The organism is Algibacter sp. TI.3.09 (assembly GCF_038154905.1).
In the GTDB taxonomy this organism is placed as follows: domain Bacteria; phylum Bacteroidota; class Bacteroidia; order Flavobacteriales; family Flavobacteriaceae; genus Algibacter.
On sequence record NZ_JBAKAN010000002.1, the window covers coordinates 346,029 to 403,699 of the forward strand.

General features: G+C 33.2%; 42 protein-coding genes and 1 tRNA gene (2 of these 43 cut by a window edge). 19 read left to right on the forward strand and 24 right to left on the reverse strand.

Translation table 11 applies throughout. From position 1 onward, the window contains the following. From V6246_RS09245 to V6246_RS18455, 3 genes are all read left to right on the forward strand, one after another. Nucleotides 1-381 carry the 3' portion of an HD domain-containing protein gene (locus V6246_RS09245; protein WP_341560120.1) on the forward strand. It extends 249 nt beyond the left edge of the window, so the window shows 381 of its 630 coding nt (coding positions 250-630); its start codon lies off the left edge, out of view; the stop codon is at nucleotides 379-381. Between the two features lies 1 nt (nucleotide 382). Further along, nucleotides 383-1,516 (forward strand): ATP-binding protein, encoded by a 1,134-nt coding sequence (locus tag V6246_RS09250; protein WP_341560121.1) that lies wholly within the window; start codon nucleotides 383-385, stop codon nucleotides 1,514-1,516. Between the two features lie 346 nt (nucleotides 1,517-1,862). Then, entirely contained in the window at nucleotides 1,863-2,054 is a 192-nt protein-coding gene (locus tag V6246_RS18455) for a PID-CTERM protein-sorting domain-containing protein (RefSeq protein WP_159018641.1), read from the forward strand. Here the strand turns inward: V6246_RS18455 and V6246_RS09255 are convergent. Further along, nucleotides 2,040-2,627 carry a riboflavin synthase gene (locus V6246_RS09255; protein ID WP_341560122.1) on the reverse strand — a complete coding sequence of 196 codons (588 nt, stop codon included), beginning with the start codon at nucleotides 2,625-2,627 and terminating at the stop codon, nucleotides 2,040-2,042. The genes V6246_RS18455 and V6246_RS09255 overlap by 15 nt on opposite strands. A gap of 76 nt (nucleotides 2,628-2,703) precedes the next feature. Here V6246_RS09255 and pdxA point away from each other — a divergent pair, with 76 nt between their 5' ends. The 7 genes from pdxA (at nucleotide 2,704) to V6246_RS09290 (ending at nucleotide 8,633) form a co-directional block, all read left to right on the forward strand. Then, the gene (pdxA, locus tag V6246_RS09260) at nucleotides 2,704-3,774 is read left to right on the forward strand and encodes a 4-hydroxythreonine-4-phosphate dehydrogenase PdxA (RefSeq protein ID WP_341560123.1); all 1,071 of its coding nucleotides are present in this window, start codon (nucleotides 2,704-2,706) and stop codon (nucleotides 3,772-3,774) included. 130 nt (nucleotides 3,775-3,904) lie between these two features. Beyond that, nucleotides 3,905-4,447: a YceD family protein gene (locus tag V6246_RS09265; protein ID WP_341560124.1), complete on the forward strand. Its 543-nt coding sequence runs from the start codon at nucleotides 3,905-3,907 to the stop codon at nucleotides 4,445-4,447. Nucleotides 4,448-4,456: 9 nt separating this feature from the next. Beyond that, complete coding sequence (rpmF, locus tag V6246_RS09270) at nucleotides 4,457-4,657, forward strand: 50S ribosomal protein L32 (RefSeq protein WP_042496062.1); 201 nt, start codon at nucleotides 4,457-4,459, stop codon at nucleotides 4,655-4,657. A 180-nt stretch (nucleotides 4,658-4,837) separates the two neighbouring features. After that, entirely contained in the window at nucleotides 4,838-5,836 is a 999-nt protein-coding gene (locus tag V6246_RS09275) for a beta-ketoacyl-ACP synthase III (protein ID WP_341560125.1), read from the forward strand. A gap of 25 nt (nucleotides 5,837-5,861) precedes the next feature. After that, nucleotides 5,862-6,341 (forward strand): acetyl-CoA carboxylase biotin carboxyl carrier protein, encoded by a 480-nt coding sequence (accB, locus tag V6246_RS09280; RefSeq protein ID WP_159018646.1) that lies wholly within the window; start codon nucleotides 5,862-5,864, stop codon nucleotides 6,339-6,341. Between the two features lie 91 nt (nucleotides 6,342-6,432). After that, the gene (gene accC, locus V6246_RS09285; protein ID WP_341560126.1) at nucleotides 6,433-7,785 is read left to right on the forward strand and encodes an acetyl-CoA carboxylase biotin carboxylase subunit; all 1,353 of its coding nucleotides are present in this window, start codon (nucleotides 6,433-6,435) and stop codon (nucleotides 7,783-7,785) included. Nucleotides 7,786-8,171: 386 nt separating this feature from the next. Beyond that, a complete protein-coding gene (locus tag V6246_RS09290) occupies nucleotides 8,172-8,633 on the forward strand; it encodes a 3-oxoacyl-ACP synthase (RefSeq protein ID WP_341560127.1) in 462 nt (153 codons plus the stop codon). Here V6246_RS09290 and V6246_RS09295 read toward each other — a convergent pair. From V6246_RS09295 to dprA, 3 genes are all read right to left on the reverse strand, one after another. Then, nucleotides 8,628-9,248 carry an HAD family hydrolase gene (locus tag V6246_RS09295; protein WP_341560128.1) on the reverse strand — a complete coding sequence of 207 codons (621 nt, stop codon included), beginning with the start codon at nucleotides 9,246-9,248 and terminating at the stop codon, nucleotides 8,628-8,630. The two genes, V6246_RS09290 and V6246_RS09295, sit on opposite strands and share 6 nt — an antisense overlap. A 356-nt stretch (nucleotides 9,249-9,604) precedes the next feature. Next, nucleotides 9,605-10,513, reverse strand: coding sequence for an ABC transporter ATP-binding protein (locus V6246_RS09300; RefSeq protein WP_341560129.1), 909 nt, complete (start codon nucleotides 10,511-10,513; stop codon nucleotides 9,605-9,607). Nucleotides 10,514-10,605: 92 nt separating this feature from the next. Continuing rightward, the gene (dprA, locus tag V6246_RS09305; protein WP_341560130.1) at nucleotides 10,606-11,709 is read right to left on the reverse strand and encodes a DNA-processing protein DprA; all 1,104 of its coding nucleotides are present in this window, start codon (nucleotides 11,707-11,709) and stop codon (nucleotides 10,606-10,608) included. Nucleotides 11,710-11,813: 104 nt separating this feature from the next. Here dprA and V6246_RS09310 point away from each other — a divergent pair, with 104 nt between their 5' ends. The 3 genes from V6246_RS09310 to V6246_RS09320 all read left to right on the forward strand — a co-directional run bounded on the left by V6246_RS09310 (nucleotide 11,814) and on the right by V6246_RS09320 (nucleotide 14,238). Beyond that, nucleotides 11,814-12,749 (forward strand): HU domain-containing protein, encoded by a 936-nt coding sequence (locus V6246_RS09310; protein ID WP_341560131.1) that lies wholly within the window; start codon nucleotides 11,814-11,816, stop codon nucleotides 12,747-12,749. A gap of 75 nt (nucleotides 12,750-12,824) precedes the next feature. Then, nucleotides 12,825-13,334, forward strand: a complete 510-nt coding sequence (locus V6246_RS09315; RefSeq protein WP_282148811.1) for an acyl-CoA thioesterase — start codon at nucleotides 12,825-12,827, stop codon at nucleotides 13,332-13,334. Between the two features lie 133 nt (nucleotides 13,335-13,467). After that, nucleotides 13,468-14,238 (forward strand): UDP-2,3-diacylglucosamine diphosphatase, encoded by a 771-nt coding sequence (locus V6246_RS09320; RefSeq protein WP_341560132.1) that lies wholly within the window; start codon nucleotides 13,468-13,470, stop codon nucleotides 14,236-14,238. A gap of 14 nt (nucleotides 14,239-14,252) precedes the next feature. Here the strand turns inward: V6246_RS09320 and V6246_RS09325 are convergent, their stop codons facing one another. Next, the gene (locus V6246_RS09325) at nucleotides 14,253-16,052 is read right to left on the reverse strand and encodes a T9SS type B sorting domain-containing protein (RefSeq protein WP_341560133.1); all 1,800 of its coding nucleotides are present in this window, start codon (nucleotides 16,050-16,052) and stop codon (nucleotides 14,253-14,255) included. A 154-nt stretch (nucleotides 16,053-16,206) separates the two neighbouring features. Here V6246_RS09325 and V6246_RS09330 point away from each other — a divergent pair, with 154 nt between their 5' ends. The 3 genes from V6246_RS09330 to V6246_RS09340 all read left to right on the forward strand — a co-directional run bounded on the left by V6246_RS09330 (nucleotide 16,207) and on the right by V6246_RS09340 (nucleotide 25,738). Further along, complete coding sequence (locus V6246_RS09330; RefSeq protein WP_341560134.1) at nucleotides 16,207-16,509, forward strand: antibiotic biosynthesis monooxygenase family protein; 303 nt, start codon at nucleotides 16,207-16,209, stop codon at nucleotides 16,507-16,509. Between the two features lie 81 nt (nucleotides 16,510-16,590). Further along, nucleotides 16,591-18,933, forward strand: a complete 2,343-nt coding sequence (pbpC, locus tag V6246_RS09335; RefSeq protein ID WP_445818993.1) for a penicillin-binding protein 1C — start codon at nucleotides 16,591-16,593, stop codon at nucleotides 18,931-18,933. A gap of 247 nt (nucleotides 18,934-19,180) precedes the next feature. Continuing rightward, a complete protein-coding gene (locus V6246_RS09340) occupies nucleotides 19,181-25,738 on the forward strand; it encodes a GEVED domain-containing protein (protein ID WP_341560135.1) in 6,558 nt (2,185 codons plus the stop codon). 299 nt (nucleotides 25,739-26,037) lie between these two features. Here V6246_RS09340 and V6246_RS09345 read toward each other — a convergent pair whose 3' ends face one another. From V6246_RS09345 to V6246_RS09360, 4 genes are all read right to left on the reverse strand, one after another. Beyond that, nucleotides 26,038-26,160 carry a hypothetical protein gene (locus V6246_RS09345; protein WP_262885141.1) on the reverse strand — a complete coding sequence of 41 codons (123 nt, stop codon included), beginning with the start codon at nucleotides 26,158-26,160 and terminating at the stop codon, nucleotides 26,038-26,040. 166 nt (nucleotides 26,161-26,326) lie between these two features. Beyond that, nucleotides 26,327-27,598 carry a serine--tRNA ligase gene (gene serS, locus V6246_RS09350; RefSeq protein ID WP_042496090.1) on the reverse strand — a complete coding sequence of 424 codons (1,272 nt, stop codon included), beginning with the start codon at nucleotides 27,596-27,598 and terminating at the stop codon, nucleotides 26,327-26,329. Nucleotides 27,599-27,720: 122 nt separating this feature from the next. Beyond that, entirely contained in the window at nucleotides 27,721-29,043 is a 1,323-nt protein-coding gene (locus V6246_RS09355; protein ID WP_341560136.1) for an HTTM domain-containing protein, read from the reverse strand. Next, complete coding sequence (locus V6246_RS09360; protein ID WP_341560137.1) at nucleotides 29,036-29,968, reverse strand: bifunctional riboflavin kinase/FAD synthetase; 933 nt, start codon at nucleotides 29,966-29,968, stop codon at nucleotides 29,036-29,038. Before V6246_RS09360 ends, V6246_RS09355 begins: the two co-directional genes overlap by 8 nt. Before the next feature lie 220 nt (nucleotides 29,969-30,188). Here V6246_RS09360 and V6246_RS09365 point away from each other — a divergent pair, with 220 nt between their 5' ends. Further along, a complete protein-coding gene (locus tag V6246_RS09365; protein WP_341560138.1) occupies nucleotides 30,189-32,906 on the forward strand; it encodes a zinc-dependent metalloprotease in 2,718 nt (905 codons plus the stop codon). Between the two features lie 9 nt (nucleotides 32,907-32,915). Here the strand turns inward: V6246_RS09365 and pth are convergent, their stop codons facing one another. The 3 genes from pth to V6246_RS09380 form a co-directional block, all read right to left on the reverse strand. Next, nucleotides 32,916-33,482 (reverse strand): aminoacyl-tRNA hydrolase, encoded by a 567-nt coding sequence (pth, locus tag V6246_RS09370; RefSeq protein WP_341560139.1) that lies wholly within the window; start codon nucleotides 33,480-33,482, stop codon nucleotides 32,916-32,918. A gap of 315 nt (nucleotides 33,483-33,797) precedes the next feature. Beyond that, nucleotides 33,798-34,412, reverse strand: a complete 615-nt coding sequence (locus V6246_RS09375; protein ID WP_159018664.1) for a 50S ribosomal protein L25/general stress protein Ctc — start codon at nucleotides 34,410-34,412, stop codon at nucleotides 33,798-33,800. Nucleotides 34,413-34,467: 55 nt separating this feature from the next. Next, entirely contained in the window at nucleotides 34,468-35,409 is a 942-nt protein-coding gene (locus V6246_RS09380; RefSeq protein WP_042496101.1) for a ribose-phosphate pyrophosphokinase, read from the reverse strand. Between the two features lie 146 nt (nucleotides 35,410-35,555). Here V6246_RS09380 and V6246_RS09385 point away from each other — a divergent pair. Beyond that, a tRNA-Leu gene (locus V6246_RS09385) sits at nucleotides 35,556-35,635 on the forward strand. 1,415 nt (nucleotides 35,636-37,050) lie between these two features. Beyond that, entirely contained in the window at nucleotides 37,051-37,299 is a 249-nt protein-coding gene (locus V6246_RS18460) for a tyrosine-type recombinase/integrase (protein ID WP_445818994.1), read from the forward strand. An 811-nt stretch (nucleotides 37,300-38,110) separates the two neighbouring features. Here the strand turns inward: V6246_RS18460 and V6246_RS09390 are convergent. The 12 genes from V6246_RS09390 to V6246_RS09445 form a co-directional block, all read right to left on the reverse strand. Continuing rightward, nucleotides 38,111-42,496: a T9SS type B sorting domain-containing protein gene (locus tag V6246_RS09390; RefSeq protein WP_341560140.1), complete on the reverse strand. Its 4,386-nt coding sequence runs from the start codon at nucleotides 42,494-42,496 to the stop codon at nucleotides 38,111-38,113. Between the two features lie 118 nt (nucleotides 42,497-42,614). After that, nucleotides 42,615-42,986: a hypothetical protein gene (locus V6246_RS09395; protein WP_341560141.1), complete on the reverse strand. Its 372-nt coding sequence runs from the start codon at nucleotides 42,984-42,986 to the stop codon at nucleotides 42,615-42,617. Between the two features lie 311 nt (nucleotides 42,987-43,297). Continuing rightward, the gene (locus V6246_RS09400) at nucleotides 43,298-43,972 is read right to left on the reverse strand and encodes a hypothetical protein (protein ID WP_341560142.1); all 675 of its coding nucleotides are present in this window, start codon (nucleotides 43,970-43,972) and stop codon (nucleotides 43,298-43,300) included. Nucleotides 43,973-43,985: 13 nt separating this feature from the next. Continuing rightward, nucleotides 43,986-50,507, reverse strand: a complete 6,522-nt coding sequence (locus tag V6246_RS09405; RefSeq protein WP_341560143.1) for an RHS repeat-associated core domain-containing protein — start codon at nucleotides 50,505-50,507, stop codon at nucleotides 43,986-43,988. Nucleotides 50,508-50,519: 12 nt separating this feature from the next. Further along, complete coding sequence (locus tag V6246_RS09410; RefSeq protein WP_341560144.1) at nucleotides 50,520-51,647, reverse strand: T9SS type A sorting domain-containing protein; 1,128 nt, start codon at nucleotides 51,645-51,647, stop codon at nucleotides 50,520-50,522. Nucleotides 51,648-52,408: 761 nt separating this feature from the next. Next, nucleotides 52,409-52,573 carry a hypothetical protein gene (locus V6246_RS09415; protein ID WP_341560145.1) on the reverse strand — a complete coding sequence of 55 codons (165 nt, stop codon included), beginning with the start codon at nucleotides 52,571-52,573 and terminating at the stop codon, nucleotides 52,409-52,411. 176 nt (nucleotides 52,574-52,749) lie between these two features. Then, a complete protein-coding gene (locus V6246_RS09420; protein ID WP_341560146.1) occupies nucleotides 52,750-52,974 on the reverse strand; it encodes a hypothetical protein in 225 nt (74 codons plus the stop codon). A 15-nt stretch (nucleotides 52,975-52,989) separates the two neighbouring features. Beyond that, the gene (locus V6246_RS09425) at nucleotides 52,990-53,130 is read right to left on the reverse strand and encodes a hypothetical protein (protein WP_341560147.1); all 141 of its coding nucleotides are present in this window, start codon (nucleotides 53,128-53,130) and stop codon (nucleotides 52,990-52,992) included. A 791-nt stretch (nucleotides 53,131-53,921) separates the two neighbouring features. Then, nucleotides 53,922-54,899, reverse strand: coding sequence for a replication initiation protein (locus tag V6246_RS09430; RefSeq protein ID WP_341560148.1), 978 nt, complete (start codon nucleotides 54,897-54,899; stop codon nucleotides 53,922-53,924). A 6-nt stretch (nucleotides 54,900-54,905) separates the two neighbouring features. Further along, entirely contained in the window at nucleotides 54,906-55,211 is a 306-nt protein-coding gene (locus V6246_RS09435; protein ID WP_341560149.1) for a helix-turn-helix domain-containing protein, read from the reverse strand. 116 nt (nucleotides 55,212-55,327) lie between these two features. Then, entirely contained in the window at nucleotides 55,328-56,467 is a 1,140-nt protein-coding gene (locus V6246_RS09440) for a hypothetical protein (RefSeq protein WP_341560150.1), read from the reverse strand. Nucleotides 56,468-56,473: 6 nt separating this feature from the next. Beyond that, nucleotides 56,474-57,671: the 3' portion of a site-specific integrase gene (locus V6246_RS09445; RefSeq protein WP_341560151.1), read on the reverse strand. It continues 41 nt past the right edge of the window; the window shows 1,198 of its 1,239 coding nt (coding positions 42-1,239); its start codon lies off the right edge, out of view — the gene reads right to left on this strand; the stop codon is at nucleotides 56,474-56,476.

Sequence of the window (57,671 nt, forward strand, 5' to 3'; positions counted from 1 at the left end):
GACAATGAAGTTCAAAGCGCTGTTCTAGCTAAAAAAAGACTTAAAAAGCTACATTTAGAGCAAAACACATTAGAAAAAATTGAACAGCTAATTATTTCAACTAAAAAACATAAAATTTTATTAGGTGAAAATTCTGATAACGCATTCTTATTAGATATCGATTTATCAATTTTAGGAAGCGACTGGAAAACCTATCAAAAATACACTGAGAACATCAGGAAAGAGTACCGCGTCTATCCTAGCTTTATTTACAATAAAGGAAGAAAACAAGTGCTACAAAACTTCTTAGAGCGCGAAACGTTATTTTTCACACACCCCTATCAATCTAAATTTGAAACTCAGGCCAGAAAAAATATTTTGAAAGAAATAGAACTACTATAAAATGATCAATAAACGCCTTCTCATAAAACATCTACTAGCTCACAATGACGAGAACAGTTTTTATGATAAAAAGCGAAAAATTGATATTGGACACAAAGAAGGAAAAGCAAAATTCTTAAAACACGTTTGTGCTTTATCAAACAGTAACCCAAAAAACAACTCGTACATAGTTATAGGGGTTGAAGATGAAGACAATCAAATTATAGGGGTTGACTTTTTTGATGATAGTAAAATTCAGAATTTAATAAATGCCTATTTAACAAACCCTCCAATAGTACAATACGAAAACATTCCTTTTCCACACTTACCAGACCATAAAGTTGTTGGCTTAGTAACTATTAGGCCAACAGGGAAATTAACCTCTTTACGAAAAAACGTATGGAAATATTACGGAGGCTCTGTATTTTTTAGAGATGGAAGCATAAGCATGCCTAAAGTTTTCGATACGGATATTCAAGATGTGAATTCTAAAATTGTTGAGGCTATCGAAAAAAACGCTCAAAACAATATAGAACACACACTCGACGGCGTTTTCGACTTCATGAAAAAACGTATAGATTACAATCCACAATATAAAGTATTTAAAGAGTATTTTGTAATGTGTTGGGCCGGACAAAAGAAAACAACAAAAGATCAAATTTACTACTCCCGAGTTGATATTAAGCTTATAAACGAACAAGTACTCTTGTTTTTTTCAGCATTAGATGAAGTCTCTATAAACATAACCGAAGATGCCTTCGAGATTATAGAATACGTTAATCTTGGGTTTCAAAACTCTAACAAATACTATCCTTTAGAAGAAACCATTATTAAATTTGAAAATAACGCCAGTTATAGCATTGAAACAAAACTCCTTTTTGAACCTCCTCAGTACGATAAAAAGATTTTACACCATATTTACAACACCAACAATGCCATTTTAGAAAAATTAAAAAAAGGACACTTATTAACAAAAGCAGAAGAAACCGATTTAAAAAACTTACCTGTAACTTACTTAATCTGCTATTTAAATCTATTTCATGAAGCAATAGAAAAACTCAACGAAGCCAAGCCTTATTTAAAAATATATAATGGAGAAATCTATACCTTATATAAAGAAACAATAAGGGTTTTAAGAAAAATTAAATACAGTTAAATTATAATTCTTAACCATATATTAACCTAGAAACTCATTTACTTCAAAAAATAATATTACTTTTGTGATGCTATTAATCTTTTTAAGATATAAACCTTGATTCTGTTTTTAATTTATTAAACACAGTTCAAGGTTTTTTTTTGCAAAAAAAAAAAAAAAGAAATATAACCTCCTGTTTTTTAACAACAAACATACTTTTCAACAAATAAAAGCGTTAATCTAATACGATTTACGCACTCTAAAACATGTATTTCACCGATGTTTCAAGTTGTTTTATGGATATATTTTTTTAATTTATAGATTTTATACTTTGTAACTTGGCTTTTTTTAATATTTTTACAGCATAATGACAATACAAAACAAAAGAATATTTGCCTCAATCTTATTTGTATTAATAAGTTTTGCATGCACGGCTCAATCGATACCGCCGCCGCCGTTAGCACCTGGACCTCCAGGACTACCTATTGACGGAGGAGTAATAGCAGGAGCATGTTTCGCCATATTTTATGGTGCAAAAAAACTATTAAAACGAAGCTAGTTTAGCAACATACTTCCCTAATACATCAAATTCAAGATTGACCACAGTACCGTTTTTAAAGGTGTTAAAATTGGTATGCTCATAAGTGTAAGGAATAATAGCAACACTAAAACTATCTTTTTTAGAATTAACAACAGTTAAACTTGTACCATTTACAGTTACCGATCCTTTTTCTATAGTTAAGTTTTTATTTTCATCAAAATTATAACTAAAAGTAAATACCCAACTTCCGTTTGCTTCTTCAACATTTGTACAAACAGCAGTTTGATCTACGTGTCCTTGAACAATATGTCCATCCAGACGATCACCCAATTTCATGGCACGCTCTAAATTCACCTTATCATTAACTTTTAAAGTATTTAAATTTGTTTTATCAAGTGTTTCTTTAATTGCTGTAACGGTATATTCATCGTTATCTATAGCCACAACTGTTAAGCAAACTCCATTATGAGCCACACTTTGATCTATTTTTAATTCCGAAGTTATTCCGCTTTTAACGGTAATATGCAGATTATCTAATTCTTTTTTAAGGTTTGAAACTTCCCCTATATTTTCAATTATTCCGGTAAACATAGTATTATCTGTTTATTTAGTTAAATTTGCAACAGCAATTGAATTTCAAAATTACAAACAAAAGTTGTCTTTTTTAATGAAGCAAGCAGAAAATATAATAGTAGGAATATCTATAGGAGACCTAAATGGTATTGGTGGAGAAATTGTTTTAAAAACTTTTGAAGACGAAAGAATTTTAGATTTCTGTACACCAGTTATTTTTGCATCTATTAAAGTAATGAGTTTTTTAAAAACCCATTTTAACTCAAACATAAACTTTCATAGCATAAATAGCGTCAATCAAATTACTATAGGAAAGGTAAACGTGTTTAACACATGGAAAGAGCCTGTAAAAATTAATTTTGGTCAAGAAGATTTAAAAATCGGCGAATTTGCAGTAAAATCTTTAGCATCGGCAACTCAAGCCTTAAAAAATGGTGATGTTGATGTATTAGTTACAGCACCAATCAACAAGCACAATATACAGTCTGAAGAATTTAATTTTCCAGGACACACCGATTATTTAGCACAAGAATTGGAAGGCGAAAGCTTAATGTTTATGGTAACGGATACGCTTAGAGTTGGCCTACTTACAGATCATGTTCCTGTAAAAGATGTTTCAACACATATTACAGCCGAGTTAATTCAGCAAAAAATAGCAACGGTATATAAATCCTTAGTAACAGATTTCAATATACAAAAACCAAAAATTGCTGTTTTAGGCATTAACCCGCATACAGGAGATAATGGCGTTATTGGTAGTGAAGATGATGATGTACTAAGACCAACATTGAAAAAAATCAAAGAATCGGGCAAACTAGTTTATGGTCCTTATGCCGCTGACAGCTTTTTCGGATCCGATAACTATAAAAATTTCGATGCCATAATTGCATCATACCACGATCAAGGCTTAATACCTTTTAAAACATTATCATTTGGCCAAGGTGTTAACTTTACAGCTGGATTAAATAAAATCCGCACTTCACCAGACCATGGCACAGCTTATGAAATTGCAGGAAAAGGTGATGCAGATGAAAACTCATTTAAAGAAGCTTTGTTTAGCGCATTAAGAATATACAAGAACCGAAGTGAATTTGAAGAGCTAACTTCAAACCCATTAAAAAAAGCACCAAGAAACGAACGCAGTAAAAACTATAAAGACAGATAGTAAGTAGCTGTTTTCCACAGCAAATACGCTGTATTGCAACATAAAAGAAAGATATAAACAAAAAAATGTTTATAAGTAACGCCACGTAAATAAAAATTTATATATTTGCAGGCTCAAATTAGAAGTGATAATGAAGCCATTAAAAGAGTTTACAATTCCATTTGTAGGGTTAAAGATCGGCAAACATCAATTTAATTTTGATATTAAAGAAACGTTCTTTGAACATTTTGAGTATGAAGATTTTAACAGTGTAAACGTTAAAGCTGATGTTATTTTAGAAAAAAAATCGACATTGCTTGAATTGAACTTTAAAATCTCTGGTTCCGTTAACGTAAATTGCGATTTAACAAACGAACCTTACGACCAGATTATTGAAAACGATTTCAATTTGGTAGTTAATTTTGGAGATGAATATAACGATGAAAACATCGATATTCTAATATTACCTCACGGTACCTACGAAATTAGCTTACAGCAATACATTTATGAACTAATTGTATTAGCAGTACCAATTAAACGTGTTCACCCTGGAGTAGAAGATGGAACATTAGATTCCGACATACTTGAAAAATTAGAAGAATTAAGCCCTGGGCTTAAAGAAAAAAACGAACAAAACGAGGATGATATAGATCCTCGCTGGAATACATTAAAGAAATTATTAACGGATAAATAAACATATAAAATGGCACATCCTAAAAGAAAAATCTCGAAAACAAGAAGAGATAAAAGAAGAACACATTACAAAGCAACTGCGCCACAGATTGCTACTTGCCCTACAACAGGTGAGCCTCATTTATACCACAGAGCACATTGGCATGAAGGTAAATTATACTATAGAGGTCAAGTATTAATTGACAACTCAGAAGTAGAAAACGTAGCATAATAACTATGCACGCATATAATAAAACACTCATTTATGAGTGTTTTTTTTATGAAATGACTTTTCGAATAGCAAAAAAACGTAAATTGCGTAAAATTCCACTCAATTTGCGTGGTTTTTAAAACAATTTTGAGCGTTTTTGTTCAATTTTAATGATTTTTCAGTCAAACCAACTAAAAAGTTATGAGTAAAATCTCTGCAGCCATTACAGCTGTTGGCGCTTATGTGCCCGAATACGTATTAACCAATCAGATCCTTGAAACGATGGTTGATACAAATGATGAATGGATTACTTCTAGAACAGGAATTAAAGAACGTCGTATTCTAAAAGACGACGGTAAGGGTACCTCGTACCTAGCTATAAAAGCTGCCCAAGACCTTATTAACAAAAAAGGTATTGATCCAAAAGATATAGAACTTGTTATAGTTGCTACAGCAACTCCAGATATGAAAGCTGCCTCTACGGCATCATTTACAGCCTCAGAAATTGGTGCTATAAATGCTTTTTCTTTCGATATGGATGCTGCATGTTCTAGTTTCTTATTTGGTATGTCTGTTGCTGCAAGTTATATTGAAACTGGCCGTTACAAAAATGTATTATTAATTGGAGCCGATAAAATGTCTTCAATTATTAATTATAAAGACAGAGCTACTTGCATTATTTTTGGCGATGGCGCTGGAGCCGTTCTTTTTGAACCAAACGAAGAAAACCTAGGTTTACAAGATGAGTATTTAAGAAGTGACGGAACCGGTCGTGAGTTTTTACAAGCTACTTACGGAGGATCATCACACGCCTTAACTCATGAAATATTAGACGAAGGCGGACATTACGCCTTTCAAGAAGGTAGAACCGTATTTAAAAACGCTGTTTTTAATATGGCCGATGCTGCCGAAAAAATATTAAAGCGTAACAACTTAAATAAAGACACTGTAGATTGGTTAGCCGCACATCAAGCAAACAAACGTATTATTGATGCTACAGCAAACCGTATGGATCTAGCACCTGAAAAGGTAATGATTAACATAGAAAAATACGGGAACACTACATCTGCAACGCTTCCATTGTTAATAAATGATTACGAATCGCAACTTAAAAAAGGAGATAATGTTATCTTTGCCGCTTTTGGAGGCGGATTTAACTGGGGTTCTATTTATTTAAAATGGGCATATAACACAAAGTAATAACCAACCTTTAAACACCAAAATTATGGATATAAAAGAGATTCAAAACTTAATCAAATTTGTTGCAAAATCTGGAGCAAGCGAGGTTAAACTAGAAATGGATGATATTAAAATCACCATTAGAACAGGTTCAGAGTCCGATACAACTATCGTGCACCAAGTTCCTGCAACTCATCAAATGCCACAAATAGCACAACCATTAGCAGCACCTGCACAAGCAGAAGCAGCAGCTCCTGTTGCAGCGCCGGCAGACGAAGATTCAAAATATATAACTATTAAGTCACCAATTATTGGTACATTCTATAGAAAACCATCACCAGATAAACCTTTATTTGTTGAAGTAGGTCAAACTATTGCAGAAGGTGACGTACTTTGTATTATTGAAGCTATGAAACTTTTCAATGAAATTGAATCTGAAGTTTCTGGTAAAATAGTAAAAATATTAGTGGACGATTCTTCACCAGTAGAATTCGACCAACCTTTATTCTTAGTAGATCCATCTTAATTTGAAGTTTAAAGTTTAAAGTCTAAAGTCTAGCACCACGTGTTAAACTTATATTCTCATAAACCATAAACTCTTAAACTCATAAAAAGATATGTTTAAAAAAATATTGATTGCCAATAGAGGCGAAATAGCACTACGTGTTATTAGAACCTGTAAAGAAATGGGCATAAAAACGGTTGCAGTATATTCTACTGCAGATGCCGAAAGTTTACACGTAAAATTTGCAGACGAAGCCGTATGTATTGGCCCAGCAGCAAGTAGCGAGTCTTACTTAAAAATGTCAAATATTATATCTGCGGCAGAAATTACAAACGCAGATGCCATTCACCCAGGATACGGTTTTTTATCAGAAAACGCTAAGTTTTCTAAAATATGCGAAGAACACGGTATCAAATTCATTGGTGCATCTCCAGAGATGATCGATAGAATGGGCGATAAAGCAAACGCTAAAGAAACCATGAAAGCTGCCGGTGTACCTTGTGTACCAGGAAGTGAAGGTATTATTGAAACCTTTGAAGATTGCATACGTGTAGCCGAAGAAACTGGTTACCCTGTAATGTTAAAAGCCTCTGCCGGTGGTGGTGGTAAAGGTATGCGTGGCGTTTTTAAACCAGAAGATCTTAAAGATGCCTGGGATTCTGCTAGACAAGAATCTAAAGCAGCCTTTGGAAATGATGATATGTACATGGAGAAACTTATTGAGGAGCCTCGCCATATCGAAATCCAAATTGTAGGCGATTCTAATGGTAAAGCCTGTCACTTATCAGAAAGAGACTGCTCTATTCAACGTCGTCACCAAAAATTAACCGAAGAAGTTCCATCGCCATTTATGACGACAGCTTTACGTAAAAAAATGGGAGAAGCTGCCGTAAAAGCAGCCGAATATATTAAATACGAAGGCGCCGGAACTATAGAGTTTTTAGTAGATAAGCACCGTAACTTCTACTTCATGGAAATGAACACTCGTATCCAAGTAGAACACCCAATTACAGAGCAAGTAATCGATTTCGATTTAATTCGTGAGCAAATTTTAGTAGCTGCAGGCGTGCCAATTTCAGGTAAAAACTACACACCAAAATTACACTCTATAGAATGCCGTATTAATGCTGAAGACCCGTTTAACAACTTTAGACCTTCACCAGGATTAATAACCACACTACATGCCCCTGGAGGCCATGGTGTGCGCTTAGACACCCACGTTTACGCAGGTTATTCTATTCCACCAAACTACGATTCTATGATTGCAAAGTTAATTACAACAGCGCAAACTAGAGAAGAAGCCATTAATAAAATGAAACGTGCGTTAGATGAATTCGTAATCGAAGGCATCAAAACAACCATCCCGTTCCATAGACAATTAATGGATCATCCAGATTATTTGGCAGGTAACTATACCACGGCCTTCATGGAAGATTTTGTGATGCAAAAACAAATTGAAGAATAAATAATTAAAACTCCGGAAATCATTTTCGGAGTTTTTTTTTGCTTAAAACCTAAAGTATCATTTGGGCGTTACCGCAAGGGTCGGGCTTTCAGCTATATCTTTATTTGTGCAAATCCGTATTAGAAACTAGCAACATTTTTCACATCTCCTAAAAGTCTCAATACCAAATTTTAGGTCTTTTAGCACAAAAAAGGATGCCGCATCAATCCCTAACGCAAATTTAGGCTACATCAAAAAACAGTAAATTAATAAGATATAACTGTCGTTTAGCATAAAAAATCAACTCATTTACCATAATAACTACGGCATTTACAAAACCTTATAAGCATCTATAATATTCCAATAAAAAATATGCTATTTTAGTCGCCCGGAATACGCAGAAACCAATGAAACAACCATTAGAAATTAAGCAACACTTATTTAATCTCTGTTTAGAGTCTATAGATTCTAGATTCCAAACCATACAAAATACCATTAACGAAATCCAAGAATCTTTAACTTCCGAAACCAAAAGTAGCGCAGGCGACAAGCACGAAACAGGCCGTGCCATGTTGCAATTAGAACGTGAAAAAGCAGGAAACCAGTTAGCAGAAATTAACAAAACTAAAGTAGCACTTTCGAAAATTGATATCTCAAAAACATCACAAACCGTAGGTTTGGGCAGTGTAATTTATACCAATCAGGCTAACTATTATATTGCAATTAGCGCAGGCGAGTTAACGTATAACAATCAAAAATTCTATGCCATATCTCCAAACACACCAATTGGTTTGTTATTAATAGGCAAAACAGTTAACGATGCTATTACATTTAGATCGCAAAATTTTAAAATAGAATCAGTATTATAATACTTGGCTAGCAAAATCAGACAGTAAATTATAATCTTTTACATGGAAGGTTTGTATACCTAAATTTTCCGCAGCCTTGATATTATCAATCGAGTCATCAATAAAAATAGATTCTTCCGGCTTTAAATTACCATCCTTCAAAAGAAAATTAAAAATACCTTCATCTGGTTTTCTAATTTTTACTTCGTGAGAATAATATGCTTTTGTAAACAAATCGTTGAATTTGTAACCATTAACCACTTCAAATTCATCTAAAAAATATTTCTGATGAATAGCATTTGTATTACTCAAAAGGTAAAGATTGTACTTTCCTTTTAAACTTTCTATAAATGCAATGCGCGCTTTTGGCATATCTAAAATCATAGCATTCCAAGCGGCTTTAATAACTTCATGATTTGGTGCTTTACTCGATAATTTAGATAAAGCCTCTAGAAACTCTTCTTCAGAAATCTTACCTATTTCAAAATCATAAAAAAACGAATACTCGTAATGGTGTCCTGTTTTATTCACAATATTATCAATTCCAATAGTCTGTAATTCGCTAATGGTTTTCGGAACATCTAAATTCAAAATAACACCGCCTAAATCGAAAATAACATTTTTTATAGTTTTCATTTATAAGTTTCTTCTTTGTGAATAATAGCGCTAAGCTCAATACGTAACCAAAAATAAAGAAATAGAATGAAACAAATAACAGGCACTCCATTACTTTAATATTAAAATTTTTACAAAAAACAGGAAAATCACCCTTTTAATATAGGGCAATGCCCTAACCGAATAAATGTGCTGTTTATTTACTTTTACGGCATCATTAATCGATTACACGAATAGTAATACAGAATAAAAGAAAAAACATTAAGAAGAAGAAAACACAAATCTACCTTACTAAACCTATATTAATTTCAACCTATTATCAACAAAAAAAGAGTGACGATTGCCCCCATAATCTTCATTCTTTTTTTTGTTTTAATCTAGTTAATCACAAGGCAAACCTCAGTATCTACATCAAAAGGTTTTTTATGCTCAAAGAACACTAGCTCTCCATTTAAATCAGCTTCTATTAAATAATAATGGCCTTTAAAATAAGTTTGTTTCACTCTAACTTTTAAACTAGAATCTTCAATCACCTCAAGCTGATGAGCATAAATAATTTTATTATCTATAACATTAAACTCTCCAAAAAATGATGCTATTAAAGGTGTTTTAGGGTTTTCAAAAAGATCTTCGGGAGCGCCTTCCTCTTCTACTTCATGGTTATTTAAAATTAACATTCTATCAGCAAAACCTAATACATCTTCTTTGTCGTGGGTGGCAACAACACAAGCAATATTTTTCAGTTTTAAATATTTAAAAACATTACGGCGTAAAGACTGTTTTTTGAAGTTATCAATATGACTAAACGGTTCGTCTAGCAACATAATTTCAGGTTCTTTAGCCAAAGCTCTAGCCAAAGCAACACGTTGTTTTTGTCCGCCACTTAAGGTTTTCACTTTCACTTTCGCAAAAGCAGTAAGTTCTACAACTTCAAGCAATTCTTTAATGCGTTCTTGTTTTTCTTCAGGATAAAAGTTAGATAAAAAAGCACCTATATTTTCGGCAACCGAGGTAAAAGGCATTAAATCGAACTCTTGCGCTACATACTTCATAAAATCGTAACCAACTACCAAGTTATATTTAGGACCAAGAATTTCAGTGTCTCGCCAAAAAAGGCGTCCTGAATTTAAATCGAATTCACCATAAAGCAATTTTAAAAGCGTGCTTTTACCAGAACCACTTTCTCCAATAATAGAAAGCTGTTCTCCTGCTTTTACAGAAAAAGAAATATTTTTTAAAATCTCTATTTTTTGATAAGAAAAAGAAATATTATTGACTTGCAGCATTTTAGTTTTTTAATGAAATGAGACCATAAAGGCCTTAATTATAATACTCGTTTTTAACGATTAAATCACTCAACAGTAACAGCGTTTATGTTTTAAAGAATCTCAAACAATTTACCAGGCAATGGTCGTACCACACCTTTCAACTCCATGTTTAACAAAATGCCGGCTACTTTAAAAATAGGCAAATTACAATTAATAGCTATAATATCTAACTGCTGTTTTTCGTTTTCTTTTAAATAATTATAAATCACTTTTTCGGTAGCATCTAACTCTACAAAAAATTGTTTTTGTATCGCAGGTTTTTGAGCATCTTGCAGTTGCCAATTTAAAATATAGGGCACATCTAAAGGCGTAGTAAGCATGTGCGCACGTTGCTGTTTAATTAAATTGTTACAGCCCACGCTTTGGCTATCGGTGGTACGGCCTGGCACTGCAAACACATCTCGATTATAAGAGTTCGCGATATCCGCAGTTACTAAACTCCCGCCCTTTTCTGCAGATTCTATAACAATGGTAGCTTCACTTGAACCAGCGATAACACGGTTTCTCTTTAAAAAATTATTTCTATCAAAATTATCAGTACTCCAAAAATCGGTAAAAAACCCACCATTTTTCTCCATGTCTACCATATACTTTTTATGAACTTTAGGATAAATTTGATCTAGACCATGCGCCAAACACGCCACGGTTTGCAAACCATGTTTAATGGCCGCCTTATGCGCAGTAATATCGGTTCCGTATGCAAAACCCGAAATAATAACCGGATTGTAAGGTTTAAGTGTTTCAACAAGTTTTTCGCAAAAAGCAATACCATTCGTGGTAATTTTTCGAGCACCAACAATACTAATTAAGCGTTGCTTTTTTAGGTCAATATTACCAGATTGAAATAATAAAATAGGCCCATCGATACAATGCTTTAACTTTTCGGGATAATCGCTATTCTCAAAATACGAGACTTTAATATTATTCGCTTCAATAAAACGCATTTCCTTTTCAGCCTCTTTTAAATGGTGTGGTTTAGACAAACCTTCTAAAATAACTCGACCAACACCGTCAATTTTAAGCAAGTTTTCTCTCTTTTCTTTTAGAACAGCTTCCGCAGAACCACATTGAGAAATGAGTCTTTTGGCTGTAATATCTCCAATATTTGGCACATGTTGTAAGGCTAAGGCGTAAAGCAAGTCATTTTCTGTCATCGTAAAAGGCTTAATTTCAATCTACAATAAAAGAATTTTTAATCTGTTAATAAAAACATCACGATAAATTTTATCGAAAACTATAATTTTCTAACTTTGTCTTTATGCAATTAGATACCTACATAAGCGACTTACTATATAGATATGAATGTGTTACCATCCCTGAGTTGGGTTCATTTTTGACACAAACTGTATCTGCAACGATAAACGAAACTACAAACGCGTTTTTCCCGCCAAAAAAAGTTTTATCTTTTAATGAGCAAATTCAGAAAAACGACGGTTTATTAGCACATTATATTGCCGATGTAGATAAAATACCTTTCGAGGTTGCAAATAAAAAGATTGCAAAACTTGTTGCAGTTTTAAAAGATAATTTAAGCGAAGGCGAAACCGTAAATTTTAAAAACATTGGAGGCCTTGTTTTTAATGCTGAAGGTAAAATTACATTCGAGCCATCGTACCAATTAAATTATTTAACAGATGCTTTTGGATTATCTCAATTTGAATCGCCAGCGGTAACACGTGAGCTTTACAAAGAACAAGCCGAACGCATTGAAAAAGTAATACCAATTACTGTTACTTCAGAAAAACGCAAAAGCAGACCATATTTAAAATATGCTGCCATAGCTGTAGTTGCTTTAACGTTTGGAGGTTTAGTGGCTTCTAATTTTTATGTAAATCAAATTGAAACACATAACCAATTAGCACAGCAAGAAGCAGAAAAGCAGTTAGACACTAAAATACAACAAGCTACTTTTAATTTAAATCCATTGCCAGCAATAACGTTAAACGTTTCTAAACAAACGGGTAACTTCCATATTGTAGCAGGTGCTTTTAGAGTAGAAGAAAATTGTGATACTACGGTAGCACAACTTAAAGCAGATGGTTTTAGCGCTCGTAAAATTGGCACAAATAAATACGGTTTACACCAAGTTGTTTATGCTAGTTTTGAAACACGTGCAGAAGCTAGAAAAGCTTTGCAAAACATTAAAACTTCGCATAATAAAGACGCTTGGTTACTTGTAAAAAAACTAGACTAGTAGTTTTTACAAAACCGCGGTTCTTTTACTCGCATAATTGTTAACTTTGCCACATCATAAACCTAATTATTTTTGATGCAAGTAAAAACACCTGAACAATCTAGAACTATAATGACAGATTTGGTTTTACCTAGTGAAACCAACCCGTTAAACAACTTATTTGGTGGCGAATTATTGGCCAGAATGGATCGCGCAGCCAGTATTGCAGCACGTAGACACTCGCGCCGTATTGTGGTTACCGCCTCGGTAAACCACGTTGCTTTTAACCGTGCCGTACCACTTGGTAGCGTAGTAACAGTAGAAGCTAAAGTATCTCGAGCCTTTAAAACCTCAATGGAAGTTTTTCTAGATGTTTGGATCGAAGATCGCGAATCTGGCGACCGCGCCAAAGCTAACGAAGCTATTTACACTTTTGTTGCCGTAGATGAAACTGGACGTCCAATCCCTGTACCAGAAGTACAACCAGAAACCGAACTTGAAAAAGAACGTTTTGATGCAGCTTTGCGTCGTAAACAATTAAGTTTATTATTAGCTGGAAAAATAAAACCAAGCCAAGCCTCAGAACTTAAAGCTCTTTTTGACTAAGATCAAAAAATATCTGTGTGCGTAACTTTTCATAATTAAGATGCGCATACAGAACACTTAAAGCTTAAAGAATCCGTTTGCAGAGGATGACTGCAACAACACACATTCTTCCTAAAAAAGTTATATTTACAGTATGCAAATTCCAAAAGGAAAAAAAATATATTTCGCCTCAGACAATCATTTAGGAGCTCCAACAAAGGAAGCCTCTTATCCACGTGAAAAAAGATTCGTGGCTTGGCTAGATGAAATTAAGCATGATGCGGCTGTAATATTTTTAATGGGAGATTTATTTGATTTTTGGTTTGAATACAAAACAGTAGTCCCAAAAGGTTTTACAAGAACCTTAGGGAAACTTGCCGAAATATCAGACTCTGGAATACCAATCCATTATTTTGTGGGCAACCACGACCTTTGGATGGATGGCTATTTTCAAGAAGAACTTAACATACCAGTTTACCATAAACCTAAAGAATTTGTTTTCAATAATAAAACATTTTTTATTGGTCATGGCGACGGTTTAGGCCCATATGACAAGGGTTATAAACGCATGAAAAAAGTATTTACTAATCCGGTTTTTAAATGGTTATTCCGTTGGTTACACCCAGATATTGGCGTAGGAATTGCACAATATTTATCGGTTAAAAACAAACTAATTTCTGGCGACGACGATGCTACATTTTTAGGGGAAGAAAACGAATGGCTTGTACAATATGCCAAACGAAAACTAGAAGATAAATATCGTGATTACTTTATTTTTGGTCACCGACACTTACCAATGAATATTGATTTAGGTAACAACTCTAATTATCTAAATATTGGAGATTGGATTCAATATTTTACCTATGGTGTTTTTGATGGTGAACAGCTTGAGCTAAAAACATACGAACTTAACACCGATAAATAAACAACTCTTGTTTTTTATCGCTTTAAAGTAAAATGCCCTCTAAATTGTTGCGAATTAATTTCAACAACGTACCAATAGTCGTCTGTTTCAAGAAGCTTCCCTGCAAACAATCCATCCCATGAAAATGCAGCATTTTTAGAAAATTTTAAAAGCTTTCCATATCTATCGAAAATAGAAACTTGCGAGGTTTGGTAAAACTCAATGCCTTTTAAATCAAAATTATCATTTACGCCATCACCGTTTGGCGTGAAAAACTTCGGGATAAAAAAGTGAATAAAGTCTATAGAAACTAACGTATCACAGTTTTGGTGTTTCACATAAATAGTATAACTACCTCCTTCAATATTAGTAAAAATGGGATTTGGTTGAAATATATTTCCGTTAATAGAATACAGAAAATCACCCATATTTTCAGTGGTTATCACAATACTTTTTCCAACAGACTCTACAGATTCAATACGAGGTAAATCTATCCGCGCAAGCGTTATTGTTTTTGTTACTGTACAGGTTTCATTAGTAATATCTACGGTATAAATTCCGGCCTGATCTACCGTTATAAATTCACTTGTAACGCCCGTATTCCATAAAAACGTAGCTGTAGAAATATTCGTATCGGCATGTAATTCTATAGTTTCGGTTTCGCAAAACATCAAGGTTTCATCTTCAAAATCAGGAATTTCAGAAAAAGTGATTTGTACTGCTGTTCGTGTATTAGAGATACAATTTCCTATTTCGGTTTCCGCCTCAGCGTAATATGTTCCGCTGGTTGTAGCATTAAAAGTTCTGCTATCTGCCTGTAATAAAGTTCCGCCAGTAGCCGCAGAATACCAATTTACAATTACACTAGAAGGCACGGTAACACTTAGCGGCGTTGTATCATTTTCGCAAATCATAACGTCGCCATTACTAGTTGGCGCATTAGGTTGCGGAATAATTTGAACTTCAAAAATATCGGAGGTAGAATTACATGAGTCGTTAGCTAAATTAACAGCATCCTCGGCTACTTTAACCCTGTAAAACGTAGTATTAAAAAGTGGTGACGTGGTGTATCTATCTGTATTTTCACCAACAATATCTACCCAATTTGTGCCGTCGTTACTTTCTTGCCATTGATAAAAATGTGAAGAAAAAATAGAAAAATCGGGCGTTACTTTTAACTCGGTCGAGAATGGTGTACTATTTTCACAAACGGCAACATGTGTTTCATTTAAAGCATCTTCTATAATAACAGTGTCTCCACATGTTTTAAAAACAATATCGTCTATGGCTAAATCGTTTCCGCAACCACCAATACCATTGTTCAACATTTTTAAAATAACAGCAGTTTGCCCAGGTTTAGATTGAAATACTAAAGCATATTGTCTCCAATCGGGACTAGATGTTCCAAAAATATCTCCAGTATCTCCACTTGCCAATAATTGGGTGTCGGTGCTATCCCAAATTTCAAACTTTACATTTATAGGTATTCCTGCGCCACAACTATGGTTGGCGGGTAGTAAATTTATCATCCAAGACGAAAACTCATACGTTGTGTTTTCACATAAACCACTAATAGCAGTTCTGTAAAATTCACCAGAAGTGAAATCGGCATTAATTACTAGATTTCGGCCATTAGTATCGCTAGCTGTATGGTCGCTAATATTGTGCCAACCAAACCAATTTGTACTGCTAGATAAAGTATAAGATCCATCGTTTGGTTGCCCGCTAGCAAAAGTATAGCTTGTTGTTCCGGCTGGTAAAGATGCATTAGCTGTGCCGACTCCAAAGGTTTCGGTAAAAATAGGGTCGCCAGAATTACCGCTACAAAATCCCAATTGCGCTTGGGCTTTTACAGCGAGTAAAAAAATAAATAATATTAGAATTTCTTTTTTAATGACTTTACTATTTTTCTTTATGCTTCGTATTTTAAATAATACGAATAGCTATATTAGTAAAAAAAAGCGCTACAATTAACTAAATCTTCCTATAATGAACCATTTACCCTATTATTCGGTTATTTTTACATCAACTTTAAACGAAGATACCGAAGGCTACAATGCTATGGCCGAAAAAATGGAGGCCTTAGCTAAAGAACAAGATGGTTTTTTAGGTATAGAAAGTGCTAGAAACCAAATTGGTATTACCGTAAGTTACTGGAAAAGTTTAGAAGCCATAAAAAATTGGAAAGCCCAAACCGATCATTTAGAGGCTCAACAAAAAGGAAAAAACAATTGGTATAGCTGGTACAATGTAAAAATTTGTAAGGTAGAACGAGAATACAGCTTTCGCTAATTTAGACTAAAATTCATCATAAAATTATGCAAATTTACATCTAAACAAACATGCTTAGAGTATATAATTTAAGTGATGATCATGTTAAACTACATAAAACAACATAAAGTAAAATCGGCAATAGTGGCGCTAATTCTAGTAGCCTACTATTTTTGTTTACCCAACCCACTATTTAAAGACCCTACAGCTACGGTAATTACGAGTTCTAACAACCAATTGCTTGGCGCGCAAATTGCAAAAGACGGACAATGGCGATTTCCGCATAACGATTCTATTCCTAATAAATTTAAAACCTGCATTGTTCAGTTTGAAGACGAATATTTCTATAAACACCCTGGTTTTAATCCTATATCAATTTTTAAAGCTTTAAAAGAAAATTTAAAATCTGGTGGTATAAAACGTGGCGGAAGTACTATTACGCAGCAAGTAATTCGCTTAGCGCGGAAAGGGAAAAGCAGAACCTATTTCGAAAAAGTTATTGAAATTATATTGGCGACACGCCTAGAGTTATCTGTATCTAAAAACACCATTTTAACGCATTACGCAAGTAATGCCCCTTTCGGGGGAAATGTGGTTGGTCTAGATGCGGCATCATGGCGGTATTTTAATCGAAATGCCAACAACCTCTCTTGGGCAGAAAGTGCAACATTAGCCGTTTTACCCAATGCGCCAAGTTTAATTTACCCAGGAAAAAACCAAGAACGTTTATTAAAAAAGCGAAATAGATTATTAAAAAAACTTCTAGAAAACTCGAAAATAGACACACTTACTTACGAGCTTTCTGTTGCCGAAGGTTTACCACAAAAACCCTACCCGTTGCCACAAACCGCACCACACTTATTACAAAAAGTAGCACAAACACAAAGTGGAGCCCGCGTACAAACCACTATTGATATTAAATTACAAAACCGTATAAACTACATTGTAAAGAACCACTATAATAAATTAAGTCAAAACGAAATTTACAATGCAGCCGTTTTAGTTTTAGATGTAAAAACAAGGCAAGTTCTAGCCTATATTGGCAATACACCTACCGATAGAGCGCACCAAAAAGATGTCGACATCATTGATAAACCAAGAAGTACTGGTAGTATTTTAAAACCCTTTCTATACGCTGCCATGTTGGATTCTGGCGATTTACTGCCCAATACCTTAGTGGCCGATGTGCCTACACAATATGGTAGTTATAATCCCGAAAACTACAATAAAACTTATGATGGTGCCGTGCCAGCAAGTCGAGCTTTATCAAGGTCATTAAATGTACCAGCTGTAAGAATGTTGCAAGATTTTGGTTTAGATAGATTTTATCAATATTTAAAATGTCTAAAATTAAAAGATTTAAAATACGATGCTAACCACTATGGTTTATCGCTTATACTTGGTGGTGCAGAAAGTAACCTATGGGATTTATGTAAAAGTTACGCCGCACTATCTTCTACGTTAAATCATTTTTCTGAAAACTCGAGCACTTATTTTTCAAACGAATTTTGCGAACCCACTTTTTTAGCTTCAACTAAAATTAACTTCGGAAAGCAAACCACAGACAAAACGCTATTTGATGCCGCTTCTACCTACCTAACTTACCAAAGCTTGAAAGAAGTTAACCGACCAGAAAGTGACGAAAGTTGGGAGTTTTTTGATGGATCGAAACAAATTGCATGGAAAACAGGTACTAGTTTTGGTTTTCGAGATGCTTGGGCTATTGGCTCTACAAAAGATTACGTTGTAGGCGTTTGGGTTGGTAATGCCGATGGTGAAGGTCGCCCTGGTTTGGTTGGTGTGCAAGCAGCTGCCCCAATAATGTTTGATGTTTTTGAAAGCTTACCTAACAGCGATTGGTTTCCAGAACCTTTTGATGAAATGAAAAAAGTAGCAATCTGTAAACAAAGTGGGCACCGTGCATCGCAATATTGTGATACTGCGGAAGAGAAATACATTCAGTTAGCAGGTTTAAAAACCAAACCTTGTCCATATCATGTTTTAATTCATTTAAATAAAGATGAAACTTATCAGGTAAATTCCTCGTGCGAAGACATTGGTAATATTACTCATAAATCTTGGTTTGTTTTACCGGCGTTAATGAACTATTACTATAAAACTAAAAACCCATTTTACAAACCATTACCTAAATTTAAGCCTGATTGTTTTGGCGAAAATGCCGTTTCTATAGAATTTATTTACCCTAAAGAAAATAATACTATTTTTCTACCTAAAGATTTTGATGGTAAAACCAACGAATTAATCTTAAAAATAGCGCATTCTCGCCCAGAACTAAATATCCATTGGTCTATAGACGAGCTTTTTATAGGCACAACCAAAGATATCCATGAAATGGCCATAATTCCTGAAATTGGCACCCATATTATCACCGTAGTAGACGCCTATGGAAACGAACTAAAGCGCAGCATAACCGTTGGTCTATAACAGTTTACCCCGTTTTTTAATCACTACACCCAATTAATTACCTAGTTAAGTGCGTATCACCTATTCTTGCTTTGATTTTCAATTTATAAAAATTACAGCTCATCGATAATTTATTAATAGCGTAATAAATTGCTGTAAATTAAATAGATAAATCATAAAATATTTTAAAAAAAGTGTTTTGTTATCACTTAAAAAACGACAAACCCTAAAAGAATTAATTGGCGTCCCTCCCCACAAGAACTTATTTATGGAAAAAATATACTCTTACCTACCAGGTGTATTTAAAAATACATTAGCCTCCTTATTGTGTTTATTTGTTTTTAATGCTGTTGATGCGCAGTGCTCTTATGACATTAACAATCTAGGAGGCAACGATCTAGTTGACTGGAACGGACATTACATCTCTAAGGTTACTATTGATGGAGACAACTCTGTTACCGAAATTAACAACCCAAATACTAATACAAGGTATACAGACTACACGTCTATTTCGGCTGATGTTACAGCAGGTAATACGTATAATTTTTCTATACAAGAATCTAACAATCAAGGACAAACATGGGGAGACCTCCAGGTTAGAATTTGGATAGATTACAACAATACAGGCAGTTTTACAGAAATATTTGATAATAGCTACACAGATGATGGTAACCTTACCCGTACTATTTCAGGAAGTTTTACTGTTTCACCCACGGCAATTACATCGACATCTACATTAAGGATTCAATCAGCTTTTTGTTCAAGTTGTGGAAATGCCAACAATGTTGGAGGACTTTTATCAAGCGATGGTTGCGATTTCACAAATACCTATCGTGGTGATGTTGAAGATTATACTTTAAACATTAGTGCACTAGTTATTTTAGACCCTATTGCTGAAGATGATGATTTAAATGTTTTAGTAAATAGTGGCGTAGGTTTAGATAACCAAATTGATGTTAGTACGAATGATAATATAGGGACATCTCACGGAACAGATGGTGATGACTATTCTATTGTAACAGATCCTTTTACAACAGCTAATGGTGGGATGGTTACAGAAGTTACAGATGGTGTGTTTCAATATGTACCTGCACCAGGTTATGTAGGTGCCGATAGTTTTGTTTATACACTTGCCGATAGTAATGGTGATTTTGATACAGCAACAGTAAATATCACTGTAGGCTTTGATACGTGTACACCAACAAGTAGTTCTACGGCTTCTTCTAGAACTGTGTTCTTTTCAAATGTAAATGTACCTGGTGAAAGTTATACTTTAGATAATGGTTCGGGAGATAGTGGAGGCTATAGTGATTTTACAGGTACTGTTCCTGCGGTCGATTTTTATAAGGGAACATCTTACACCGTAACCCTTACAGGCGAATCTGTAATGAACTGGCCAAAAAATCAAGTTAATTTAGCCGTGTTTTTAGATCTAAACCAAGATGGCGATTTTGAAGATGCAGGAGAAATAATGTATATGTCTACAGCTTGGGAAGTAACTCCTTATCCATCAATAAATATAAGCATACCTTCAGTAGCAGCTGTTGGTTTAACAGTTATGCGTGTTGGAATTAGGTTTCAAAGTCAACCAGAAGCTTGTGATAACAATACTTCGATAGCCGCAGAATATGAAGACTACTTAATAGAAATTATTGAACGAGACACACCTACAGCAGCAGATGATGAATTAAATGTAATTACCAACAGTAGCACGGGCACAGCAAACCAAATAGACGTGAGTTTAAATGATAATTTAGGATCAGATGGTGGAGATACAGAAAACTACACTTTAACATCTCCTATTACAACAGCGCAAGGTGGTGTAATTACAGAAGTTTCAGATGGTGTTTTCGAATATATACCTGCAACTGGTTTTATTGGTACAGATAGTTTTACTTATCAAATTTGCGACGTTACACCAGATTGCGATACTGCTACTGTAAATGTAACTGTCAATCACGGAGGTTGCGTACCAACAAGCAACTCACAAGGCATTAGATATATTTCTAATGTATTTTTACCAGGAGAATCTACGACTATCAATAATGGCTCTGGAGACGATGGTGGTTATGGTAATTATACTAATCTTAATCCTGCCGATTTGTTTCTAGGAGGTAGTTATAGTTTAACGGTTTCAATAGGTGGAGGTAATCAATCGGCTGGTTGGGCAGCTTATATCGATTATAATCAAAATGGAAATTTTGACGATCCTGGCGAAAAAATATATGAAACTAATGGCACAGAATCCTACACACCTACTTTTGCGCCTTTAAACTTTACAGTACCCAACTCTGCTTTAACAGGCTCTACCATTATACGTGTAGGTGCTAGAAATTATCATTCCTCAGGTGAAGTTTGTGGAACAACATCTGGAAATCCAGAAGAATTTGAAGATTATGAATTAAATATATCTATAGACCCATCATCAGCACAAGACATTGTTGTTAAAGGTAATACCGTTGAAATACCTGCTGGATCTACAACACCTCTTTTTGGTAATTTTACAGATTTTGGTATTTACGATTTAAATGGAGGAGCTAAAACAAGGGTATATACGATAACGAATAATGGAGGTCAAGCACTTGTTCTAGGGTCTTTAGGTGTTAATCCTATTACGTTTCAATCTGGATCTAGCCCAGATTTTACAATTATATCGCAGCCTAGTGCTCTTACGGTTCTTAACACTGGTGAGTCTACTACATTTTCTATTAGCTTTGACCCTAGCACATTAACTAGTGGCATATCTGCTACTGTCCTTATTAATAGTAACGATGTTATCGATGGAACATACTCTTTTTTAATAGAGGGAGAAGGTCAAGAATTATATCCAGATACCGATGGTGATGGTATTTCTAACAATATCGATATTGATGATGATAATGATGGTATTGCCGATGGTGTTGAGGAAAACACATGTCTAACATACACAAATGCCTCGGTTGTAGAAACAGAGTTTCTATATGAAAGTTTTGGGGCGGGTACACTTAGGCAAGTTATAAATGGTAATTCACCTGGAGCCACAACATCATATTGCTATGAAAATGGACTTGCGGGGCAAGATTCTGACGAATGCGATAGTGAAATTAATATTAATGATGGAGAATATGCAGTTCATTATTCTATTACCGATGCTAATGGCTCTGTAAATATTGGTTCAACTGAACCAGATGTATCTAACTGGGCCGACCGTGTTTGGTATAAAGGAGAAGATCATACACCTGGAGATACTAACGGTAGAATGGCTATTTTTAATGCAGCCGATGATCCAGGGGTTTTTTACGAAACTATAGTATCCGGTATTTTACCTAATGTATCTGTTAATTATACATTTTGGGCGATAAATATTGATAATGCTGATAATACATTCAATTCAAGTGAATTACCAAGGGTAAATCCGAATGTTACAGTTAAATTTTTATCTTCAGATTACAGTACCGAATTTGGTAGTTTTGAAACTGGTGATATCACAAGATGTACAACAGGAAATAACTGTGTAGATTCTGTTTGGATAGAATTTGGAACATCAATTAGTATTAGTGAATCCGAATTTGTAATTCAATTTATTAATAACTCACCAGGTGGCCTAGGAAATGATTTAGCTATAGATGATATTTTAATTACACAAACATTATGTGATTTAGACCATGACGGTGTGCCAGATGTATTAGATTTAGATAATGATAACGATGGCATACCAAACATTATAGAATATGGCGCTGTTGCAGATCCAGATCCGGATTTTGATGCCACTGTTGCAGGCTCAACATGGGTAGATGCTAACAATAACGGTATGCACGATTTTTATGAAACAGCAACGCCTCGTGATTCTGATGGTGATGGCACTCCTGACTATTTAGATTTAGACTCTGATAACGATGCAATTTTTGATGTTGTTGAATATGATGGTAAAGGTGATTTGGACGTAAGTGGAGATGGTGTTTCTGAAGGAACAGACGTTGAAACTGGTATTGCTAATGATGAGTTTGATAGTGACGGACTTTTAGGCCCTATTGATGGTAATGATGATGACGGTGATGGTGATGATTTTGGTTCTCAAGCATATGCTGGACCTTTGGATTCTGATGGAGATGGAATTCCTGATTATTTAGATGTAGACAGTAATGATGCTAGTAACGATACAACCAACGGAAGTGATATAGATACTACTGAAATTTACGCCCATTTAGATGCCGATAACGACGGTGTTATTGATGGCACTACAGATGTAGATAAAGATGGTATTCTTGACGCTTTTGACACAGACACTAGCTATTACGGTTCACCAAGAGGCTTAGATAATAGCTATACACTTTTATTCGATGGTCGAAATGATTATGTAGAAGATACTATAATAATAGATGCCTGGGCAAATGCAACCATTATGGCATGGATTAAAATTGAACCAGGAGCAAGCAACGATCGTGTTGTTGTTGGGCAAAAAAACTTTAATATAATAATTACTAACACTGGTGTTGTAAAAGTTGAAGCGAACGGCAACACTCTAGAAGATACTGTTATTTTACCAGAAGATATTTGGGTACATGTTGGAGCAACTTATAACAGTGGATCAAACGAATTTATACTTTATGTTAATGGCCACAATGTAGCAAACGGAACAGCAACAGGTTCTTTTACTACAGGTACAACTAACTTTACCATAGGAAGAACACCAAATACAGACACCCGCTATTTTGAAGGAGAAATAGATGAAGTGCGTTTATTCAACGAAGCTTTAAGTGAAACTTCATTCCAAAGAATGGTTTATCAAGAATTGAGCGATACTAATTTTAATCAAGGCGCCATAGTTCCTTTAGATATTGATGCTGCAAACACATTTAACACATCTCTAGTTAGGTATTTTAAAATGGATACTTTTAAAGGAGATATTGTAGATGACGCCACAACATTAACTATCGATGTTGGCACAGGAGCAAGGCTATATAACATCAAAAACATTTACTTCCAAACCGCACCATTACCTTATGAGACTAAAGCTGCAGGGCCTTGGAACTCAACAAACACATGGCTACACGGTTATGTTTGGGATATTGACGCTGAAACAACCAATCAAGATTGGTCTATAGTACATGTTAAACACAGTCTAACAACCGCAACTAGACATGCAACAGCTGGTTTAATAGTTGATGCTGGTGTTGAATTATCAATACAAAGTGATGTTGAACTTAACAACTCTTGGTACTTAAACCTAGCTGGACTTATCGATTTAGAAGGTGAATCTCAATTAATTCAAACAGAAGAAAGTGTTTTAGAAGCTGCAGGTTCTATAGAAAGAGACCAACAAGGTACAGAAAACCTATACACTTATAACTATTGGTCTTCCCCAGTACATACCTCAAACCCAAATGCTGATATTGATGGAGATGAAACTTACACTGTTGCAAGTATTTTAAGAGATGGTGAAGATGCGGATAATCCTAGCTCTATTAGTTTTGTAGGTGGTTACGATGGTAATAACACAACCTCTCCAATACAAATAGCAGACTACTGGATTTGGAAATACTCAAATAACCAAAGTGACAACTATAGCTTATGGGAACATGTAGGCAGCACTAACTCTATAAAAGTTGGTGAAGGTTACACCATGAAAGGCCCTGGAACCGGATCTGTTAGTACAGATAAAAACTACGTATTTCAAGGCACTCCAAATAATGGAGAAATACTTCTACCTATTACAGCAGGTAACGATTACCTAATAGGAAATCCATACCCTTCTGCTATTGATGCTGATATATTCATAAATGACAACTTAGATTCATCTGGTGGAGCTTTAAATGGCACTCTTTATTTTTGGGAACATTTTGGAGGTGGTTCGCATATATATAGAGAATATCAAGGTGGCTATGGAACTTATAATCTTTCAGGAGGAGCACCGGCAATTGCGGGGTCTCATACAGCTTCCGATCCCGCTGTTAGCGGTTTAGGAACAGGAACTAAAACACCAACAAAAAACATTCCTGTTGGGCAAGGGTTCTTTGTAACAGCAACATCAAGTACAGATATTAAATTTAACAACAACCAACGTACATTTGCTACAGAAACAAATAGTAGCACCTCTATATTTCTAAGAAGAACAGCCAAAAAAACTACAACAGCTACAACAGACTCGAGCTTAGAAGATTTACGTACCAAATTACGTTTAAACTACAACTCACCTAACGGCTATATACGTCAATTATTAACAACAATAGACGAAAACGCAACTATACAAAACGACAGAGGTTATGATGCGCCTCTAATTGAAGACAATGGAGAAGATATGTTTTGGAATATTGGCGAAAGTAATTTTGTTATTCAAGGTATAGACCTGCCTACTGAAACAACCGCATTACCACTTTCTGTAAAAACACAAACAGCAGGTGAAGTTGTAATTAGTTTAGCAGAATTAAAATACCCTACGGAAGGTTTTGAGTTATACTTAAAAGATAATTTAACACAAACGTATCACGATTTATTAGAAAACTCAAGCTATACTACTTCTGTTGAAGAAGGTATTACTGCTAATAGATTTGAAATTGTATTCGCTAAACCTACAAATACTTTAGGTATTTCAGATAATGAGATTACTCAAGACATTGTTAGTATGTATTACGATGCTTCAGATGCCGCTATACATATTACCAATCCTGATAATTTTTCAATTGAAAACATCACAGGTACTAATATTTTAGGACAAAATGTATTGAACGAACTACTTAATTCTTCTGATAAAAATATAACCTTACCTGCTAATTTAACTTTAGGTGTTTATATTTTTACTATTGAAACAGACCATTCTACAATTACAAAAAAAATGATAATTAAGTAAAATACGCCTAACTAACATTATCTGACCAAGTCTAACATGAAAAAAGTTACTCCCCTTACTTTTGGTATGCTACGGTATGGATTTTTATAATTTATAAAAACGAAATACCCGTTAACCCGAATTTAAGTATACCGCATAAAAATGCCCGAATAAAATTCGGGCATAACCAACCAAAAATAAAGTTCTATATTAACGTTTTGTCAAGTCAAAAACTAGATCATATTTAATTGGGGACAAGTTCAACATGATCTACATGTTGTTTGGGTTGATTAATTTTACGATTTTAAATAGTATAAAATCTACTCGTTTACTATTGCTGCAATTTTATTTTCAGTTTTTACTATTTCAAAATCAGAAAATAAAACCTGACTCGCTACAAAAGCAAGTGCCGCAAGTAATAAAATACGCTTAAAATTTTTCATGGTTGAGTAGGTTTTGGTAGATTGGTTATGCTAAATTCAAAAATAATTTCGAAAAAGCAAAGAAAACCATAGAATATCTACACAAAAACTAACTTTTCATGTATTTCGTCGATAAAACGAATTAAAAAAGTAAGAATTAACTTATTATTTAAAATATAACTCCCTACTAATCAATTATTTTGAAACCTGTGTAAGATTGAAGTACTTCAGGAATTACAATACCTTCTTCTGTTTGGTAATTTTCCAAAATACCAGCAAGAACTCTAGGTAAAGCCAATGAGCTTCCGTTTAAAGTATGGGCAAGTTCATTTTTACCTTCAGCATTTTTAAATCGAAGTTTTAATCGGTTTGCTTGAAACGTTTCAAAATTAGATACAGACGAAATTTCTAACCAACGGTCTTGTGCTGTAGAAAATAATTCGAAATCGAAAGTTAACGCTGAAGTAAAACCTAAATCGCCACCACAAAGTCTTAAAATTCTATAAGGTAATTTTAACTCTTGAAGAATACCTTTAACATGCTCTACCATGCCATCTAACGCCTTATACGAGTTTGATGGATGTTCTACACGTAAAATTTCAACTTTATCAAACTGGTGTAGTCTATTTAAACCACGAACATGAGCGCCATAACTACCAGCTTCACGTCTAAAACATGGTGTATAACCCGTAATACCAATTGGCAATTCACTTTCATCAAGAATGGTATCTCTAAAAATATTAGTTCCTGGCACCTCAGCTGTTGGAATTAAGTATAAGTTATCTTCTCCAACGTGGTACATTTGCCCTTCTTTATCTGGCAATTGGCCAGTTCCAAAACCAGAGGCTTCGTTCACTAAAAGTGGTAATTGATATTCTGTATATCCAGCTGCCGTATTTTTGTCTAAAAAGTAAGCAATTAAAGCACGTTGTAAACGCGCACCTTTACCTTTATATACTGGAAATCCTGCACCTGTAATTTTATTTCCAAGTTCAAAATCTATAATATCATATTTCTTAGCAAGCTCCCAGTGTGGCAATGCACCATCGTGCAATACAGGAATTTCGCCTTCTTTAAAAATCTCTTCGTTATCATCTTCAGTACTTCCTTTAGGCACCGTTTCATTAGGTACATTAGGGATTTTATACAATAATTGAGCTAAAGCTTCTACCGTAGTATTCAACGTATCACTAAATTCTTTTGAAGCCTCTTTTAGTTGGCTCGTTTTTTCTTTTAAAACATTTGCCTTTTGAGCCTGTCCGGATTTATACAAGTTTCCAATTTCTTTAGAAAGGGAATTCGATTCGGCTAGCGTGTTGTCTAATTCCGTCTGGATGCGTTTACGATCTTCATCTAGCGCAATAACGTCGTTAATCATGCTGGTGGCGTCGATGTTTCTTTTTTCCAAACGACTAATAACCAAATCTTTGTTTTCTTTAATAAAAGGTACTTGTAACATGTGCTGAAAATTTAAGAAACAAATTTAGGGAATTGGGAATTATTTTGAGCCGTTAGTAGCAACGAATTTCACTAATAAGTTCTAATGCCCTGTTAGTAACAATTAAAAGTAAACAGTGCCACTTACTTAGCTTGTAAATCCGAGCTTAAAACCCAATCGTTATGCTTAAAGGCACGCCATTCTAAACTTGCCAAATCAACTTTAGGATCTATAAAAAGTTGATACTTTCTGCCGTTTACACTCACTTCAGAATTTACATAAACCGCAATGTCCTCGCCTTTTTCACTATATTCTTTTTTTAGCCGTTGAGCAAACTGCCACATAACATCTGGTTTGGTGCTTGCCGAGCGTTTTTGTTTTGCTGTTAAATAATCGTTCAACTTAACAACAAATCGTTTTCCTGTTTTTTTATTTTCAACAACGTAAGATGTACTGCCGTGCTTAACTCTTAGCATCATACGCCAAGATAAACGATGGCCTTCTTCCGTCCAAAGCACATTGTCTTCAATAAAATGATGACGTAACGGTAATGCCATTTGAATTAAAAAATATACTGAAAACAAACCTATTAAAAACGTTTTTTTCTTCGGAAGAAATACTTCACCTTCAACATATAAAGGCTTCTTTTTTAAAAATATGTTCCTAACCGTTTCAGCTTCAAAAAAGAAAAGGGAAAACGCTAAAGATAAAAAAGGGAAGATTCCGATTTGAAAAACAACCGCATTAAACAAATGAAAAAATATAGATGCAAAAAACATATACTTTCTTGTAGGCTTGAAAAGTAATAACGGAATTATTAATCCATCAAACAAAATACCTCCGTAAGCTAGAAAATAATGCACCGTTTTTTGTTGAAGCAATTCACCAACTAAAACAAAATTCTTTTTACCACGCATTAAAAGCTCAACAGCCGTAGTATCTAACCAATCGGGATAAAATTTAGCAACCGATGCATAAGTGTAAACAATAAGTAATTGCAGTATAAAAACCAACTTACACCACTGTGGCATTGAAAAACTCTTAATACTGCTATTTTGGTTAGCATCTATGGAAGCATAGGCATTTGCGGGCATAAAAACCATAATACTACTAAGCAACATTAACAAATAATAATGGTTATTGTATGATGATTTTTGCATTAAATATGTAGCCGACCACATAAACGCAAAGGCTATAATACTAAAACGGTATTTATAACCTAGCATAACGCCCAAGGCAAAAACCCCCATGATGCCGTAATAAAAATACATGCCGTTTCCGGGAAGTGGTTGCAACCACTCGAAACCAATAAATGAAAATGTGAATTTTGGCTCTACTAAAGTTTTAGTAATCCAACCTGTAAATATAGCGCCAACCGATTCTAAAAAACATAATAATCCAAAAACAATACGAAATACAACAAGTGCCGAATTATCTATATGCTTAAACAACCAATTATTAACCATGTAGCTTTTGGATATAGTCGCGTGTAAAAATTTTATCTTTTGAAAGTTGTGTTTTTAAAGCCTCAACCGATTCGAATTTTTCTTCATCTCGAATACGCTCTAATAAATTAATTTGAAGAGTTTTATCATAAAGATCGGCATCAAAATCTAAAAAATGAACTTCAATAGTTTGCTTGCTCCCATTAACTGTTGGGTTCACACCTATATTCATCATACCATAGACCAACTGGTTATTAATTGTAGCATTTACTATATATGCACCTTGTTTTGGTATCAACTTATAATCTTCTTCAATTTTAATATTTGCTGTTGGGTAATCGATTTGCTTCCCCAAACCTTTGCCTTTTACTACACTTCCATTTAGCATAAATGGATAGCCTAAATAACTATTGGCTTTGGCAATATCTCCATCTATTAAAGCAGTTCTAATTTTTGTAGAACTCACGGAAACATCGTCTATATCTTGAGCCGAAATTTCTTCAACCTCAAAACCAAAGCGTTCTCCAAAAGCTTTTAAATCGTTAATATCCGCATTTCTATTTCTGCCAAATCGATGATCGTAACCAATAATTACTTTTTTAGCATGCAACTTATCGACCAGTATTTGTTTTACAAAATCTTCTGCCGAAAGGCGAGAAAAATCGATTGTGAATTTTTTCACCAATAAATAATCTAAACCTAAAGCCTCCAAAATATCATGGCGCTCATCGATTGTATTTATAAGTTTAATGTTAGAATCTTTTTGCAACACCATACGCGGATGTGGAAAAAAGGTAAGAACCACAGATTTTAACCCTTGTAAATTTCCAGCATTAATTAACCGCTTTACTATTTTTTGATGCCCAATATGCACACCATCAAAGGTACCAATGGTTACAATGGTATCGTGGTTTTCTATGGCATTTGCAGAATTACTTAACTTCAACGTATCAATTTTGCACAAATTTACTTATTAAGTCTGTATTAAACCATTAAAGAAAGCGACTATTTTAAATTAGAAACCAAAGTTGTTCATTTAAAAAACAGGTTAAAAGGTAAGGTTTATCGTAATAAACAGAAATATTTAAGTTTCATTCAAAGATTTTTTTGTTATTCCTAACTTAACAACCTATTTTTATTGTCTATGCCTTTTTAAATTTATAAGAATGAAACATTTATACCCTAAATCGATATTATTTTTATTAGTAATTTTTTTCTTTTCTAATTTTGGAAATAGCCAAAATGGGCAAGATTTATGGGGGAAAACAGCTCAGAGCAAATCGGCTAACTCCAAAAAACTAGCACGAAAATCTACTCCTAAAAAAGCGTTAGAATACAGTTTAAATATTGAGGGGTTAAAATCTTATTTAAAAAATGCGCCACAACGTGAAACTCAAACCACATCGGATGTTATTTTAAGTTTCCCTGTTTCCAACGGAAATTTTGAGGAGTTTAAAATAGAAGAAGCTTCTGTTTTACACCCAGATCTTCAGGCAAAAATGCCAGAGTCTAGAAGTTATATTGGAAAAAGTATTGAAAATCCAGAAAACACTATTCGTTTTAGTATAACTCCACAAGGCTTACACACAATGCTTATGTCTGCCGGTCGAAGCACGCAATATATAGACCCTATAAGTTATGGTGAAAATAACTATTTAGTATATAGTAAAAGTGATTTACCACAATTAGAAAATCACTTTTCTTGTGAAGTTATTAGCAAAGAGATTGCCGGAAAATCCGCAGGAACCAAAGCAACCGCAGTGGCTTTAAATGATGGATTTATTAGAACTTACCGTATAGCAATTGCGAGCACTATTGAATATTCTGAATTTCATTGGACGGCAGCAGGTTTAACATCTAGCGATACAGAGGCTGATAAAAAGAACGCCGTTATGAACGCCATGATTGTAACCATGACTAGAGTTAATGGTGTTTATGAAAGAGAATTATCTGTCAGCATGCAATTTGTAGCAGACAATGAGAATCTTATTTTTATTGATTCAGATTCGTTTACTAATGATAATGCTGATAACTTAATAGATGAAAGTCAAACTCAAATCGATAATATTATTGGAAACGGAAATTATGATATAGGACATACATTTAGCACTGGAGGTGGTGGTTTAGCAGAACTAGGTTCTGTATGTATATCTAGTGGAAAAGCAAAAGGAGTTACAGGTTCGCCATCTCCTGTAGGAGATGCCTACGATATTGATTATGTAGCACATGAGTTGGGGCACCAGTTCGGGGCGCCTCACACATTTAATAGTGTTCTTCCTGCTGACAGCAATTGTTCTAATCTCACTCGTAGCACTACTAGCGCATACGAACCAGGAGGCGGAACAACTATAATGGCCTATGCTGGAATTTGTTCTCCAGACAACATTCAAGCAAATAGTGATGACTATTTTCACATTAATAGCTTACAACTTATTTGGAATCATATAAACAGTACTAATGGTTCGTGTGCAACAGAAACCACAAGTGGAAACGCCGAACCAGAAGCTATTGTGGATGGAACAAGTTACACTATACCACAATCTACACCTTATAAACTTTCTGGCTCTTCAACAGATGCCGATGGCATAGCTTCACATACCTACACATGGGAACAATTCGATTTAGGCAGCGCAGGCTTACCTTCTGAAACTAAAAGCACGGGGCCATTAGTACGCTCTTACCAAGGCACAACAAACTCTACGCGATATATTCCTAACTTAAAAGATTTATCTTATTTTAACGGTTCTACAACTTGGGAAAAACTATCATCCGTTGCACGCGATATAAACTTTAAACTCACTGTAAGAGATAATGAGACCTATGGCAGAACAGCATCGGCAGATATGACTGTAACAACCACCGCAGCTGCCGGACCATTTGTTATAACTTCTCAAAACACAGAAAACGAAAGCTGGACACAAAATGCTACACAAAACATTACTTGGGATGTAGCAGGAACAGATAGTAATGGCGTAAACACCGCAAAAGTAAACATCCTTTTATCTACCGATGGAGGATTAACATACCCAACTACATTAGCATCTAGCGTGGATAACGATGGATCGGAAGATATAACGGTACCAAACGTAACAGCACAAAACTGTAGAATAATGATTGAGGCAGACGGCAACATCTTTTTTGCGATAAACACCGAAGATTTTGCTATTGGCTACACAGTAACTAAAACTTGTACGCAGTATAGCGCATCGCCAAACGCGAGCATTCCTGATAATGCAACAGCTTTTGAATATAGCACTATTAATATAAGTCCATCTACAACTATAACAGATATTAATGTAGGTGTCAACATTACGCACACTTATAAAGGAGATCTGCAACTTGGTTTAATTAGCCCTACAAATCAATTTATTGATTTAATGAAACCACTGTTTTGTGCTACAGGAAGTTTAATTATTCAGTTTGATGATAACGCAACTGCTATGGACTGTAATAATACAGTAAGTAACGAAAGCTATCAACCTTTAGGAAGCCTTTCTGATTTTAACGGTGAAGACTCTTCTGGAAATTGGACACTTGCTTATGCCGATTTAGCCAATGGTGATACCGGAGTTTTAAACTCTTGGTTTATTGAAATTTGCGAAACCACTTTAGTACCGCTAAGCGTTACTTCTTTCACGCTTGAAGAATTAAAAGTATTCCCTAACCCAAACAATGGCGAATTCACGCTTAAACTATCCGCAGCATCACAAGAGGTTAATGTTGAAGTATATGATATTCGTGGCCGTAGAATTTACAAACAAACCTTTGAAGGCAACGGTAGCGTTAATGAGAATATTAACTTAAACCATGCGCAATCGGGTATGTATATTTTAAATGTTACCGATGGATTTAAACAAGCCACCAGAAAAATTATTGTTGAATAAATAACTTATTTACTTACCGTTAAAACTATTCATGGTATTGCTCATTCCTGCTAAACCGAAAGATTTAATAAGCTCTACCGATTTGGTTAAACGCTCTTTCATAGTCTTGTTTTCCTCTTCGCTCCACTCGCCAAGAACATAATCGATTTGTTTACCTTTACTAAAGGCATCACTAATTCCGAAACGGAATCTGTTATATTTTGTGGTGTTTAATGTGCTTTGGATATCTTTTAATCCGTTGTGCCCACCATCGCTGCCTTTTGCTTTTACACGAATACTACCAAAGGGTAAATTAAGATCATCGGTAATTACTAATAGATTTTCTAAAGGAATTTTTTCTTTGGTAAGCCAATATTGTACCGCTTTACCACTTAAATTCATGTAAGTACTTGGCTTTAGTAAAATAAAGGTGCGCCCTTTTAATTTATAGGTTGTAAGGTCGCCTAATTTCTGTGTAGTAAAGGTTAAATCTTCTTGAGCTGCTAAGTGATCTAATACTTTAAAACCAATATTATGGCGGGTATTTGCATACTCTGCTCCAATGTTTCCTAAACCAACTATTAAATATTTTTTCATAGGATTTTGCGCTTCTATGTTATTTTCTTTTCTGAATATTTTTAATAAAAATTGCCACATTTTATTGTTTTCTTTTAAACAAACATAACCAATACACACCTAACTTATCGTGCCTAACTATTGTTGATAAGTTTGACTTTGCGTTAGGGATTGCAGTGAAAAGCCCACAGCTTTACCAATGGTAATTGGTGGAGCGAGGACTTGCAGCGTAAAGCCCGACCCTTTTCGGGTAACGCCCAAATTATTATTTTGTGTAAAAATAAAAAAGCATCCTGAATTAACAGAATGCTTTTTGTATTTTGAAGTGAATATGTTCTATTCTTGAGTTGCTTCTGCTGCTGGAGCTTCTGCACCTTCTTCTTCTTCGTCATCTTCAACAACTGCTGTTCTAGAAGTTTTAATTTGACATACAACTGTGTTATCAGTATGTAAGAAAGTATATTTTTCGTTTGCTAATTCGCTAACGGCAACTTTATCACCAATTTTTAATGGAGTAATATCTACTTCAATAAAATCAGGAAGGTTTGCTGGAAGTGCTTTAACACGTAATTTACGGTTGTTTCTACGTAAGATACCACCATTTTTAACACCTTTTGAGTTTCCTACTAAGTTTACAGGAATATCTAAAGCGATTTCTTTGTCTTCGAATAACTGGTAGAAATCTACGTGTAAGATATTGTCTGTTACTGGGTGAAATTGAATATCTTGTAGTACTGCACTAAAAGTTTCACCACCTTCTAAATTAATCACAACTGTATGCGCATTAGGCGTGTATACTAGTTTTGAGAAGGCTAATTCTGCTGCTGCAAAATGTACTGGTTTGTCTCCTCCGTATAATACGCAAGGAACCTGACCAGCATTACGTAAGGCTTTTGCTGCTTTTTTGCCTACGCTTTCTCTTTGAGATCCGTTGATTGTAATTGATTTCATTTTTAATATATATATTTAATTAATACTCTAATTTGTGTTTTCCTTTTCAGGAAAATTACATTACAAAACTTGAACTGATAGACGTATTATTGTGTACCTTATCCATAACTTGAGCAAATAAATCTGCGCAACTTAATACACGAATTTTGTCGCTTAATGGTTTTACCGGAATAGAATCGGTTACAATAAGTTCTTCTAATTTTGAGTTTTCTAATTTCTTGTAAGCATCACCAGATAAAATTGGGTGTGTACAAATAGCTCTAACGCTTAATGCGCCACGCTCCATCATTAAATCGGCTGCTTTTGCTAGTGTTCCGGCTGTATCAACCATATCATCTACCAATACAACGTTTTTACCTGTTACGTCACCAATAAGTTCCATATGTGAAATCACATTGGCTTTTGCACGTTGTTTATAACAAATTACTACATCACTTTTTAACGCTTTAGAATAGGCATAAGCTCTTTTAGAACCTCCCATATCTGGCGATGCAATGGTTAAATTTGGTAAGTTTAAACTGCGTAAGTATGGTAAAAATATAGTGGATGCAAAAAGGTGATCTACTGGTTTTTCGAAAAACCCTTGTATTTGATCAGCATGCAAATCCATAGTGATTATACGTGTTGCACCTGCTGCTTCTAACATTTTCGCTACCAATTTTGCCGCAATTGGCACTCTTGGCTTGTCTTTTCTGTCTTGTCTTGCCCAACCAAAGTATGGTAAAACTGCTGTAATATGTCTTGCTGATGCTCGTTTTGCAGCATCAATCATTAACAACATTTCCATTAAGTTTTCTGGACCAGGGTTTGTTGAACCTATGATGAAAATACGTGCTCCACGTATAGACTCCTCGTAAGACGGTTGGAATTCTCCATCACTATAAGTTGAGGTAATTACTTTACCTAGTTTAGCTCCGTATGCTTTAGCGATTTTCTCGCCAAGGACTTTACTTTGAGTACACGCAAAAATTTTAGCTTCTGTTACTACTATGGGCATGGTTAATGTGTTGTTTTATAGGGATAAAAACATCTCTTGTTTTAAACAAGCTGCAAATTTATGGATTTATTTTTACCTAAAATGTATATTGATGCGTATTTTTTGAGTTATATATCGAAAAAATCTATATTTTTGCTGCTCCAAATGCTCAAGTGGTGGAATTGGTAGACACGTCGGATTCAAAATCCGATTCTTCGGAGTGCGGGTTCGATTCCCGCCTTGAGTACTTAAAACCCTTTAAAACACATGTTTTAAAGGGTTTTTTAATTTAAAGGGCTACGAAAAGGGCAACTTATTTATGTCTGAAACGCTGATTTGTCGTTGTAATCAAATTAATGAAGTGAAACAAACAAAGATTTGAGGTAAGGCGCTTTTCGCGACTTAATGAGGATTTTGTGAAGTCTAAATGTTCAATATTAGCTTCTTTTAGTTTTTGAGTGATTTCAATACCTGCTTCTGATAGATATAAATTTCTGCTTGGATGGTTGTGAGAGTTATTTATAAGGTAGCAAAGAAAAACATTATGTATAGCTTTTACAACAATAGCCCTATAAATCTACTTTTGTCTTAAAGACACTTTACATAATTATTTGTTTGTGTTTTAAGTCAAAAAAATAAATTCTCAATATTTACTCACTTCTTTATCTAAACATATTCATTAAACCTATTCGCTTAATTAGTAAAAAAATGAAATAACGACATTTTCTATAATTGAGGAATATAGCTACTAAAATTAACTTTAATCATTAAATAGTACTAACCATTTTCATTTAAAACAGCTCTCTATCTTTTGAAAAAGTTTTCTCTAATTCGATCATCTATAAGGAAACCGATTGATATCATATAGCTATCTTCTAGTACCTTTAAGTCATTTAAATTTTTCCTGCCGATTTCCTCCTAAAAATTTTATAGTTTTAGCTCCTTCATGTGTTATATGTGTAGATACTTCCTTGTGAAATGAATTATGGTATTTAGCATTTAGGATCAATTAAACTTGGATTAATAAACCACGTTTAATTGATTATAGCCATAGGTTTCATTTTGGCAACGCCTAACTATATTTTTTATCGGAAAACAACTTTCTTTTTTCTTCGGTTAAAAACTTCGCAAGACACTAATAAATTACCCCATTCATATGCCAACCAAAAACAACCTGGCCTTACAAAAGGGAACATCCCCCTCTTCCTCCTTGATTATAAAAACCTTATGACCCAAAGTATTCAACATCACTTGAAGTTATGTTTTTATATTTTGATTCACAAAAGCAGCACTTAAAACTCTGAATAGTTTCTAATGTTTTTTTTACTATAGTATCACGATAAATATCGCTATCAAAATTAAATCTTTATCAGTTTTTATAACCATCTCTACATCCCGCTTCATTTTCTACAAAATCTGCCTATGTTAATCTCCTTTAACAACTCCATCCGTTGTTAATATATTTAGTGTAGAATGTCCGATTTTGTCAATAAAATCCATGAAGAATCTCTTTTTAAGTCAGCTAATTTCTTAATTAGCATTATGCTTTCAATTTCTTCAATAGTTTCTCCCGTTAGCAAATACCCAATTTCATTTACGAAAGTCAAAAAACCTAACAACAAGAAAGAAAAAACTACAAAATAAAACACAAGCTATCTAAGCATGTATGGTATAGCAAATTTGTTAAGTCAACCAGATAGAACAACATTAAAAGGGATTCGAAATCTAACTCTGTTATCATTAATATACGACACAGGTGCTAGAGTTTCAGAAATAATTAATTTAACACCCTCGATGCTTAGATTAGAAAAACCCAATACCATTAAGATAATTGGTAAAGGAAATAAGGCTAGATTAATTCCAATGATTGATGCACAAATATCCCATTTTAAAAACTATATGAAAGCATAAAACTTAAGCAATCCAGAAAACAGACTAAGACCATTATTTTTTAATGATAGAAAAGACAAACTCACAAGGTCTGGAATAAAATATATTCTAAATAAAGATATAGAAAAGGCAAAAATAATATTCCTTAATAAAGCTTCATGCCATCCATTGAGGCATTCAAAAGCAATGTATTTATTAGAAGCAGGTGTAAATCTAGTTTAGATTAGAGATTTGTTAGGACATGTATCTATAAAAACTACAGAAATATATGTAATAATGGACTCTAAATTTAAAAGAGAAACTTTAGAAAAAGTATATATAAATTTAACCCCAAAACAAAAAAACAGAATGGGAAAATAATTTAGATTTAACATCTTGGCTTCTTCGTGCTCATAAATATCCTCTTCCAATATGGATTCTCGAAACTCCTTTTATTTTAATTTTACGTTCTAAACACCTACCTCCTCTTACATTTTTTACAACCAAATTTCTTAATTTATTTTAAAGCAAAAACATCTTCAAGTCGGTTTGCATACTCCAATGCTTTAAAACTAGCATCAAACAATTCAATAACCTTTTCATGTTTATATTGTTGAACTAAGAACTAGAAGTTTTTTATAGGAAAAAATTCCCATATAATTTTTAATATCTTCTAATTTTAAATGTAAAAAAACTAATTTGTATAACTTATTCTATCCTTACAATAATTGGTCTAAAATTAACTTAGAAATAATAGATTATTTGATTTCTAAAAAGTGATAAAAACTTCGAATAACATAGTATTTCTTAAATTATTTAAGATTGACTTAAAAAACAAACTTTAATACCAGTTTTATCGTTTTAATGTAAAATGCCCTTTATAAGTTTTTCCATTTTGGCGTTCTAAAACAAACCAATAATCATCAGAAATTAATCTACTTCCGTTAATTGTTCCATCCCAACCTAAATCGGTTGGAGTTAATTGCTTTAGTAGTTTTCCATATCTGTTATAAATATAAACTTTATTATTAGGTTCATGTCTTGAATTTAATATTTGCCAAGTATCATTATAGCCATCATTATTCGGTGTAAAGAATTTAGGGTAATTCAATAGATAAACAGAATCTGAAACAACTCCACAGCCATTTTTATCTCTTACATAAACTATGTATTCATCAATAATTAGATTATTGAATTCATTAGAATCTTGATAATTTATACCGTCTAATGAGTATTCATAATTGCCATTGCCTTCAACATAAACTGTAATATTATTGTTTTTTGAGGTCCAATCTTCAGTATCAATACTTGTGATTGTAGCAATATTTGACTCAGTAACAGTTATTGTTTTTGAAGTTTGACAACGCAAACCTCCATAGACATTTATTGTCGTTACTTCATAAGTTCCTGGTGTGTCTACTGTAATATTACGACTTGTTTCTCCAGTTGACCATAGATATTCATCATAACCAACATCGGCAACTATTTCTACAGTATCTCCTTCGCAAATAGGCCATTGACCTTTCATTAATAATACGGGTTGCTCGTTTACAATAATTTGAAAAGATGTTGTTGTATAACAATCAGGAAAATTGGCGTTTTCCAATCTCACATAAATGGTCTGTGGACTTTCTGTATTTGTAAAACTTATATTTTGTTTATCATTCCCTGTTTCAGCATCGGTTAAAGATAGATGATAAGATATAATATTTTTTGTTGGAGATTGCCCGTTTAAAATTACTTCATCTAGTGCACTAAAATCAAAGGTTTCAACACCGTCATTAGTGTCATCATCACATACTAAAATATTTTCAGGGGAGTTAGCAATAGGTAAATAATGAACACCTAGTTCAAAAGATATGATTTCATAACAACTAGCATTTCTAATATTTTGAACCCTTCCATAAACCTTTTGTGACACAGTATTTACTGCATATAAGTTTGGTAGTGCGTCTAGATTATTTTGAGCATCTGCTTCATTTTTAAAATATGCTACCTCAAATATCGATGAAGACTGTCCGCTGAGGATCTGCGAGTCATAATTAGATAAAATAAAAATATATTCGCCATCATTTGTAGCATCGTCGCAAGCAAAGTCATTCGCAATAGTATTAGCAATTGGTTGCTCACTAACCACAAAATTAATAGATGTTTCATCATAGCAAATGGAACTCAATTTATTCTCAACTCTTGTAGTTATAGTTTGTGTATTTGTAGTAAATGGATTAGGTAATGGACTTGGAAGTAAATTACCTTTCTCATCAAAATAACTCACTAGCATTCCTGTTTGTCCGTTTAAAACAGTTGTCTCAATATTGGATGTATCAAACTCAAACTCTCCGTCACCATCATCATCACATTCAACAAAATCCGAAATAGGATAAGCTACTGCTGCGGCATCAACGGCAAAGACTATTTGTGTTTCATGATAACAAGCACCGACAATGTCTTGTGATGACGAATTGATTACTCTTGCAGTAATGGTTTGTGTTGCTGTTAGAAAAGGATTTGGTAATGGACTTGAAATAGAGTTACCCATACCGTCAAAATACGCTACGGTTAAATTAGTTTGCCCATTAAGCAAAGTAGCCTCAATATTAGAGGTGTTAAAAGCATACATGCCGTCACCATCATCATCGCATTGTTCAGTAACGATTACTGGATTTGCAACAGGCACGGTTTCAACATGGAGTGTAATATGATGTCCTAAACCTAAACAATCGTTATCCACAGCACTATCAACCCGAATAAATACGTTTTGAATATTTGGGTATCCTATATTTTGATAACTAGTAATATTATCAATTGAATTAATTTCTGACAAAGCATCTACCTGATTACGATAATACTTAATAATTAATTGCTGACCTATTGGAAATAATGCTTGAATTTCGTTATCTACGATACTTAAATCAAAAGTTGCAATACCATCAGTTATATCAATGCCATCGTCACACTGATAAAAATTTCTTGTATAAGTATTTGGAATTTGTGTTGTGGATATAATTAAGTTTACTTGAGCTGTTCTGTAACAATTATTGCTATTTTCAACCCTTGCCCAAACGGAATCTGTACTTACTGTTTCATTAACATAAGTTGTATTATTGGTTATGGGGTCATTGCTGTTTTCAGCATCAGCTTGTGATTCATAAAACGTAATGGTTTCATTCTGATAGTTTGTTGATAATTTAATGTTAACTTCTGTTAAATTAAATACACTAGAACCATCCAAATCATCATCACATTGTTTGAGTTCTACCAAAGAAGAGACTGTAGGTAATTCGAAAACCTCAATATCAAAAGATGTTTGCGCTCTACAGTTGGTATTGCTGTTATTTACTACGTCGACATATATTATTTCTTGTACATTTAAATTTTGATATGCTGAAGCTGTACTAATTACATTGGTTAGCCCTGAATCTCTGTAATAATTTACCGTAAAATCTAATGGGGATTGCCCATTTAAAATTGAGGTTTCATTTTGTGTTAGATCAAATATAATCCTACCATCATCATCCGTTCCAAAACTTGTATCATCACAAAACGATAGTTTGGGTACATTTTGGTTTGGTGTTGGAGACTCAAACACTTCTATATTAAAAGAGGTTATTGCTTCACAAGAATTATTATTTACATTAAAAACACTAGCTATAATAGCTTGAGAACTATAAGCATTACTATTTGTGTAATTACTTGGAGATACAATAGTATTTCCATTTGTATAATCTAACATCGAAGCATAATAAGTTATGTCGAAATCTGAACTACTTTGCCCATTTAAAATAGCGGTATTTTGAGTTGTTAAGTCAAAACTGTAAAAGCCATCATTATCAACATCACAAACTAAAATATCTTGTGGTTGTGTTGCCGTTGGTTGTTCATATATGGTTATTGTTTGTGTCTCGGTAGATGTTTGTCCTCCTGATGTAACACTCAAAGTAACATCATAATCTCCCGTACTTAAATAAGTGTGTGTTGGGGTTTCAATATTAGAAGAATTACCATCTCCAAAATCCCAAGATAGTGAATCATAGGCTTGTGAGATGTTGGCATTAAATTGTGTAGTACCTCCAAAACATACATTTTCAAATTCAAAACCTACAATAAAAAATGATTGTATGAAAGGTGGTAAGCCAGATTTTGCAATACCCGTTCCTAAAGAGATGACATCTAACTGAAAACCACACCCCAAACCCAATACATCTGGGTTATTAATAACACTTAAGGCATTAATTTCTGGTGCACCATTAGTTGCTGCTCTGGTAACATATATTTTACCGTCAGGTGCTAATTGCAGTGCTCCCCAATTATTATCTATTATTTCATTATTTAAAAAGGTTGTATTTAATAAGGTTTCAAAAACCGTAGGAAGCGTAATATCAAATTGCGAAATGCCACTTGACCCTGAAACATATAAAATATCTCCCGATGGAGAAAACTCTAAACCATAAGGCTGAACCACACCTGTAACCTCATAAAAGTTTATATGGCTACTTAGTTCTCCTGTACTGTTGTTAAAATCAAAAAGCTGGATGCCATTACTGAATTTATAAAATGCCATAGCTATTTTTGTGCCGTCTGGAGACACTTTCATATACCCAGCATTATCGTCAAAAGAAGAACCGCTATAACTAAAACCTATATCTGTAATTACAGGAGTATTCTGAACACCAGTAGGCGTTACTAAGTAAGCATAAAATTCTGCACTACCATTTTTATGACAAATAACCCAAATATCCTTACCGTTAGCATGATTTACAGCTGTTAATTTTTCTAAAACAGGAGTAAGCAATAATGTGTTTTTTGTAGTTGTAACCGCACCTAAGCCACTATTTAAAGTCATATCTACTTCTGAATACTGCAAACCATTTGGTTCTCCTTGGAAATCTACAGTAAACACATAATAGATATTAAGAGCATCTGGTTTAGGAATTATAATAGCCGATTGCGTACTTGAAAAATTACCATTTAAACCTGTACCATTACTCATTATAGAATGGTCTTTTGTCCAAATGGTTGTACCATCTGTATAAAATTGTAAATTACCATTACTATCTGCTATTGAGGCGCACCCCTCTAGAGTTACAAGTTGTCCATTTGTAAGCGCAACAGGACTGCCACTATTAAAATCTAACCCAGCATTTTGTCCAAAATACCAAATGTTAGCTTCTTTTTGCGCGAAACTAACATTTGAAAATAATATTGTGATAGATAATATTTTAAGTAACTTTTGTATCAATAGATTTTTTTAATTAAGCCATTCTATAGTAAACTCTACTTCTAAATCTATTTCAGGTACTTTTAAAGTAATAGCACTCGGTTTAGTCGAAATATGTTCTTGAAATGTAATTTCTCTCTCAAAAGAGAGGTCCCAACATAATGTCTTGAGCTACGCCTCCATCATCATCTGCCATACTAAATTGTAAAGCGAATTCTGGGTTTAAATATAAATTTTTAGAAGACAAATCCCATGTTAAATCACCTTGATTTTCTTTTACTTCAGATTTAAACCAATTTTGAAAACTTAAACCACCTTGTTTGCTGTCTGGTTTTTGTTTTCTTAAATTAAAAAACACATCGGCTAAACGATTTGTATCGGAATCTGAAAATTCTGAATCCCAAGTGTTATTAATATTTGAAAAAGAAATAATTTTTACCGAAGTGATTCGTATAGTATTACCTCTTGTTATAGAAACAGTCATGGTTTTAATAACTTCTTCATCCTCCATATTTTTTGCTTTAAAATAAATAGTGTTTACTCCCTGGTTATCAAAACTAAAATAACATTTTGTAGTTTTTCCTAAATCGGAAAAACTAATACTACTTGTTCCGAAATTATCAAAAGAAACTTCTAGACTCTTAATGATTTCGTTTGATGAAATAGTCGCTTGGACTACTTCATCTATTAAAGCTCTATCCGCTATAGATAATTCTATTGAGAATACTGAGCCCTTAATAGGTTCCTTTGAATCATCAGAAGGATTACAAGCAGATATTATAAATATTTTAAGGTCTAAAAAATTATATCACAATACCTTATTTAATTCACTTCTGATTGGTACATCATCTTGAGTTTCCTATCTCCCCTATTTGTATTTAATATTTCTAAGAGCTCTTTTTTATTAGCTATTTTATTTTCTAAACCTTTAATCCATTCGATATAATTCACATCCCACATAGCAAAATGCTCTAAATCCCAATCTTTCTTGCTTATCTGTCTAAAAATATCTTGAACCTGTTTCTCACTACCTGAGCATATTGCTATTTCAAGCTTAGATTCCAAAAGCGAGGCCTGCAAATAAGAGTTTGGAGACGCGCTTAGTGGTGGTGAACTAGAGTATTCATCTAGAGCCAAAAACACCCTTTTTAAAGATACGTTTCCCTCCATATCAAACGGAAGTTGCTTTTTTACATAATCTAAAATAATAGAAAACTCAGAAGTGTGTTTTAAATCCGAAATTGACAATTGTCTCCCTTTATTATCAAAAAACTCTTTAAGAACTAATGGTGATGACAAACAAGCCTTTAAATCTTTACCTGATCTATTTCCAAATAGTGAGTAAATAACAAAGTAAGGACGATACCCTTCTGCCCTAGGAAGTTTTACCAATTCTATTCCTACTAAAACAGAATCTAATATTTTATAATATTTATATTGTGCATATTTAACCAGTTCAGGGAAAGCACCTTGCCAATCTTCATTTATTTTTTTCATCTTTTTATTTATTTTACGGTCTTACCATTTCTATTGTATATCCTGGGAAATTTCGTTGATATTTCAAAAACTGACCAGGACTCCAACCGCTAACCCCAAACTTAAAGTCATATATTGTATTAGTGCTGTGATTTATAACATCCAAAAAACCTCTATTGCCGACTCCATTATTAAAATAACTATTAAACTCAAATCCTCTATCTCCATAAAGGCCTTGATAACGGTCTAAAAGTTTATTAGCATAGGTGTGTTTAGCTGTACCTGCAAATCTATCAGTTCCTTCAATTGCAGCTTGAGATTTCTCTGCTGCTCTTGCTATAAGCTGAGCGTCAGACATTGGTGTAGTAACAGGATTTGAAACTTTACCATTCCAAATATTACCACCAATTGCGTTAGCTTTAACATAACCAGTATACCCACCAGTTATAAGCCCTAAAGCACCTCCCCATAATGCGCCTTGTATACCGTCTCCGCCCATTAACAAATCACCTATACCGCCTAAAATAGCATTACTTGTAGAACCATACAATGCGCCATTTAAAATTCCTGCGGGCGCAAAGGAAGCTGCATAAGCACCAGCACCTCCCATTAAAGCACCTGTAAATGCACCTATACCCCCATTAAGTAATGATTCTCCAAAACTACCCCCATTTAATGCTGTACCTAACGCGCCCCCAGTAAAACCGCCAGCAGCACCAGCCATAACACCAACCAATAAGGGAGTAGCTGTACCTGCTGTTAAAACAGTAACTGCAACTGTTACAACTACTACGGCTGCAACTGTAACAACTTGTTTCCAGTTCTTTTTCCACCACTTATTAAAACTTTCTCCTGTAGGATCATTAAAGCTAAGAGGGTTATTTAATACATAACCATAGCGGTTGAAATTCTGAGTATTAAAAGGCTCTTGTATATTATTATCTGGAGATAAGAAACGCCCCAATTGCGCATCGTACATACGCCCATTCATATGTATTAATGAGACTTCAAAGAAATGCTCATGCCCTGTAAAACCTCGACCTAATAAAGAACCATGTGTAAAGATAGTATTTCCTTTAGAATCTGCAAATTTATCTGACAAACCCCAAGCCCCAAATTGGCGTTGTTCTTTAACTAATCCACCTGCATCGGTAATAGCCAAAATACTACCTAAATAATCACGATGTAAATAGTGGTATCCATCAATAGATTCACTTCCAGATTGCTTTATATAGGTTATGGGTGCAGTGTAGGCATCGCCACCAATATAAGTTATGATTTTAACGGCATTAGTTTCTGTATCATCAACAATTTCAACAGGCATAATACTTGAGTATATTTTACGGTATCTTCTTTCGTATTTATCTGCATGGTCACCTCCGTATATAGCAACTGTTCTATTTTGCATAGGGCCATACTCAAAAGTTATTCGCCCTTTGTCTTTTTCATGAATTTCTACAGGCTTTTTATAAGCGTTGTATGTAATTTGCTGCAGACTGTGTTGTTGGTAATATAAATCGCCCTGACTGTTTAAATCTATATCATCTACGCGGTAAGTTGTAGTATTATTATAATTATAATCACCCACAAAAGAGTTATTAGTAATCCGTCCTTTATCGTCATAATCTTGTACATGATTTACTGCGCCACTAATATTGGTTAGTCTATTTAAATTATCATGGGTAAAGTTTTCTTCCCAGCCACCAAAAGCATGGTTTATACGGCTGTTTAAAATATTACGTTTAACATCAAAATCATAGTCTATTTTTAAGGCTTGAGTACCTGCTGTAGAATTATCTTTATCTGTTATATTTGTTAGAAAACCATATTGGTTGTATTGTTTAAATTTAGTAAGCCCGTTTCCTAATTGAATGTTTAGAGCTTGTCCTCGCGCATTTTCATCATTTATCTTCCATAAAAGTTCATTAGAATTAAAGTCTCTCACTTCTTCATGAATACCTGCATTATCATATATATTTTTAACCTTAACAGAGCTGGACACTCCATTTCTTGAACTTGTATAAGTGTCAGAAAAGACTCTACCAAAATCATCGTAAATTATAGATTTTTCAAAATTAGCACTACCACCGTTAGACTCTTTAACATTATTAAGTCTTTTATAGTTATCATATCCATAATTGTATATATATGGCCTGCCCTGTGCAGTACTACTTATTTTCTCTAACAATTTACTTGTTGGACTATATTCGTATTTACTAGTTGTATCTGTATTGTCTCCAAATATTTTTTTATCTGTTATCCTACCATAATCATCGTAGATGTTTTGAGTAAAGCCTTTTGGGGTTGATTCTTTAAGTATTTCACCTAAAATATTGTATTCATAAGTGTATATTCCTGCAGACGGGTCAGTTAGCGACGCTTTTCTTCCCCAACCATCAATAGTTATAGAAACTTTATGGCTACCATAATTCGCAGATTTCATGACTCCATTTACATAATATTCATAATTGACAGCACCACCAGGGTCTTGTAATGTTACTGTATTACCCAATGCATCTTTAGTAGTTGTAACTATTTTTGTACCATCATCAATTGCTGAAGAAAGACCATTATAGGTGACATTAATGATTTTACCAGTATACAATGTGTTGGATATCGGCCGCCCATATTGGTCAAAATACATATGATTCCATTGCGAAGGGCTTTCAGTACTAAAATATGGCTCACTTTCTCTCACTTTTCGTCCGGCAGCGTCATACTCATATTTTTTTTGAATCCATTTATTATTAAGGCTTAATACTTTATTTTGAACTACCCAACCAAATACATTTGTATATGATTTAGTGTCCTGACCTTCAGCATAATCGATGTTTTTAGTTAAACACCAGCCAATACCTGAAACGTTTTCTTTGTTGTAAGCATAATTAATTTCTTTACCTAAATAGTTGGTTTCTTTAAGTAATCTTTGCCATGCATCATAAGTGAATGTAGTTGTTTGACCGTAAGGAGATGTACTAGTTAACAGCATTCCTGTTTCTGCATCATAAGTATAGTTAGTTTCCAGTCCTAAAATATCTATGCTTTTTAGCATAAACCGATTGCTCGTATCATATTCATACTCTTCTTTACGATTTACATCTTCTCCGCTAATAGTCTTACTAATTACGTTTCCATAAGCATTATAGGAAAATTTCTCAGTAAGCCAAGATGTACCATTTCCCTTGCTTTTAGTTTGGGATACTAAATTATTGATATATGTAATTTGTTTTTCGGTACTAAACGAGTTACCGCTTAAAACACTTACTTCAGTTTTTTTAGTAGGGCGACCAATATGATATGTATGGCTAGTTGAAGAAGGGTTATTAATATATTGATACGTTGTTATTTTTGACCCTCCAGGATAAATCTTACTTATGGTTAAAGGATTTTTATAACTATCGTAAGTATAATTTTCGGTTGAAGTAACCCCATGCAAACCATCTACTGTAATGGTTTTTGTAGGTATATTTATAAAAACTTTATTTGATAATAATTGAGTAAAATAAGTGTAATCTGTCTTATTTATAAAACTAGATGGTGTGTTAGATTCAGATGTGGAGATCCATTGTTGGGTAATAGCCCCTCTTTTTTGCATATTATGTTTAGAAATACTCCATAAACCTCCAACACCATCTCCAAACCAATTAGTTTTTTTGACTGTTTTAAATCCTAAAAAACCTAAACCTTGTGCATGCGTAACCGCCCCATTATAATGATATAGTTGTCTTTGCGTATGGCCTGAACCATTATTTTGAGCTTCTTTTACGACCCTTAAAGCAGGTGCTATGTTAACGTTTACGTAAGGATAATTTTCATTATAGTCGAATGAATAAATATCGGAACCATATTTGGAATTCAAGGTTTCATAAAAAATATCTGTTTCTAAACCATCATTGGTGATTTGTTTAAGAGACACATCTCTTTTATGATCTTGATTAAACTCGTATGTATGTACATTATTCCCGTCAATATATGCATACTCTAAATTTCTATTTATCCCTTTTGCTTCTAAAAACACAGGTATTCCAAATTTAGTAATCCCGTTGTTAGTTGCCAGAGAATTTGTTACTAAAGAAAAAGAAGGTGTACTTTCTGTACTGTTCTGCTTATTTGCATAAAGCATAAGTCTATCACTAACAACATTATAAGAGGAGTAAGGTGAGACGACCTCATGCTTCAAAATATCACTCTTTCCATCGGCATTGTAATCTTGTGATATATAATGGTATTCATAATAGGGGTTACTCATATAAACGCCATTTACGTTTCGCCCTCCGTCATGAACATAGGTTTTTGTATAAGTAACTCCTATATTTTTAGAGTAATAATAAATACTATTTCCTTTAGATAAATAAAAATACCAAGTAGAACTATTGTTTCCAGACGGAATAGTAAAATCTATTTTTCCATCTCCATTATAATCTCCTAGAACAATTGGCTTATCTATATCTATATTACTGTTTGATAAATAGGCTATTTGTACTAATTGGTTTGATGAATTCATTGAATACACTCTTACTGAACCATCTCTTACATGTATTAAATCAGTTTTTCCATCGCCATCAAAATCCACACCATAAAGCTTATCTGTATCATCTTCAATACGGGACGTTAAAGTTCCAATATCTACCGCAGTTGTGCTTGCTGTACGTTTTAAATCTATAAAGTATACTTCTGAATTTTCCTGAGAAACATTAGCATCAAATGAATTACAATTCCATCTGCTTGAATAATATTTTTTGTAATACTTCTTAGGTATGGCAATTACATCTGTTAATCCATCTCCATTAAAATCTCCATTAATATAAGTTTTATCTATTTTCCTATCTTCCAGACTTGAGCAATTTGATGCCCCAACACCAATAGAGGCAGGGCCAATTGAAAAGTTAACACTCTTGTCATATTGAAAAACAGCACCATAAGAAGCCATAGCAAAAGTCCTAAAACGTACCGTAGAATTTGAGCTGTTAATAGTTTCACTAGCTATAGTAACACCTTGTTGCTGTAAAACTTTACCGTTCCATGATAATATTGTACTTGCAAATACACCATCAAATTTATCAGTATTAACAGAATACCCTATACTAGAACTTTGATTGCCAAACATATCCATAAATACATTCAGCTTATCTCTTGAGTCTTTATTATATGTAATGATGTCCATTTTCCCATCACCATCAAATTCTCCAGAGACCATAGCATCATTTTTATAATCAATACCTGGATATATCGAAAGTGTATTTCCGTCTCTTGAAACCCCACTAGAAGAAGAATCATATGAAAACGAAATCCCAGGAAAAGATTGGTTAGCTGAATTGTATTCTTTTATGGAAGAAATTCGTTGATAACCTAATGATGTGGTATTATGGCTTAATTGATATTTACGATATAATTGTCCTCCTCCTTTTACTTCAATTCGATCTAATATATTAGCTTTTTTGAATGTATAACCATTAATATATGAAAGTTCTGGTCGTGTTCGTGTCTTGTAATAGAATTTCAATTCATTTGGAGAAGAACCACTTGCTCTAGCTCCATATTTAATTGTATTAATACGTAATAAGCCATTACTCTGAGAATAATCGTATTGAATATAATTACCCTGTGGATCTTCTCTCTTATATAAAGCCCATTCTAACCGTCCTCGAGAAGAGCCAGCATTCCCATAATATGCCCTTGTTCCATCTGGATAAAAAACTATAAAATACGATGGTCCATAAGAAGCCCCATAAGGGTTTGTCCCATAAGCTTTAACTTTTAAGTTTGAATAATTTTCTGTCTGATATTCTGAATTTGCTGCGCCATAAGTTCCACTTTTACTTAACAACCGTTGACCATCTAATGTAAATCTATCGTAAGAATCAAAATCAACACCATCTATAATACCATCGTGGTATTGAGTTGATGGAATTCTTGTGATTGTAGATAAGCCTGAAATATTCCAACCCCATCCTGCCAAGCCATTAGCGGCTTGACTACTAAACTCTAGACTAATGTTAGGTGCAATATCTTTAATCCCCGGAGGTAAATTAATTGGAATATTGTAAGTTGCAGCTCCACTTAAAGAAACGTTAAACACACCTGGAGTAGTTCCTGCAGTTCCAGAGGAATCTGTTCCACCACCAGGAGGATCAACGCTTTCAATACACTCCCCTGTCCTTGGATCGCATATACCATCACAATCTGGACAAGGGTCAGATGGCTCTATACATTCACCTGTTCTTGGATCGCATATACCATCGCAGTCCAAACAAGGAGGAAACGGCTCTAAAGGAGGTAACTCATTTACACAATTACCGCTTTCAGGATCAATCAAACAGGGTTCTTCTCTTTCTATTGGTGATTTTGTAACCAATTTACCTGATGACTTTAATTGTAAGCTTTGAGATAACGGTGTGGACGATTTTGCTTTACTATTTTTTTTTGTGGTTATTTTTTCAAAATCTAACTTAATTATATTAGATGGATCTTCTAATAAACTATTAGGAGTTTGAGCATATCCAATGAAACTTACTAGAAATAATAGAATAATTATAAAGTAGTTTTTTATTTTCATTTTCTGAAGTATTTAGTTTTTTATGATTTTTTTAGTTACACTTTTACCATTGCTTAAATGTGCATGTACGAGATATGCTCCTGCAGAAAAATCACTTATATTTAGTTCTATTTGCATTTTAGAATTACTAGGTTTTTCATAAACTAGTATACCCGCGCTGTTAAATATATTTACAGAATGTGACAAAGTAATGTTAGATTTAGAATCTAGTTTTAAAAGCATAACCCCTTTGGTTGGGTTTGGATAAATTGATATAGCCTTTTCTAAAAGAATGACATCATCATTTTGTTCTTTGCTTTCTTCTTCATTTGAAACAATTGTTTTTGCATTACTTGCCCTACCTGCGGGAGGTGTTTCAACTGTACAACCATCAAATTCACAATAGAAACGCTGTTTTTGATTTCCCGCACCATCGTATGCAAATAACAGTTTTGAATCTGGATTTAAACCTAACAGCTGGCTAATTGAAGGCGTATTACTATTAACTTGTTCCATTCTAGGGTTATAAAAATATTGTCTATCGGAAGTGTTGGTATCCCAATATAAATATGCACGATGTTTTAAAATATTTGTGTTTGTATGGAATTTAAAATCTCTTTGAGTATTTTGAACAAACTCACCTGTAATACCATCATAAATTGCGCCTTCATTAACGGAAATTGTTGAATTTTTTCCATGAATAAAACCTACTAATAAATACCACCTGTCTAATTTAGGTAGGTCGCCAGCCCAAAAATATGGATTAGTATTTATCGTATTATTTAAGTTTAAGACTGAAAATGAATGAATAGCTGTGTCAGATTGCGACTGTTGACACCCAAAATAGGTGTGACCATCATTTGAATTAGTTTTCTTAATCCAAACACTAAATCTATATTTTTTTGTGTTATCGACGGATAGGTAGTCACCATTCCAACCTCCATCGGCACTACTAGTAACATCAGGCACTGCTTCCCAAAGAATAACATTTTCTCCAATATGATTGGTGCCATATTCTCTAATATTTTCTGTTGTAGATCCATTTTGACTAAACCCAGAAACACTTCCTGAACCAACTGTCCATGTAGATGTATTTAATAGATTTTGAGAAAAGGAGATAAATGGAAGTGAGAAAATAAAAATAACGTAAAAGTATTTCATAAAATGGTTTTTAATATTAAAAAAACAAATCCCGTAGGAAAAGTAGTTTTTTTGTGTCAAAACAAACTGAGGAAAACCCGTAAGTAAAACTTACAAAATTACAAAAAACTAATTAACAACGTGTTACACTTTACCATAATGTTAATTTTAACATAAAGTTAACATTTTAATATATTCAGGTAAGACTATTTTTAAACCTTACAGTATAAATTAAATATAATAGCTCGAGGCACTTCAACCCTTCATAAAGAAAAAAATAAGCTGTTAACAAGTAGAATCAAATTTAAAGAACAATGGCATTTTCTTATTTCCACTACTAAAAAAAATATTATCACCAACTCCACGCGATATTAAATATGATTTTAATTCAGAAGCTTTACAATCACTAGTTGCATCAAAATAAGTTAGGCATTTATAGATCGGAATGGCGATTATTTGGATACAGTTCACTCTTCTAACGTTGTTGAAAAACACCATAAGCGGGATAAGAGTTATATTAATATTATGCTTGTATTTCAAATGAATTCGCCTTTTGTTGTCTAGATAGTATTTGGTCAAAGAAATTGAGGTATGGAGAGTATTTTACGCCTTTATAAAAAAAATTAATATCCCCATAATGAAATATTAAATTATTTTTTATAAAATGTACAGATTAGAGGGCATCGCTATAAATAGCAAGTACAAAAGGAAACTATAAAATAGAAGTAGATTTAAATGATCATTGGAGAATTCAGGCTTAAGTTATAATGTAAAGCAATATTTTATATATCTTTAACTCCAACCCAAAATTTACGCTGGTAACTTTCACCATCAAGAGATTCCATAAAACGACGTTTCTCATCATACAGCTTGCAGAGTATTAAATTTAGTAGTTGCCAGAACGCATCTTTTTTACGTCCTTCATTACCATAGATATAATTGTGCAAGCGCTTAAAAACCTTTATTAAAGAATCACTTGCTAGAGTTCGTGTGTGGGACCGATTTGCACGTTCTAAATCTTCTAGTGTTTCTCCTTCTCCACGAAAATCTGATAAATCTGTAAAATCATGATCAAAACCAATAGTGTCGTCTTCCTTTTGTAAGAAGTTGTAGCTAGAACCATTTACCCATAGCCCAAATTCACAGCTGCCATAGCATTTTCAAGCGTTGCTGTAAGTCCTTTCTTTTTATCGGTTACTTTAACTTTATCATCTTGTACAATAGCGATTCTAATAATAAAATCTTGCTCGTGTGGTTTTCCTTTTTTAAAGATGACCAAATTTACTTTTTGCTTTTTAGTCTTGCCAGTTTCTAGATCTTCATACTCCACGGTAAAGCCACGCTCCATATCATCTACAAAGCCTTATTCTTCGTTAAGCATTAATATGACGGACTGTAGATTAGATTCCTGAGCTTTAATCTTCTTGACTTCTCCTGAGAGAATACATACTAGCTCGTTATCTTCTAATACTATTTCTTCTTTACTATTTATATCTGTACCCATTTTGTAAAACTGTTGTTTTAGTTTAGTTGGTTTATTATATTTTGTATACTCGCTAACACTTCTTCGTAAGAAAGCATCTTGTTTTTTTATATAAATCTTTCATTTTTTTAGATTTTTGAGTTCCGAAAAAACCTCTCTTACGGAGTAAGCAAATTTGTATTTATGTATTCGATTTTTTTTAAAATCGTGTGCATAAAGACACATCTTGCACTTCATATTTTGAAGTCTTTCCCCATTATCTATTGTCACTTGGAATTAACGAGAAATAATAAAGCAAGATTAGAAAAGCACAGCTTCCGCTTTAAATTTTAAAATATAATGTTATAAAAATACATTGGTATAAAAGTATTTCGATATAATGTTATAATAGTATTTAGATATAAGGGGGTGAAATTATAAATGTATAAGAGTATAAAATTATTCGAGAAATAATGAAGCAAGTGGTTTTTTTGTGATCTTGCTTTATTATTTTTCGAATACCCATTTTTTTATAATTGATGTCTCCAGATTTATATATTTAAAAATTAGAAGACAGATTGCAAATTGCATTCAATTTTCTGGTTTTTTTATTGTTTTTAAAGTTTGTTTTTTTTTCTTTCATTATCAAATTTTTCACTACTTGTATTGTTTATTATAAGTTACCTTATTGTACATGCTTTGTACACCTTATGAATAAAGGGATGATAACACCTAAATCACACTAATTGACGACGGTTTTATTTTGAATTCACACTAATTGACGAGCTTAATCACACTAATTGACGAAGTAGCCACTTGCAATCACACTTAACTCAAGTTGAGTGTGATTTAGTTTTATTAACTGTAGAAATTCCATATTCTGGTAATATTGACTTTAGTAATATGTTTTTTATATCTTTTTTTGTTTTATATCTCGCTTCTAACTGATCTTCTAGTTTTACGAAGCGGTAATATGCTTTTTCTACATAACCTCCATTAGCAATGATGTCAGCATAGTTTGCAGCCTTATTATCGTCGTAATTTGGAAAAAAACGAATAAGAAAATTATAAACATAAATAAAATGTTCCTCTCTAACTCCATAATACTCTTCATTTCCCTGCGTATTTCTATGAATTTTAAAAGATATTTTAGAATATTTTCTTCCTACTTTCTTTAAACTATATGTGAAAAACAAGTCTGCCTTTTTCTTTAATTCCTCCTTAGCCTGTTCTAACACTTTAGCTCGTAAATGTACTATTTGGTTATATTTATCGGTTATCGACAAATAGATTTTCAATTCTTCAATAGAACACGAGTAACCCCCTCTATCTTCCCAACGACAACATAATTCATACAGATATTTTGAATAAACCGAATTTAAACTTATCGCAATAGTTTTTTGAAATGATGTAAAACCACCGCCTATATAACAGAAAAACCTACAGGCATCTTCTGGAATATTTAATATTATTAGCCCTGAGTTATATTCATGCCGTAGCCCGCTAATCAACGATGTAGAAAAACCTGTCATTTTACCCGTCTTAGGAATAACAACATCAAACTCTACATGTTTAGAACCTAATTTTTTTATAGCATTTTTAATTCGACTATAGTTTCTGTTTTGTTCCAAGGTTTTTAATTCAACTGTAATTCGTTGATTAATATATTTTTGGTTCAAATCTCTACTCATAATTTTTTGTAGCTCTTCAATAATCGTATAGATTATATTTTTTTCTAATACAGTTAAGCTATAATTAAACCTTGCAGTTGAAACGTGATTAGGTTGCTTTATTTTTTTTGAGTTTTCCAAATTGAACTACTTAGAAGCCTTATTAACACCTCTATTATTTCTAGCATACTCAAGAAGTTTCTTTTTAGAATAAAAAATAGGTCTTCCGATACGCATATAAGCATCTCTTGGTATTTTACCCGATTTTCTCCAATCAATAATTGTAGTAACACTAATACCTAAAAGTAACGAAGCTGCTTTTTGAGAAAGTTTTTCATCATCAATAGGAATTGAAGAGTCTATTAATTCTGTTTGTCTTATTTCATTTATTACTAGACGAACTGCTCTTACTAAATCGTCTTTACTGTGTGTGTAGAATAATACGTTTGCCATCTTAATTTGTTTGTGTTTAAATTAACTTTCGATGGGTGCAAGTTGGCTTTAGGTTGAATAAAAAAAAAGTTAACAAATTACTTTGTTAACTTTTAAAACTAGTAAATAACTGCATATCAATCTTTTAAAACTGATGTTATTTCTGTAAAAGATTTGAAGTTTGCCAACTCTATAAGTTCTTTTATTGACAACGGATAAAGGTCTTGAGATATAACGTTTCTTAAATTACCACTTAAACCAATATACCCTGTATTTATTTCTTTTAAATCTGAAACTAAAATATCATTAATACTGGAAGCGTTTTTTTCTTCGACATATTCTAGTTTTATAAAAAGAATCAATACAGCAATAAATGGTTTAAACTTTTTCTTATTTAAGAAATCTATAGACTTTGATTTCGTTTTATATGTATTTGTAATTGCAGAATATTTACTATCAGACTCAAAACAATTAGAAATAAATTGATTAATTCTTTTTATTTTTTCTTCATTGATTTGTGTATTGTTGTTTTCAAAAAAAAGAACATACAACTTACTTAATTTTTGAGGACTAATATTTAGTTTGAATTGATCCTTTTTCTCTTTAATCTTAACAGAACGTGAACTTAACCTTTCTATTAGCTTTTCAATTTTTTTAATAGAAGAATTTAAAAAATGAAAATGATATTTTTCTTTTAATACTTCGAGCCTAATTACTTCGTGATGCAGAACTTCAATATTAAGGGAATCAAATTTTTCTTTTAATTTAAGTAATACTAAATCAAAATACTCTTCCAAAAGGTAAAATTCATTTTTAGCAGAAAAACTTCCATCGAAAGGATTAAACTCTATATTTTCAAGTGTTTTTGAAATAATGAAAAAATGAAACTCTTTTTTTGATTTGAAAGGGTTGTTTTTCTCGTAAAAATCCACCTTCTTAAAAGAGCAATTGTAATTTGAACCCATAAACACATCAACCTCCATTTGTATAAAATGAATCAAATTTTTCTCTAGGCTATTTATGCTTACTAATCCAAAATGTTCGTTTTCAAGAAAAGTAAAAAAAGCAGCTTTTTTAAAAGTCTTTTTTTTGAAATTGTAATTAATTAAAGTTGACAAGATTTCATTAAATTCCTCTCTATTCGGATAATAATAAGATTCTTTATAAAATTTCTCACTTGAAATATAAAAATCGGATAAAACATTCTTACTCGGAATTTCTTCTAAAAACGTATTATATTTTGAATAAAACTCATCTTTTAGTTCTTGGTCTAACATTGTAATTTATATTTTATTCCAAGTATTATCCATTTCTTGTCTCTTAAAATCCTCTGCAATTTTCACATAACGTCTAAAACTTTCCTCTTTTTTATGTCCTGTAATATTTCTTACAACCATTTCTTTCATTCCTAAAATTAAGGAATTAGTTACAAAAGTTTTACGAGCTGTATGAGAAGTAATTAATTTATATTTTGGCACCGTTTTTTCTATTCTTTTTTGACCTACGTATCTGGTTTTTGTAACCAAAGTATCAATCTCAACTATTTTACAGCATTCTTTAATATACTTATTAAATTTCTGGTCAGAAATAACAGGTAAAGGCTCGTGAATTGTATCTTTATATCTTTCTAAAATTTCTCTAGAAAACTTATTTAAAGGTATTTTAGTGTTGATTGCTTTTGTTTTTTGAACAGTAATTAACAAGTAATCCTTTTTTACATTTGATGGTTTTAGAGCCTTGTAATCGGAAATTCTCAAACCTGTTACAGAATTAAACACATACATATCCCTTACTTGATTTAATCTGTCAGATTCAAAATCGTGGTTATAAAGCGTCATTAATTCATCCATTGTTAAATAGATGATTTCGGTTTCATCTTCTCTAGCTTTAAATTTCTTATACTTTAGATTATTGTGATATTCTTTATCTAAAGACCAATTCATAAAAGTTTTTAAAACCTTTATAATGAAAGCGAAGTAGCTATTTTTGTTTTTTCTTTCTGTAAAAGTATAATCCTGTAATTTCTCAAAAAAGGTACTATCAATAGAATCAAATAATAACTTTATTCCAGAATAAGATTCAAAATCTTTAAGAAAATTTATAGTTGTAACATAAGACTTAATAGTTCTCGGTGTCTTTGTAGATTTACTTGAATCTTTAAATTCTTCAAAAGTTGGAAAAAAATCATGCGTAAGGTTTACTTTATCTAATCCATTTTCAAGCTTCTCTAAAATATAATCTTTAGTAGGATTGATATTGTTTAGCAAAATATATCTAAACAATTTTTTTATTTCATCTTCCCTTTCGTCAATTACCTTATTGTATTCAATATGATAATTGTAAGGGTTATTTTTTCTTGGGGAATTAAGACGTTCACTTCTTTTATCCCAAAAGGATTCTTTACAATTAACACCTTTAATCACTTTAAATATTTTACAGTCTTTCGCTGTAATTAACATTCTAACTGGCATTAACCCTTCT

Bases quoted from the DNA above. Each gene is read 5' to 3' on its own strand.
- V6246_RS09365 (WP_341560138.1), top strand. From the start codon at position 30,189: ATGAAACATTTATACCCTAAATCGATATTATTTTTATTAGTAATTTTT.
- V6246_RS09400 (WP_341560142.1), bottom strand. From the start codon at position 43,972: ATGAAAAAAATAAATGAAGATTGGCAAGGTGCTTTCCCTGAACTGGTT.
- V6246_RS09255 (WP_341560122.1), bottom strand. From the start codon at position 2,627: ATGTTTACCGGAATAATTGAAAATATAGGGGAAGTTTCAAACCTTAAA.
- V6246_RS09410 (WP_341560144.1), bottom strand. From the start codon at position 51,647: ATGAAATACTTTTACGTTATTTTTATTTTCTCACTTCCATTTATCTCC.
- V6246_RS18460 (WP_445818994.1), top strand. From the start codon at position 37,051: ATGTATGGTATAGCAAATTTGTTAAGTCAACCAGATAGAACAACATTA.
- V6246_RS09380 (WP_042496101.1), bottom strand. From the start codon at position 35,409: ATGCCCATAGTAGTAACAGAAGCTAAAATTTTTGCGTGTACTCAAAGT.
- V6246_RS09375 (WP_159018664.1), bottom strand. From the start codon at position 34,412: ATGAAATCAATTACAATCAACGGATCTCAAAGAGAAAGCGTAGGCAAA.
- V6246_RS09440 (WP_341560150.1), bottom strand. From the start codon at position 56,467: ATGTTAGACCAAGAACTAAAAGATGAGTTTTATTCAAAATATAATACG.
- V6246_RS09265 (WP_341560124.1), top strand. From the start codon at position 3,905: ATGAAGCCATTAAAAGAGTTTACAATTCCATTTGTAGGGTTAAAGATC.
- V6246_RS09290 (WP_341560127.1), top strand. From the start codon at position 8,172: ATGAAACAACCATTAGAAATTAAGCAACACTTATTTAATCTCTGTTTA.
- dprA (WP_341560130.1), bottom strand. From the start codon at position 11,709: ATGACAGAAAATGACTTGCTTTACGCCTTAGCCTTACAACATGTGCCA.
- V6246_RS09315 (WP_282148811.1), top strand. From the start codon at position 12,825: ATGCAAGTAAAAACACCTGAACAATCTAGAACTATAATGACAGATTTG.
- V6246_RS09320 (WP_341560132.1), top strand. From the start codon at position 13,468: ATGCAAATTCCAAAAGGAAAAAAAATATATTTCGCCTCAGACAATCAT.
- V6246_RS09435 (WP_341560149.1), bottom strand. From the start codon at position 55,211: ATGGCAAACGTATTATTCTACACACACAGTAAAGACGATTTAGTAAGA.
- pbpC (WP_445818993.1), top strand. From the start codon at position 16,591: ATGTTAAACTACATAAAACAACATAAAGTAAAATCGGCAATAGTGGCG.
- V6246_RS09355 (WP_341560136.1), bottom strand. From the start codon at position 29,043: ATGGTTAATAATTGGTTGTTTAAGCATATAGATAATTCGGCACTTGTT.
- V6246_RS09420 (WP_341560146.1), bottom strand. From the start codon at position 52,974: ATGGAGCGTGGCTTTACCGTGGAGTATGAAGATCTAGAAACTGGCAAG.
- rpmF (WP_042496062.1), top strand. From the start codon at position 4,457: ATGGCACATCCTAAAAGAAAAATCTCGAAAACAAGAAGAGATAAAAGA.
- V6246_RS09345 (WP_262885141.1), bottom strand. From the start codon at position 26,160: ATGAAAAATTTTAAGCGTATTTTATTACTTGCGGCACTTGCTTTTGTA.
- V6246_RS09405 (WP_341560143.1), bottom strand. From the start codon at position 50,507: ATGAAAATAAAAAACTACTTTATAATTATTCTATTATTTCTAGTAAGT.
- accC (WP_341560126.1), top strand. From the start codon at position 6,433: ATGTTTAAAAAAATATTGATTGCCAATAGAGGCGAAATAGCACTACGT.
- V6246_RS18455 (WP_159018641.1), top strand. From the start codon at position 1,863: ATGACAATACAAAACAAAAGAATATTTGCCTCAATCTTATTTGTATTA.
- V6246_RS09250 (WP_341560121.1), top strand. From the start codon at position 383: ATGATCAATAAACGCCTTCTCATAAAACATCTACTAGCTCACAATGAC.
- accB (WP_159018646.1), top strand. From the start codon at position 5,862: ATGGATATAAAAGAGATTCAAAACTTAATCAAATTTGTTGCAAAATCT.
- V6246_RS09300 (WP_341560129.1), bottom strand. From the start codon at position 10,513: ATGCTGCAAGTCAATAATATTTCTTTTTCTTATCAAAAAATAGAGATT.
- V6246_RS09295 (WP_341560128.1), bottom strand. From the start codon at position 9,248: ATGAAAACTATAAAAAATGTTATTTTCGATTTAGGCGGTGTTATTTTG.
- pth (WP_341560139.1), bottom strand. From the start codon at position 33,482: ATGAAAAAATATTTAATAGTTGGTTTAGGAAACATTGGAGCAGAGTAT.
- pdxA (WP_341560123.1), top strand. From the start codon at position 2,704: ATGAAGCAAGCAGAAAATATAATAGTAGGAATATCTATAGGAGACCTA.
- V6246_RS09310 (WP_341560131.1), top strand. From the start codon at position 11,814: ATGCAATTAGATACCTACATAAGCGACTTACTATATAGATATGAATGT.
- serS (WP_042496090.1), bottom strand. From the start codon at position 27,598: ATGTTACAAGTACCTTTTATTAAAGAAAACAAAGATTTGGTTATTAGT.
- V6246_RS09340 (WP_341560135.1), top strand. From the start codon at position 19,181: ATGGAAAAAATATACTCTTACCTACCAGGTGTATTTAAAAATACATTA.
- V6246_RS09275 (WP_341560125.1), top strand. From the start codon at position 4,838: ATGAGTAAAATCTCTGCAGCCATTACAGCTGTTGGCGCTTATGTGCCC.
- V6246_RS09395 (WP_341560141.1), bottom strand. From the start codon at position 42,986: ATGGAGGATGAAGAAGTTATTAAAACCATGACTGTTTCTATAACAAGA.
- V6246_RS09330 (WP_341560134.1), top strand. From the start codon at position 16,207: ATGAACCATTTACCCTATTATTCGGTTATTTTTACATCAACTTTAAAC.
- V6246_RS09425 (WP_341560147.1), bottom strand. From the start codon at position 53,130: ATGGGTACAGATATAAATAGTAAAGAAGAAATAGTATTAGAAGATAAC.